Here is a 55,101-nt window from a genome sequence, read left to right as displayed (position 1 = left end):
CATGGTCCAGCGCGGCGGCTTCGGTTTCGACCTGCTGGGCGCCTTGCCTGGCCTGGTCGGGAAAGCCCATCAGCCACAGGGTGCGCGCCAGGGCCAGGCCGGTGCGGTTGCGATGGTCGAAACCGTAGTGAATGGTCAGACTGCGCTGCGACGGCACGCTGTTGCGCAGGGAGTGTTCCAACGCGTGGCGCGCCAACGCCTGGTCCCCCAGCAAGTGATAACAGATGCCCGCAAGGGAGGCGGCCACCGCGATGGCTTCCGGCTTGGCGATCACTGCGCTGATCTCCACGGCGCGTTCGGCCCAGGCCAGGGACGCCTTAAAGTCACCAATGCGTTCGTAGAAAATCTGTAAACGCCCCAGCAGGCGCAGTTGCGAGCGGTGCTCGCCAAGGCTCACGGCAATGTCCAGGGCGCGTAACAGGGCTTTTTCTGCGGCGGCGCTATTGCCCTTGGTGAACATCAGCACCAGGCCCAGGGCGGCTTGCAGTTCCATTTCGGTGGGCGTGCCGAAGTAGCCGAGTTCCAGCAACTCGGTGGCGCGGGTGCACCAGGTGCGGCATTCCACCAACAGGGAAAAATGCAGGAACAGTTGCGCACTCGCCGCCGCCAGCGGCAGTGCCAGGCCGGGGTCGCCCTGAGGGCCGAAGCTCCACTCCAGCGCGCTGCGGATATTGCCCAACTGGCAACCCAGCCGCGTGGCGCTGGCGAAGATCGCGTGAGGGGTGTCGCCCAGGTGCTTGAGCTGCTCCATATGGTACGCCGCATGCCTGAAGGCCAGGGCGTGCACCTCGGATGGGCCCCGCACTTGGAGTTTTTCCCGCGCATAGGCGCGGGTCATTTCCAGCAGGCGGTAAGAGGCCGTGGCGTTGCTGCGGTTCACGGTGACCAGGCCCTTGGCGGCCAGCTCATCCAGGTTCGCGGCCACGCTGACGGGGTCGATCCAGTCGTCGGCGGCAATGTGCGAGGCCGCCTCCAGGGCAAACGGTCCGACAAACGCCGCCAGCCGCTCGAACACCAGGCGTTCATTGGCCGAGAGCAGGTCGTAACTCCAGTCCAGCATTGCGCGCAGCGTCTGATGCCGTGGCAGCGCGGTCCGGCGACCGGCCCATCCCAGGGAAAAGCGCTCGCCGAGCAGGGCGTGAGTGGCGTGTACGCCATGCACCGCCACACGCACTGCCGCCAATTCGATGGGCAGCGCCATGCCTTCCAGGCGTTGGCACATGTCGGCAATCAGACGTGCATCGCCGGGTGCCAGGGCCAGTGCGGCATTGCTGGCGTACACGCGCTCGACAAACAGTTGCACGGCGGGAAATCCCAGCAGTTGTTCAACGCTCAAGTCCTGCAACTCGCTGGGAAAGGCCAGCGGGTCGAGCCGATACACGTGCTCGCCGCGCGCCCGCAGCGGTTCGCGACTGGTGGCGAGAAGGGCCACGCCCGGGGCCGCATCCTGGATCTGTTCAACGAGGGCGCAGACCGCATCGATCAGGTGTTCGCAATTGTCGATGATCAGCAGCAACCGTTGCGCACGCAGGTGGGCGAGCAACACCTGCATCGGTTCTTCGGCCTGCACCGCAATGCCCAGTGCGCTGGCGAGGGCGATGGGCACCAAGTCCGGATCCTCGACCTGGGCCAGGTCGACGAAGTGCACGGCGTCTTCCTCTGCGCGGCAGTGGCCGGTTTCCACGGCCAGGCTGGTCTTGCCCACGCCGCCTGGGCCGACGATGGTGAACAGCTTGGGTTGTCGCAGCCGCTCCATCACCAGCGCCACATCGGCGTGGCGCCCGATCAGGCTGGGGCGTGGCGGCAGGCGGCCGACGCCATTGGCCACTCGAGGGCGGCTGTACGGGGCAGGCAAGGGGCGCGCCGCGCGCTCCATCGGCGCGACGAACGCGTAGCCAACGCCGACTTGGGTGTTGATATAGCGTGCACCGTCTTCGCCATCGCCCAGAATTCGGCGCAGCCCGGTCATGTGAAAACGCAGGCTGCCTTCTTCGACGATGATGTCGGGCCACACCAGGCTGATCAGTTCACGTTTGGACACCACGCGTCCTGGGCGTTCGAGCAGGGCGATCAGCAGGTCGAGGGCACGACCGCCGATATCCAATGCCGCGCCATCTTTCGTGAGCAAGCGTTTGCCCGGAACCACGCGAAAAGGGCCGAAGGCAAAGTCCAGGCTCGCGGCCTCATGCAGGTCGTCAGGGGCGGACTCCACGGTTATCGCGCTCTCGAAAAGAGGAAGGTGTATTCAAGGGGGTTGGAACCCTGTTTCAGTCTGAGCATGATAGGAGATCCCAACGTTGGTTCAAGTCCGTACAACCTCGGCCGCGTGTGGCGCGAGGGCGTTGGTCTGGGCCGGTTTGAGCATCGGCGTCAGGCACAGCATGAAGACCAGCACGGCAAACAGCATGGCGTAGGCCAGGCTGTAGTTGCCGCTGTGGTCGCGCAATGCACCGAAACACAGCGGGCCCAAGGCGGCCACCAGATAGCCGATAAACAGCATGAATACCGTCCAGGCACCGGCTTGTGCAGGGCTGCTGGCATTGTCCAGTGGCAGCGTCATGCCCACGGTGAACGCCATGCCCAGGCCGATCGCCACCAGCAACACGTACAGGGTTGGCCACGCCGTCGGCGCAAACGCCATGCCTGCGGTGCCCAACAGCGCGATCAATGTGCAGACGGCCAGCAGGCCGCGACGGTCATGGGCCTTGCCGGGGATCAGGCCGGCGCCGACGCTGGCAACCGCGAATACAGCGGTGAACAGCCCCAGCAAGGTGCCGGCGGACAGGTGGGTGACGGCCGTTTCCGTGGAGGACGGTGCCAGCCAGGCGAACAGGGCATAGACCACAAACTGGCTGGCACCGAAGTACAGCGCCACCAGCCACGCCTGGGGATTGCGCCACGGCAGTCGGATCGACCTGGCCGGTGCTGGGGCCAGCCGAGGCGCACCGGCCGCGAAACGCCGGGCCATCCACACCCAGCTGATCACCGCCGTGACGCTCAACAGGCTCCATGCACCGGCGCCTACACGCCAGCTGTGGGCGAGTTCGGTGATGGGCGCGGTGAACAGCGCAGAAAGGGTGGCCCCGACACTCAAGCCTGCGGCATAAATACCCATGAAAAACGCCGGACGGTGGGCAAAGTGGGTTTTGATCCAGCCCCCCATCAACGCGCCGGCGATGGCGATGCCGACACTGATCACAAAGGTGTTCAGCAGCAGCAGCGCGGCATTCGGCGAGACCGCCCGCAGCAGACACGCGGCACCGATCAGCACCAGGGCCGCAATCATGCAGCGGTCCGACCCAAAGCGTCGGCTCAAGCCTGGCGCAAGCAGGGCGAGCGCACCCATGCACACGTCCGGGATCGACGTCAGCAGCGCCGCCTGGGTAAAGCTCAACCCATACTGGTCCTGGATCAACAGCAGGATCGGCCCGATGGACACGATGGCGGGGCGCAGGGCGATGGACAGCACCAACAGGCCGAGGACGGCTGCCAGGCTGTGCTTGTCAGTGGAGGTCATGTCGACGGGCTCTTCGGGTCGTGGAAGTCGAACCGATCGTAGCAATGTGCAAGAATCGACAAATGCCAGCTTATATCGACAAAGTGACAATGCGATGAGCCCACCATGAAGCAAGATGCCCGCGCCGTCGGTAAACCCGTCGAACTGAACGGACGCAGCGAGGACTACCTGGATTACCAGGACGTGCCCCGTGTGCTCATGGCCCTTGTGCGCAACCAGGCGGCCGGTGCCTATAACGCGCCGCACACCCATCGCCACGGCCAGTTGCTGTATGCGGTCAGTGGGGTGATGCGCGCCGTTGCCCAGGGCAGCCTGTGGTTCTTGCCACCCAAACGGGCACTGTGGATTCCCGCCGAAGAAGAACACGATCAACTGATGCTGACGCCGGTGCAGATGCGCTCGATCTATATCCAGGCCGACGCGGCCGCCGGTTTCGGTGACCGGTGCCGGATCGTCGATGTATCGCTGCTGTTGCGTGAGCTGATTCTGGTGCTGGCCAATGAGCCGATCGAGTACGAACTTGAAGGCCGCAACAGTCACGTGGTGGCGCTGATCCTCAGCGAGCTGGCCGCCGCGCGCACCTTGCCGTTGCAGATCCCGTGGCCGGTCGACCGCCGACTGCTGATGGTGTGCCGCGCGATACTTGAAACACCTGGGCAAACCCACACGGTGGCGTATTGGGCTGACCAGGTCGGCGCCAGTTCACGCACGCTGATCCGCTTGTTTCTCAAGGAAACCGGCCTGACCTACCGCCAGTGGGTGCAGCAGGTGCGCCTGGCCTGTGCCCTGGAACGGCTGGAGAATGGCGAGCCCATCGGCCGGATCGCCCAGGACCTGGGGTATGTGAGCGCCAGTGCCTTCAGTGCGATGTTTCGCCGCGCGATCGGCGTTTCACCGCGCGACTTTCTGGTCCGCGACTGACGGCATGGGTGACTGGCGGCGAGGCAGCAGCAACTGCGCGCACAACCCGCCGCCCTCGCGGTTGTACAGGGTCAGGCCGCCTTGCAGGGTGTGCGCCAGTTGCTGCGCAATGGCCAGGCCCAGCCCGGTGCCGCCGGTGGTGCGGTTGCGTGAGCTTTCGACGCGATAGAACGGCTTGACCACGTCGGGCAGTTGCGCCTCGGGAATGCCGGGGCCACGGTCAAGGATCTGGATCGACAGATGCGCGTCGGCGTGGTGCTCGACGTTGACCGTGACGTCGCTGCCGAACTTCAACGCGTTGTCCACCAGGTTCACCAGCACCCGGCGCAGTGCGTGGGGGCGGGTGTCGATCACGGTGCCGGTGGGCGCGGTGAGCACCACCTGTTTGCCGACGTCCTGATAGTCGAACACTAGGCTGTCGAGAAACGAATGCAGGTCGACCCGGCGACTGGCCTCGACGGTGCCGTCCATGCTGCGTGCATAGGCCAGGCCTTCCTGGACCAGGTGCTGCATTTCACTGAGGTCATTCCAGAGTTTTTCCCGCTCCACCGACTCCTCCATGAGCTCGGCACGCAGTTTCATACGCGTGATCGGGGTTTGCAGGTCGTGGGAAATAGCCGCGAGCAGTTGCATGCGTTCCTTGATGTGGGTGGCGATGCGTTCCTGCAGAGTATTGAAGGCCACGGCCGCGTAGGCCACCTCGGTGGGGCCGTTCTCATCCAGGCGCGCGCCGCCGCCGTTGGGGTCCAGGCGGTCGACCGCATTGGCCAGGCGTGTCAGCGGCTCAATCGCGGTGCGCACGGCCAGCAGGGTGCAGCCGAGCAGCAGCAACAGCTGCACCCCCAGTAACAGCGGCAGCCAGGGCGACAGCGGTGAGACTTGTGGGCGCACATCAATGGTCAGCGGCGTGCCATCGCGCAGGCGCAAGTGCGCCTGATAATGCGGGCGTTTGTCGGGGATGGTATTGAAGGTCAGGCTGTAGTCCTGGCCTAGGGTGGCCACCATCGAGTGCACCGAGGCGGGCGCGGTGGCCATGTCCATCGGCTGGCCAGGCTGGCCTTCATCCAGTTGGTAGCGATAGGTGGCATGTTCGAAGCGCGGCAGCCAGGCTTGACGCTCTTCTGCGGGCAGGCGCTCGAGCATGGCCACCGAGGTGCTGATGTCCTGTTCGAAATTGCCCAGCATCAGCGACATGGCGCTCTGGTAACGCTCATAAAACTGCAGCCCGAAGGAAAGCCCGTGGGCGATCACCAGGCTGGTCAGAAAGATCAGCGTCAGGCGCGAGGCCAGGGAGCGCGGCCAGCGCAGCCGTTTCACGAGGCTTCTCCCAGGATTTCCACCGGGTAGGTGAACACATAGCCTTCGCTGCGCACTGTCTTGACGTAGGCCGGGTCGCGCGCGTCATCCAGCAGGCGCTGGCGCAGGCGGCTGACCAGCAAGTCGATGGAGCGGTCGAACAGGTCGGCATCGCGGCCCTGGGTGAGATTGAGCAATTGATCGCGGCTCAGTACACGCTGGGGGTGGTCGACAAAGACCCGCAACAGGCGGTATTCGCCGCCGCTCAGGTTGACGATGGTGCCCTGGGCGTCCATCAGGTGGCGTGCGGTGGTGTCCAGCCGCCATTTGCCGAAGGCCACCAGGCGGCTGGCCTCGCTGACGATCAGGTTGGGCGGCAGTGAGCGAGTGCGGCGCAATATGGCGTTGATGCGCGCCAGCAGCTCGCGGGCGGCGAAGGGTTTGACCAGGTAATCATCGGCGCCCATTTCCAGGCCGATGATGCGATCGGTTTCGTCGTTGCGTGCGGTCAGCATCAGGATCGGCGTGGCTCTGTGTTTGCCCGCACGCAGCTCGCGGCACAGCACCAGCCCATCGTCGCCCGGCATCATGATGTCGAGCACGATCAGGTCCACCGCCGTGGCATCGAGCAAGGCGCGCATTTGCCGACCGTCCGAGGCCACCGTGGTGCGCAAGCCGTTTTTCTTCAGGTAATTGCCGACGAGTTCGCGGATCTCACGATCGTCGTCGACAATCATAATGTGATCGATATGGTCCATCTGGCTCACCCTAAGAGTTCGATGGCGCGGGCAACACCCGCGCCATAGGCAGGATCGGCTTGCGTGCAGTGCTGGATATGGCGCGCTTTGGCTTGGGGGCTGGCGCCCTGGATGGAACGCGCGGTGTTGTCGAACAAGGCCTGTTGCTGGGTGGCGCTCATCAAGCGGAACAGTGCGCCGGGTTGGGAAAAATAGTCCGTGTCTTCCCGGTGGTTCCAGTGCGCAGCGCTGCCTTCCAGGGCCAGCGGTGGTTCGCGAAAGTCGGGTTGCTCCACCCATTGCGCGTGGCTGTTGGGTTCGTAGCCGAGGGTGCTGCCGGCATTGCCGTCGGTGCGCATCTGCCCGTCGCGGTGGTAGCTGTTGACCGGGCAACGCGGGGCGTTCACCGGGATCTGATGGTGGTTCACCCCGACGCGGTAGCGCTGCGCGTCGCCATAGGCGAACAGGCGCGCCTGCAGCATCTTATCCGGCGAAAAGCTGATGCCCGGCACCACGTTGGCGGGGTTGAAAGCGGCTTGTTCGACGTCGGCGAAGTAGTTGTCGGGGTTGCGATTGAGCTCCAGGACACCCACTTCGATCAGCGGATAGTCCTGATGCGGCCAGACTTTGGTCAGGTCGAACGGGTTGATCGCATAAGTGCCGGCATCCGCCTCCGGCATGATTTGCACGTGGAGCGTCCATTGCGGGAAGCGGCCCTCTTCGATGCTGGTGTACAGGTCGCGCTGGGCGCTTTCACGGTCGTCGCCGACCACTTGGCTGGCCTGCTCGTCGGTGAGGTTGTGGATGCCTTGCGAGGTTTTCCAGGTGAATTTCACCCAGAAACGCTCGTTGGCCGGGCTGATAAAGCTGAAGGTGTGGCTGCCAAAACCATGCATGTGCCGATAGGACTGCGGCAACCCTCGGTCGCTCATCACAATCGTGACCTGGTGCAGGGCTTCGGGCAGCAGGGTCCAGAAATCCCAGTTGTTGCGCGCGCTGCGCATGTGGGTGCGAGGGTCACGTTTGACGGCGTGGTTGAGGTCGGGAAATTTCAACGGGTCGCGCAGGAAAAACACCGGGGTGTTGTTGCCCACCAGGTCCCAGTTGCCTTGCTCGGTGTAGAACTTGATGGCGAAACCACGGATGTCCCGCTCGGCATCGGCGGCGCCGCGCTCGCCGGCCACGGTGGAAAAACGCACGAAGATATCCGTGGTCTTGCCCACGTGGGAAAACAGGTCGGCCTTGGTGAACCGGGTGATGTCTTGGGTGACGGTAAACCGGCCGAACGCGCCGGAGCCCTTGGCGTGCATGCGGCGCTCGGGGATGACTTCACGGTCGAAGTGCGCCAGTTTTTCCAGCAGCCAGACGTCCTGCAACAACACGGGGCCGCGGGGGCCGGCGGTTTGCGAATGGTTGTTGTCGACCACGGGTGCGCCGGCGGCTGTCGTCAGTTTTTTCATGCTCAAGTCCCCTTGTTTCTGATTGTTGTGTCAGGGAGCATCAAACCAGACCCCTCAGGGCACCGCGATTGCACGTAGGTATCGAGTCACTGAACCTCAGTTCAGGGTGAAGCTGACGTCGATGTTGAGGCGTGTGGCTTTCGAGTAGGGGCAGTTCTGGTGGGCCGCTTCAATCAATTGCCTGGCTACCTCGGGTTCTATCTCGGGCAACGAAACGCTGAGGTGCGCCTGCAAGAAAAAACCCTGTGCGCCGTGCAGCAGGTCGACTTGGGCATCAATCGCCGCCGTGGCCGGAAACAGGATTTTCCGGGCATTGCAGGCATGGCGCAGCGCGGCCAGGAGCGATGCCGACCAGCACACCGCAAACAGTTGCTCGGGGTTGGTGCCGCTCCCCGGAGCACCGGGCGGGGAGAGCTTGATATCCAGCCGGCCATCCACGCTACGCCCTGCGCCCTCTCGACCGCCTGTGGTAGAGGTGTGGCCGGAATACAGAATTTTTTCGATGCTCAGCATGGGCATTTCCTGGGAAGAATCGACGGCAGTGGGAAAGTCAAATTGCCCACTGGATAGATGGCGAATTCAGCAGAGGGGTGACGCTGGTGGACGGCAGATATCCCAACAGCGTCGTACGGGCGATCTCCAGCAACCAGGCCCGGAACGGCGTGGCAGCGTCGTAGCCTGCGGCATTTTCCAGCACGGCCAGGAAGGCTTCACGTACCAGGTATTGGATGTTTTCATGGCGAATGCGCCCGGCCTGTGCCTGGCCCTCATAAAAAGCCACCAACAACGGTGTGACGTTGCCCGAGAATCGCCGCACGGCGCCTCGGTCACCGTTGAGCACATGCTCCATCAATGTGCACAGCCTTTCATTGCCGAGACGGCCCACCTTGCACAGGCAATTGCCGCGATACCCTTCGGTCATGGTTGCATCCCTCTTGAATGCTGACGGTGATGAGATTCAAGAGTGATGCCTGGCCGCGTTGGCCACCAGTTAGGCGGTGTTAGCAGTTGTTAGTCGAGGCGCTGACCGGGCCGAGCGGTGTTGATTCGTGGCTGAATGCCTCCAGCTCGCGTACCAGGCTTTCGGCCGCCAGCCTGACTAGCTCACCGCCTTTTTTCGGCGTCGCTTGGCCCGGGTCCGAGCCCATGCGGCCGTCCGGGAAGCGTGCGCGGAAGTCATGGGCCTCGCGAATCGGCCCGGAATTGGCGATTTGCGGCGAATAGGTCGCCGACTTGATCGCGTCCGGGTAGGCCCATTGAGTCACCGCAATCTCCGACGGCGTGGCGTGGATCCCGTGGCCGGTGGGGAACTGTCGGTTGGCCAGTGCGCCAACGCCTTCCAGGTCCCACCAGTTGCTCAGTTTCAAGGCGAACCCGGCGGATTGCCTGGCGAAACTGGCGCGGGCATACAGTTGCGAAAATGCCGCTTCGATCGAGGCAATGTTGCCGCCATGGCCATTGAGGAAGAGGATCTTCTCGAAGCCGTGGGCAACCAGGGAAAGCACCCAGTCCTCAATCGCCGCGATAAACGTCGACGGGCGTAACGTGATGGTGCCGGCAAAGCCCAGGTGATGCTGGGCCATGCCGATATTAAAGGTGGGGGCGATCAGGATATCCGCCGTTTCCTGTGCCTGCTGGGCAATGATCTGCGGACACATCCAGTCGGTGCCTAGCAGGCCAATGGGCCCGTGCTGCTCGTTGGAGCCGATGGGAATCACAATGGTGCGGCTGCGTTCAAGAAATTGCTCGATTTCAGCCCAGGTGGACATGTGTAAAAGCATGATGGCCTCTCTGTTCGACAGAGCCCCGGTGGGAGCGTGATGGAGTATTGCAAGTGCACGCCAATCTCATCACGGGGCAGGGGCAGCGGACATTGCACGATGGTGTCGATCCACGCGCTGTGGGCGGGTCTATGCTTGTTCAATAACCGAGGGCACTCCCAGGTTTCGTTGCGGACTAAGCAACAGGGCCTACATAGGGCCCGTTGCTTTTCTGACATGGACCGGACATGAATCAAACCAACCTGCAATTCAAGACCCTGCTGTTATTGCTCGGCCTGGTGACCATCGCGTTTATCTGGATACTGCTGCCGTTCTACGGCGCGGTGTTCTGGGCGGTGATCCTCGGCATCATCTTTGCCCCGATGCAGCGGCGCCTGCAACAGCGTTTTGGCTGGAACCGCAACCTCACTTCCCTGGCCACCTTGAGTGCTTGCCTGATCATCGCGATTCTGCCGGTGATCATTACCAGTGCCCTGTTGGTGCAGGAAGGCGCGACTCTGTACAAGAACATCGAAAGCGGCAAGCTGGACGTGGCGGGGTATATCGAGCAGTTCAAGAATGTGTTGCCGCCTTACTTCCAGCACCTGCTGGACCGTTTCGGCATGGGTAACCTGGAAGGCTTGCGCGAGAAGATCGTCAAGAGCGCGATGCAGGGCAGCCAGTTCTTTGCCACCCAGGCGTTCAGCTTCGGCCAGGGCACGTTTGATTTCCTGGTGAGCTTTTTCATCATGCTGTACCTGCTGTATTTCCTGCTGCGTGACGGCCCGGAACTGGTGCGCAAGGTGCGCACGGCGGTGCCGTTGGCCGAGCCGCAGAAACGCCGGTTGCAGCTCAAGTTCAATCGTGTGGTGCGGGCCACGGTCAAGGGCAATGTGCTGGTGGCCGTGACACAGGGTGCGCTCGGCGGGCTTATCTTCTGGTTCCTGGATATTCCCAGTGCATTGCTCTGGGCGGTACTGATGGCGTTTCTGTCGCTGTTGCCGGCGGTGGGCGCGGGGATTGTGTGGGGGCCGGTGGCTGCCTACTTCCTGTTGAGCGGCGCCATCTGGCAAGGCGTGGTGCTGGCGCTGTTTGGCGTATTCGTGATCGGCCTGGTAGACAACGTGCTGCGTCCGATCCTGGTGGGCAAAGATACCAAGATGCCGGATTACCTGATCCTGATCTCGACCCTGGGCGGTTTGTCGGTGTTTGGCTTGAACGGCTTTGTGATCGGGCCGCTGGTGGCGGCGTTGTTCATGTCCAGCTGGGCGTTGTTTGTGGAAAGCAAGCCGCGAGTCAAGCTGCCATTGCCCTAAAAAGCAGCTTCAAGCTTCAAGCTTCAAGCTTCAAGCTTGCAGCTGCTTCAAGGCTGCTTTTAAAAGGACCGCTGATGGCTTCGCCGTCGCGTACCAGGTACCAGCAGGCGAGCAAACCCAGCTTGCGAAGCGGGGCAGGGACGGCGCTGCCGATGACGGACATGATCTGAATAGTGGGCATAAGGACCTCCAATCGCTATGGGGGTCACTTTACGGGGCAGGCTGGCGTAGCAAAAATCACCCGTCTCGATAGTCGACATCGACGTGAGGCGTCAGTCCACCACTTGATCAAGCATGTTCACCACTTCCTGTTCGCTGAGCAAACCCTTGCGCACCAGGTTTTCTGCCAGCAGCGCGAGGAATTTGGCGCTGCGGTGGCCTTCCAGGTGCTTGAGTTCGGTGAGGGCGCTGTAGACCTTGCTGGACGTACACAGGCCAGCGGTGCGGTGCGGGTTTTGCGTGGGCATGGTCAGTCGTCCTTGTTGTTATTGGGTGGACAGGATCGATAGTGGAAGTAAGTTGTGACATAAACATGACAGTGCGAGGCCCGATTGGGCAAGTAGACATTGGCTTCGATGATGTGCGATTTCGCGCCGGGCATTGTCCTCAGAGCGACCTTGACGCCCTGAATCCGGACTTTTCAGACAAAAAAAAGGCCCCGCAATCCTGCGAGGCCTGTTTCAGACGATTCGGTTACCAGCCGCGGCCGTAGTAGCCGTGAGGAGGGCCGTAGTAGCCGCGCGGTGGACCGTAATAGCCACGCGGTGGGCCGTAGTAGACCGGTGCCGGGCGGTAATACACCTGTTGCTGCACATACACCGGTGGTGGCGGTGCGTAGTAGACCGGTGGCGGCGCGGCATATACCGGCTGCGGTTGCACATACACCGGCTGCTGCACGTAGACCTCACGCGGCTGGCTGGCAACCACGGAGCCCACGACGGCTGCACCGACTAAAGCACCCAATACGGCCGGGCCACCCCAACCACCACCGTGGGCGGAGGCTTGGCCTGCCATCGCGAGTGCGCCAACCAGCAAGGCGATCTTGGGGATTGTACGAATCATGGTCATTCCTCGGTTAGCCCCAGCGCTTGTGGTCTGCAATCAATAGACTCAAGTAATGTCGCGGGGATACTTTTAAGACAACGTATTTCTGAAAAACAGCACAGCCGCTAGGTAAAGGTTGTGTAAGGTCTGTACCCAATTGCTTACTCAAAGGAGTTACCCATGCAGATGCACCCCAACAAGGACACCCAACTGTGCATGTCTCTGTCGGCGCGCCCCGGGAATTTCGGCCTGCGGTTTCATAATCACCTGTACGAACAGCTGGGGCTGAACTTCTACTATAAAGCCTTCAGCAGCCAGGACTTGCCCGGTGCGATCGGTGGTATCCGCGCGCTGGGCGTGCGGGGTTGCGGGGTTTCCATGCCGTTCAAGGAAGCTGCCATTGCCTTAGTGGACGAACTCGACGATTCGGTTCAAGCCATCGACTCCCTCAACACCATCGTCAACACAGATGGGCACCTCAAGGCCTATAACACCGACTACATCGCCATCGAACAGTTGCTGAAAAAGCACGCGGTGCCCAAGGAGTCGACCTTCGCCCTGCGTGGCAGCGGCGGCATGGCCAAGGCGGTGGCCAGTGCCTTGCGTGACGGTGGTTACGCCAATGGCGTGATCGTCGCCCGCAATGAAGTAGCAGGCCGGGCGCTGGCGCAGAACCTGGGGTATGACTGGTTGGCCGAGTTGGGTGACCTGCGCCCGCAGATGCTGATCAACGTGACACCCATCGGCATGACCGGCGGGGCTGAGGCAGACGCGTTGGCGTTTGACGTCGAGGCGGTGGACGCCGCAGACACTGTGTTCGATGTGGTGGCGATCCCCGCCGAAACGCCGTTGATTGTGCGTGGAAGGGCTCAAGGCAAGCGAGTGATTACCGGACTGGAAGTGATCGCGATCCAGGCGTTGGAGCAGTTTGTGCTTTATACCGGGGTGCGACCGACGCACGAACAGTTTGAAAAAGCCGTGGCATTCGCCCGAACCTGACTCAAAAACGCCGCTCCTCCTGTAGGAGCTGGCTTGCCAGCGAAAAACGCCCAGACGCCGCATGCATCCACAATGCCCGCGTCATCGTTAACGACCATCGCCGGCAAGCCGGGCTCCTACAGGTTAGCCAGCCGTTCTTCCAGCGCCGCAATCCGCGCTTCCAACTCCTCGATGCGCTCGACCGATACGCCGCTGACAGCTCCGCGTTCTACCGGGTTTCCCCGCGCGGCCATAATCACTTCGATATCCGCCGGATCACCCAGTGCATGGGTATACCGGTCTTCGCGCTGCCCCGCCTGGCGCGGCACGAGCAACGCCAGACCTCGGGCAATCAGGCGTTCTAGCTGATGGACCACCTGCTCGGCATCTTCGAAATCATGCATACGCCCGCTGCGGGTCAGCAGCTCATTGACGGTCTGCGGCCCGCGCAAAAACAGCAGCCCGATCAGGATCACCTGGGCCGGCACCAACTCCAGCGCCTTGTCCACGCGGTGTTCCCAACGGTCGGCACGGCTGCCCATCACCAGGCGGGTGAAGCCCTGGCCTTCCAGCGTGCGCAGGCTCTGGCCGACCTGGCCCTGGCTGAGGTTCATGACCGGTTCGCGGCTGGTCTTCTGGTTACAGGCGAGTACCAGGGCATTGAGGGTCAGGGGATAGGTTTCCGGGTTGGTCGCCTGTTTTTCGATCAGGCAGCCCAGGAGCCGGATTTCCGTGCTGTTCAGGCGCGGCTCAGGGGTCTCGGTGTCGTGCTCGGCGGTCATCGCGCTTTCCCTATGCAGTGAAGGCCCTTAGCCTAATCCTGAAAAAATAAAAGACAAGCGATAGGCATGGCTATAATCGCCGCTGGTTCAAACCGTGACATTACTCAGAGACTGCCATGACTATTTCCCTGTACGCCGCTTCCATTCCTGTCTTCAAGCAAATGCTCACCGCCCTGAGCGGCGTGTTGACCAAGGCCGAAGCCCACGCCACCGCCAAGAACATCGAGCCGAACGCCTTGCTGCAAGCGCGTCTGTTCCCGGACATGTTCCAACTGGTGCGCCAGGTGCAGATCGCCGTCGACTTCGCCAAGGGCGTTTCCGCACGCCTGGCCGAGATCGAAGTGCCGAAATACGAAGATACCGAAGTCACCTTCGCCGACCTGCAAGCGCTGATCGCCAAGGTGTTGGCCTTTGTCGACACCATCAAGCCCGAGCAGGTCGACGGCAAGGAAGGCATCGAGATCGTCACTCGCCCAGGCACGCCGAAAGAGAAGCGCTTCAGCGGCCAATCCTACCTGCTGACCTACGGCCTGCCGCAGTTCTTCTTCCACGTCACTACCGCTTACGCTTTGCTGCGCCACAACGGCGTAGAAGTGGGCAAGCGTGATTACATGGGCGCTTTCTAAGCATCCAGTCACAAAAAAGCCCGGGGTCGTTCACTGAAGAACGACCCTGGGCTTTTTTGTGGCCGGCGGTCAAGCCGGCTGTTCTTCCTTGCCCAGGCAGGCGGCGGCGGTGAACAGTACGTCGGTGGACGAATTCAGCGCGGTTTCCGCCGAATCCTGCAGCACGCCGATGATGAACCCCACAGCAACGACTTGCATGGCAATCTCGCTGGGAATGCCAAACAGGCTGCACGCCAGCGGGATCAGCAGCAGCGAACCGCCCGCCACGCCGGAAGCACCGCAGGCGCAGACGGCCGCGACCACACTGAGCAGCACGGCGGTGGGCAGGTCGACGGCGATGCCCAGGGTGTGCACGGCGGCCAGGGTCAGCACGGTGATGGTGATCGCGGCGCCGGCCATGTTGATGGTGGCACCGAGCGGGATCGACACCGAGTACGTGTCTTCATGCAGGCCCAGGCGTTTGCTCAACGCCAGGTTGACCGGGATGTTCGCCGCCGAACTGCGGGTGAAGAACGCGGTGATCCCGCTTTCCCGCAGGCACATCAGCACCAACGGGTAAGGATTGCGACGCAGTTTCCAGAAGACGATGGCCGGGTTGACCACCAGCGCCACGAACAGCATGCAGCCGATCAGCACCACCAGCAGGTGGGCGTAGCCGAGCAGGGCGCCGAAGCCGGAAGTGGCCAGGGTCGAGGCCACCAGGCCGAAAATGCCCAGCGGCGCAAAGCGGATCACCACCCGCACGATCAGTGTGACGCCATTGGACAGGTCGTCGAGCACGGTGCGGGTGGTCTCGCCGGCATGGCGAATGGCTACGCCCATGCCGATAGCCCAGGCCAGGATGCCGATGAAGTTGGCATTCATCAGTGCGCTGACCGGGTTGTCCACCACGCTCAACAACAGGCTTTGCAGCACTTCACCGATGCCGCCGGGTGCGGTCACCGTTGCGTCGTGGGTTGCCAGCACCAGCGAGGAGGGGAACCACATGCTCGCAATCACCGCGACCACGGCGGCGGCAAAGGTGCCCAGCAGGTACAGGAACAGGATCGGTTTGATATGGGTTTCCTGGCCGTGCTTATGGTTGGCGATCGACGCCATCACCAGCACAAACACCAGGATCGGTGCCACGGCCTTGAGCGCCGCGACGAACACCTTGCCGATAAACCCGGTGGCCTTGGCCGCCTCGGGCAACAGTAAGGCCAGCAGGATGCCGGCGATCAGGCCGATGACGATTTGCGTGACCAGGCTGACGCGGGCCAGTCGTTGCAGGAGGGAAGGGGCAGCAGTCATAAACACTTGTCTCTAGTTTTTGGAGGCACGGCGGCACAGGCAGAAAGGGCTGTAGGACGCGGATCGCGAAGTCTAGCATGCTGTAGGAAATGTCCCCGTCGGTGCGGCATTGCGTCACCCGCCCGCCCCAGCCTTTGCAAAACCCTGTTAAGATTCCGTCCTCTCATCTTTCCTATCCTTCAGCGCGCCCTTCGGGCTGTCGCTGATGTCGTCGTTTCTGGAGTTTTCATGTTGTTTCCCATCCTGCTGCTGTCGGCCGCCGGCTTTACCGTGCTGACCACGGAATTCGTCATCGTCGGCCTGCTGCCCTCCATCGCCCGGGACCTGAATGTGAGTGTGTCCCAGGCCGGGCTGCTGGTGACCTTGTTTGCGTTTACCGTGGCGGCCTTTGGGCCGTTTCTGACGGCCTACTGCGCGCGTTTCCCACGCAAGCGGCTGTTTATCAGCATTCTGATCCTGTTCGGCGTGGCCAATACCGTGGCGGCGCTGGCACCGAATATCTGGGTGATGGCGGTGGCGCGGCTGATCCCGGCACTGGGTTTGCCGGTGTTCTGGGCGTTGGCCAGCGAAACGGCGGTGGACATCGTCGGCCCCGAATTCGCCGGGCGCGCTATTGAGAAGATCGGTTTCGGCATCGTCTGCGCCACGGTGTTCGGCATTCCGGTGGGCACGCTGATTTCCGATATGTTCGGTTGGCGCAGCGCGTTTGCCATCCTTGCGGTGGTGGCACTGGCCAAGGCCTTGTTGCTGTTTATCTACCTGCCGGTGACTCAGCCGAAGAACGATGAAGTGACGCTGCGCTCGCAGTTCAAGATCCTGCGTAACCCGCTGATGCAGGGCCATATCCTGCTGTCGATCCTGGTGTTCAGCGGCATGTTCACGGCGTACACCTATTTGGCGGATATTCTCGAGCGACTGGCCGGTTTCGACGGTACGTTGGTGGGCTGGTGCCTGATGGGCTTCGGTGCGGTTGGGCTGATTGGCAATTCGTTGGGCGGGCGTGCGGTGGATCGCCACCCGTTGATCGCGTCGATGGTGTTCTGCGGCTTCATGATTGCGGGCATGGTGGCGTTGGTACCGGCGATCCATTCCACCATTGGCCTGGCGGCGGCGATGGCCGTGTGGGGCGTGACCCAGGCGGCGATGTTTCTGGTCAGCCATGTGCGCTTGATGAAAGCCGCACCCCATGCGCCGGCATTTGCCGCGTCGCTGAACATCGCCGGGGCCAACCTGGGCATCGGCCTGGGCGCCCTGGTGGGTGGCCATGTGATCGACACCCTCGGCCTGGGCAGCCTGGGCTTTGCTGCGTCCGGGTTTATCCTGGTGTCGATCCTGCTGGCGTTGTGGTTGATGACTGCCAAGCAACCGGTCGCCTCCCAGGCTTGAACCGTCAGGGCAGGGTGGTAAACAACTCCCGTCGAGCGCCTTCGGTAATCGCCACGATGCCGGGGTGCTTGACCTTGCGTTCCACCGAGATCGCGTAGAACGACTCGGTCACCGCCACAGTCTGGCCAATCAGCGCCACGCCGTACTGGCGCACCACCTCATCGGCAATCACGCTGGGGGCGATAAAAATCCCGCTGCCGGATTGGCCGAAGGCCTGCATCAAGGCGCTGTCATCAAACTCACCGATGATCTTCGGCTGGATCTGCTGTTCGGCAAACCAGCGCTGCAAACGGCTGCGGACCACGGTTTCCGCCCCTGGGATCAGTAGCGGCGCGCCGTGCAGGCACTGCGGGAAATCCCCGCCGTATGCGTCGGCCAGCGCTTGGGTGGCGAAAAAGCTGATACCGCATTCTCCCAACTTCTGGCTGTAGCCCCTGATGTCCAGGTGCGTGGGCATGGGGCTGTCAGAAATCACCAGGTCCAGGCGCTGGATGGCCAGGTCGGCCAGCAGGCGTTCGAGCTTATCTTCGCGGCACGTGATGCGGATCGGCTCACTCAACTCCATGGTCGGTGCGATCAGTCGGTAAACGATGGATTTGGGCACCACATCCGCCACGCCGACACGGAACAGAATCTGCTGTTCATCGGGCTGCGCGCGCAGCATGGCCTCCAATTCATTGCCGGTCTGGAACATCTGCTCGGCGTAGGGCAGGGCCTGGCGCCCGGCTTCAGTCAACTCCAACTGACGGCCGACACGCTGAAACAGCGCGATACCAAAGGTTTGCTCCAACAGGCTGATCTGCCCGCTGATGGTCTGGGGCGTGAGATTAAGCTGCTCACACGCACGCACGATGCTGCCAGTCTTGGCCACCACCCAGAAGTAGTGCAGTTGTCGGTAATTGAGCATGACGACCATCACTTCGTAAAAGCCGAAGTATACTCGAGAAAAATACGAATTTTCCTGAACTGTTCACCTGCATAGAATGCCTCGCTATCGCGGGGCCACTATTTGGACCCAATGGTTCTAACGAGGAAGACATCATGAAACTCAATTCCCTGGGCGCGGCATCGTTGCTTGCGCTTACATTGGTAGTGATCAGCGGCTGCGATCAGGTCGAGAAAAGCGCGCAGCAGGTGCTGGGCAAGGCCACCGAATCGGCCAAGCAAGCCATCGATGACACCCACAAGGCGGCCGAGCAGGCATTGAGTGAAGCGACAAACGGCTTGATCAACCCGCAGAAGAAGGATGATCAGGAAGACAAAGAAAGCGAATCGAACAGCAAAGAAGCCTAATCTCCCGCACTTTATATCTACGAAGAATGTCAGGACTGACCTATGGATTACCTTTTACAACTGGCCGCCAGCCCCACCGCCTGGGTTGCCCTGGCGACCTTGATCGTCATGGAGATCGTGCTGGGCATCGATAACCTGATCTTCATTTCGATCCTCACCAATAAGCTGCCGGAGCAGCATCGGGCCAAGGCACGACGCATCGGTATCAGCATGGCGTTGGTGTTGCGTCTGGGCCTGCTGAGCACCATCGCGTTCATCGTGCAGTTGACCGCGCCGGTATTCGAAGTGTTTGGCCAGGCGTTTTCGTGGAAGGACATGATCCTGATCGCCGGTGGTCTGTTCCTGGTGTGGAAGGCAACCACCGAGATCCATCACAGCATGGACCCGGAGCCGGAAGAGAAGGAAACCAGCGCCGGCAACGTCGTGGCCATCGGTTTTGCCGCGGCCATCGGCCAGATCCTGTTGCTTGACCTGGTGTTCTCCATCGACAGCATCATCACCGCTGTGGGCATGACTGAGCACTTGCCGATCATGATCATTGCCGTAGTGACTTCGGTGATCGTGATGCTGGTGGCGGCCGAACCGCTGGCCAAGTTCATCAACGACAACCCGACCGTGGTGATGTTGGCCCTGGGCTTCCTGATCATGATCGGCATGACGTTGATCGCCGAAGGCTTCGGCGCCCATGTGCCTAAAGGCTACGTATATGCGGCCATGGCGTTCTCGGCGGCGATCGAATGTTTGAACATTGCCCGTCGTAACCGTCACAAGCGTTTGCTTGCTGCCCGGCAATAACGGCTGAAACCAAAAGGCCGGCTGTACTCACAAGAGTCCAGCCGGCCTTTTGCTGTCTGTTAGAATTCGCGCACTTGATAGCGTGAGGTCCTACATGAACGAGCCGATTCGTCTTACCCAGTACAGTCACGGCGCGGGGTGTGGCTGCAAGATATCGCCCCAGGTATTGGAGGTGATCCTTGCCGGTAGCGGCGCACAGCACCTCGACCCCAAGCTGTGGGTGGGCAATGCTTCACGCGATGATGCGGCGGTGTACGCCATTGACGATGAGCGCGGCGTGGTTTCCACCACCGACTTTTTCATGCCGATTGTCGATGACCCCTTCGATTTCGGCCGGATTGCCGCCACCAACGCCATCAGTGACATCTACGCCATGGGCGGCGATCCGTTGATGGCCATCGCCATTCTGGGTTGGCCGGTGAATGTGCTGGCGGCGGAGATTGCCCGCGAGGTGATCCGTGGCGGCCGTTCCGTGTGCGACGAAGCCGGTATTCCCCTGGCGGGCGGCCACTCGATCGATGCGCCGGAGCCCATCTTCGGGCTGGCAGTGACCGGCCTCGTGCAAAAGCGCCATATGAAGCGCAACGACACGGCGAGCGCCGGTTGCCGGCTGTACCTGACCAAACCTCTGGGCATCGGCATCCTCACCACCGCCGAGAAGAAGGGCAAATTGCGCGAAGCAGATATCGGCCTGGCCCGCGATTGGATGTGCACTCTGAACAAGCCCGGCAGTCGTTTCGGCAAGTTGGCGGGGGTGACGGCGATGACCGATGTCACCGGTTTCGGGCTGTTGGGCCACTTGGTGGAAATGGCCGATGGCAGCGGCCTGACGGCGCGCATCGAGTACAACAATGTCCCTCGCTTAGCCGGCATCGAAGATTATCTGGATCAGGGCTGCATGCCCGGCGGTACGTTGCGCAACTTCGACAGCTATTCAAGCAAACTCGGACGTCTTCAGGAGCTGCACAAGCGTGTGCTGTGCGACCCGCAGACCAGCGGCGGCCTGTTGATCGCCGTCACGCCCGAGGGCGACGCCGAATTCCACACTGTGGCGGCTGAACTGGGCCTGGTCCTGAAACCTATCGGCGAACTGGTCGAGCGACAGACCCACGCGGTTGAGGTGATTTGATGGCGACTGATATCACTGACTACCGCGACATCTTTCTCAACGACCGGCCGATGATGGATACCCGCGCGCCGGTCGAGTTCGTCAAAGGCGCCTTTCCAGGTGTAGTCAATCTACCGCTCATGACCGATGACGAGCGCCAGCGGGTCGGCACCTGCTACAAACAGCAAGGCCAGCAGGCGGCCATCGTGCTCGGACATGAACTGGTGTCCGGCGCAATCAAGGCCGAGCGCATCGAACACTGGGCGCGTTTCGCCCAGGCCAACCCCGATGGCTACCTCTACTGTTTCCGAGGAGGGCTGCGTTCGCAGATCGTGCAGCAGTGGCTGAAGACCGAGGCGGGTATCGAGTACCCGCGTGTGGGCGGCGGCTATAAGGCCATGCGCAGCTTTTTGCTGGAGACCGTTGAGCAGGCTGCGGTCCAGTGTGATTTTGTGTTGCTGGGCGGCATGACCGGCACCGGCAAGACCGAGGTGCTCGGTCAATTGCGCAATGCCCTGGACCTGGAAGGCCACGCCAACCATCGTGGTTCCAGCTTCGGCAAGCGCGCCACGGCGCAGCCGTCCAACATCGATTTCGAAAACCGCCTGGCGGTGGACCTGCTGAAGAAACGCGCCGCCGGTATCGAGCAGTTTGTGGTCGAGGATGAAAGCCGCATGATCGGCAGTTGCGCGTTGCCACTGCCGTTGCACAAGGGTATGCAGTCGTTCCCGATGGTGTGGTTGGAAGACAGCGTGGCAGGCCGGGTCGAGCGGATCCTGCAAGCTTACGTCGTGGACTTGTGTGCGGAGTTCGTCGAGATGTTTGGCGAGCGCGGCCAGGCGTTGTTCGCCGAGCGCCTGACCCAGAGCCTGGCCAATATCCACAAGCGCCTGGGCGGTGAGCGTTACCAGCGGTTGCAGGCGATCCTGCAGGACGCCCTGGTAGAACAGGCCCGCAGCGGTGCCGTAAACCTGCACCGGGCCTGGATCGAAGGCCTTTTGCGGGAATATTACGACCCGATGTACGCCTTCCAACGTGAAGGCAAAGGCGCACGTATCGAGTTTGCCGGCGAGCAGGGCGCCGTGGTGGCGTATCTGCGCGAGCGCGCCCAGGCTAAAGGATAGCGGCACCGATCAAGCCGCAGGCCACCCCCACCAGGATTGTCAGCCCGGCCACCGTCACCAGCACCCGCGTATCGAAATCCTTGCGCAGCATCAGCAGTGACGGCAGGCTCACGCTGGGTAAGGTCATCAGCAGCGCCACCGCTGGGCCAGTGCCCATGCCCAGGGCCATCATGGTTTGTACGATAGGGATCTCTGCGGCGGTGGGAATCACGAACAACGTGCCGACAATCGCCAGCGGCACCAGCCACACCAGGCTGTTGGTCATGGCGCCGTCCACATGGGGAAACAGCCAGACCCGCGCCGCACCCAGCATCAATACCGCCAGGATGTAGATCGGAATCGTGCTCCAGAACAGCTGCCATAAAGTGCGCAGCCAACGACTCAAGAACGGCTGCGACTTGCCAACGCTGGCTTCGGCCACCGCATCCAGCGCCGCTTCCGGTACCTGCTCCGGACCGGCAATACGCTGTGCCACCAGCGACACTCCGACGACAAGCACAATGCCCGCCACCAGCCTGAGTGCGGTGAAACCCCAGCCCAGCACAAAGCCCATGAACACCAGGGTCGCCGGATTCAGTACCGGGTTGGCGATCCAGAACGCCAACGCCGCGCCCACCGATACCCGCTGGCGGCGCATGCCCGCCGCGACCGGTGCCGCGCAGCAGCTGCACATCATGCCCGGCAACGCGAACAGCCCGCCGCGCAACGTCGAGGCAAGCCCGGCACGTCCAAACAGGCGCAGCAGCCAATCCCGCGGAATCAGCACTTGCAGGAGCGAGCCGAGGATCACCGCCAGCACGGCGGCTTTCCAGATCGCCAGGAAATACACCTGGGCGTAGGCCAGTGCCGCTGCCAAAGGCGCGCTTTGTTGATCGTTGAGGATAGAGGTGCCGATGCTGTGGTTGTCGGCGGCAACGAAAGCCTTGAGGTAGTAGGGCGACCACTTCACATAGTAAAGGCCGACGCAGGCAACCAGCAGGAACAACGCAGGTTTCCACCAGAAGGACCAGCCCCGATTGGGTTGGGAGGACGTGAGGTCAGGCATGGTGATGATCCGCAGGTGAGTCGATAGCGGTGCATCATACGCTGTCAGCTATCGGCACTCACCTGCGTCGGTTCGGGGCAGCTTTTGTCGCCGTCGTTCAAGCCTTGCTTGTAGTTGCGGCTCAGCAGCGAGGCCTTGCCGTTATGCCAGGTCAGGGTCAGCACGTAGAGCGTGTCGTAGTCGCTGCCGGACCAGTCATCGGTGATGGTGTGCTTTTCGCCCGACGCTTCGCTCGCCACCCTGTTGATCAGCTCCGGCAGATAGCCGTGGGACCAGGCGGTGTAGATGATGGAGTTGTGGTACTTGTCCTCCACCAACTCGTCAGCGAGGTCGTGGGTATCGTTCGCCGAAAACTTGATGTTCACCGGCAGGCCCAATTTGATGGCGCTGGGGGTGATGGTCATCAATGGGCGAATGTAGCTGTAGGAATTGTCCAGTTCGCCTTCCTCCACATTCCGTGTCGGGTTGGCGGCGAACACGAAGTTGGCCTTGCCGAATTTTTCCGGGAGCAGGGTGGCCAGGTTCATCGCTCGGTTGAGGCCCTGGCAGTTGAGCTGGCCCAAGCCGCCGGCGGGTTTTTCGCCATGGCGCAGGAACACCAGGGTTTGTACGCCGTCCACCGGCTCGGCGCTGCTGATGCGCGACTCCAGGGTCAGGCCGATAGCACCGCCTACGAGCAGCAGCGGCAACATGATGTATGAATATCGTTTCAGGCGTAGCGCAAGGCACAGAGGCTTGATGATCATTAGTGTCGAGTCTTCAGTGCATCGGATTAAGGCGGACAAGCCCGGCCCAGTGACGCATCCAGCGTCCTGCGGTGTTCCCTGTCAATAAAACGTGTTGCCTCCATTCACCGTTTGAGTGCACTTAAGAGTGCCCTCGGGCCTATTGGTTCGCCCATGCGGGATAATAGCCAGCGGTTGTTGCGTATTGATGACCCATGCAGGGCCCCGTAGTGATAGCTATGATGGGGACTTTCTGAACAGGGACTTACGATGAACCCACTCGCCGCTTTCCCGATCAACAGCAAATGGCCCGCGCAGCACCCCGAGCGCTTGCAGCTCTACTCGCTGCCGACGCCCAATGGGGTAAAAGTCTCGATCATGCTCGAAGAGCTGGGGCTGCCCTATGAAGCCCACAAAGTCAGCTTCGAGACCCAGGACCAGTTGTCGCCCGAGTTCCTGTCCCTGAATCCCAACAACAAGATCCCCGCGATCATCGACCCCAATGGCCCTGGCGGTTCGCCACTGGCGCTGTTCGAGTCCGGCGCGATCCTGATCTATCTGGCGGAGAAAACCAGCCAGTTGCTCTCCGAAGATCCGGCCACCCGCTATGAAACGATCCAATGGCTGATGTTCCAGATGGGCGGCATCGGGCCGATGTTTGGCCAGTTGGGGTTCTTCAATAAATTCGCCGGCAAGGCCTACGAAGACAAGCGTCCCCGCGACCGTTACGCCGCCGAATCCCGGCGCTTGCTCGACGTGCTGGAGAAACGCCTGCTGGGCCGTACGTGGATCATGGGCGACGAGTACAGCATCGCCGACATCGCGACCTTCCCGTGGATCCGCAACCTGATCGGCTTCTACGAGTCCGGTGACCTGGTGGGCATCGCCGACTTCCCTAATGTGCTGCGCGCGCTGGACGGTTTCGTCGCCCGGCCGGCAGTGATCCGTGGCCTTAATATTCCGAGTTGAAGCATGCCGACTTTTGATTTCAAGCAACTGGACGTCTTCAGCAGCGTGCCGCTTAAAGGCAACCCGCTGGCGGTGGTGTTCGGTGCTGACAGCCTGACGGACCAGCAGATGGCGGACTTCGCCAACTGGACCAACCTCAGCGAAACCACGTTTTTGCTGACGCCGCGTGATCCCAGGGCCGACTACCGGGTGCGAATCTTTACTACCTTGACGGAGCTGCCGTTCGCCGGGCACCCGACGCTGGGCAGTTGCCACGCGTGGCTGCAGGCCGGCGGGATTGCGCAAGGCGAGGAGATCATCCAGGAGTGCGAAATCGGCCTGGTGCGTATCCGTCGCCAGGGCGATGAGCTGGCATTTATCGCGCCGCCGTTATTGCGCTCCGGGCCGGTGGAGGCCTTGTTGATCGAGCGCGTGCGGCTGGCGCTGGGTTTGGCGCCTGAAGCCATTGTGCGCAGCCAATGGGTCGACAACGGCGCGGGCTGGCTGGCGGTGATGCTGTCGGATCGCAATCAAGTGCTGGCTCTACAACCCGACTATTCGCAACTGCTGGGTTTGGCGGTGGGCGTGATCGCCCCCTGCGATCCCACGCAGGACGATGTGGACGCACAGTTTGAAGTCCGCGCCTTCATCGCGGGCGACGGCGCCCAAGAAGACCCGGCCACCGGCAGCCTGAACGCTGGCGTCGCCCAATGGCTGCTGGCCGAAGGCCTGGCGCCTGAGTGCTATGTGGTTAGCCAGGGCACGGCCATCGGACGGGCAGGGCGGATTCGTGTTGAGCGTGAGGGCGATGAAATCTGGGTCGGTGGCGCTGTTGCGGTGTGTATCGAAGGGCGATTGCAGCTCTAGATCAATGCATTGTTACGGGCGGCGCAATACACTATTGGCCCCTCGGCGTTTGTGCTGGCGGGGCCAAGGGGCATAAGCTTTCGCCCCAAAGATTTCTGCCTTCTGCCCCAAGATTTCTGCCTTCTGATAGGAAAGCCATGACCAGCCAGTTCCCCCAAGCCCGCCCACGCCGCCTGCGCCGCTCCCCGGAGCTGCGTGGTTTGTTCCAGGAAAGCGAATTCACCCTGAACGATCTGGTGCTGCCGATCTTCGTCGAAGAAGAAATCGACGATTTCGTGCCCATCACCAGCATGCCCGGTGTGTTGCGTATCCCTGAGAAGAAACTGGCCGGCGAGATCGAGCGCTATGCCCGCGCCGGCATCAAGTCGGTGATGACTTTTGGCGTGTCCCACCACTTGGACGCCAGCGGCAGCGACACTTGGAAGGAACGTGGCCTGGTCTCGCGCATGTCCTCGATCATCAAGGACGCCGTGCCGGAAATGATCGTGATGTCCGACACCTGCTTCTGCGAATACACCGATCATGGCCACTGTGGCGTAATGCACGGTGCCCATGTCGACAACGACGCGACCCTGGTCAACCTCGGCAAGCAAGCCGTGGCCGCTGCCCGAGCGGGTGCCGATGTCATCGCACCCTCGGCGGCGATGGACGGCCAGGTTCAAGCGATTCGCCGCGCCCTGGATGATGCCGGCTTCACCCATATCCCGATCATGGCGTACTCGACCAAATTCGCCTCGGCCCTCTACGGCCCGTTCCGCGAAGCCGGCGGCAGCGCGCTCAAGGGCGACCGTAAAAGCTACCAGATGAACCCGATGAACCGCCGCGAAGCGGTGCGCGAATCGTTGCTGGACGAACAGGAAGGCGCGGATGCGCTGATGGTCAAGCCTGCCGGTGCCTACCTCGACATCATCCGCGACATCCGCGAAGCCTCGCGCCTGCCGGTGGCGGCGTACCAGGTCAGCGGCGAATACGCGATGATCAAATTTGGTGCCCAGGCGGGTGCGATTGATGAGGACCGTGTGGTGCGCGAGACATTGGGCTCGATCAAGCGCGCGGGGGCGGACTTGATCTTCACCTACTTTGCGATGGATTTGGCGTTGGCCGGGATCTAAACCTATCTCCACTGTAGGCGCTGGCAAGCCAGCTCCTACAGTGTTGTGTGGTGTCAGCGTTGCGCAAACGCCAGGTTCAACCCCAGGCCCGCAAAAGCTGTTGCAAAGCTGCGGCGCAGCCAGTTCTGTACCCGTGGTGATTCGATCACCGCGCGGCGAAATACATTGGCCAGCAGGCCATAGGCCACGAACACCGCAAACGTCATCGCCATGAATACAGCGCTCAGCACCAACATCTGCAGGGCGGGTGCCGTGCTGCCTGGTGAGACGAATTGGGGCAGGAAGGCCAGGAAGAAAATGGTCAGCTTCGGGTTGAGAATGTTCATCAACAAGCCGCGCAACATCAGGCTCCATGCGCTGGAGAGCGTCGGTGTTTCGCTGACCGCAAAGGCCGAACGATCGCGCCAGGTGGCATACGCTACGTACAGCAGGTAGGCGACGCCTGCGTACTTGAGCATGTCGAATGCCAATGCGCTGGTGTGAAGCAGGGCGGACAGGCCGAGAACAGACGCCAGCAAATGCGGGATGATCCCGGCGGTACATCCCAACGCTGCGAATACACTGGCGCGCTTGCCGGCGGTGAGGCCGGTGGACACCGTGAATATCACGCCGGTGCCGGGAATCAATACGACAATCAGGCAGGTAATCAGGAAGTTCAGGCTGAGCATGGCATTCAAACTCCGTGTACGAATGGTCGATGACCGATCCTGTCACATTTTGCGGGTCACTGGCGAGCACGCAAGGTGGGCGAACCCTGGTTAGACTTACCGGTCGATATCTGCAATGCCCCGGCCCGCCGCCACCCAAGGAAGCTCCATGTACCCAAGCCGCCTGATCCTATGCCTTACCACTCTACTGGTACTGGCCGGATGCTCCACCACACGCAACCCGCAACAGCCGGAGCGCAGCGAAGCCGAGGTGAAGGCGCAGATCGTGCGGTTGCTACCGGCCCAGGTGCCTGACCGCAAGGGGTGGGCCCAGGACATCTACACCGCCTTCGATACCCAGAAAATCTACCCCAGCACGGAAAACATCTGCGCGGTGCTGGCGGTGACCGAGCAGGAGTCCACTTACCAAGTGGACCCACCCGTGCCGAACATGGGCAAGATCGCCCAGGATGAAATCCTGCGGCGCGCCGGAAAAGTCCATGTGCCGGCGTTTGTGGTCCGCAGCGCACTGCAACTGCGTTCGCCCACCGGCAAGACTTACGCCGATCGCATGGGCGCTGCACGCACGGAGAAAGACCTGAGTGGCATCTTCGATGACTTCATCAGCATGGTGCCCCTGGGCAAGACCCTGTTTGGTGGCTTCAACCCGGTGCATACCGCAGGGCCGATGCAGGTGAGTATCGACTTTGCGCAGAAACAAGCGCGAGGTTATCCCTACACGGTGGACGGCAGCATTCGCCGCGAAGTGTTCACCCGGCGGGGCGGCATGTACTTCGGCATCGCGCATTTGCTCGGTTATCCGGTTAACTATGACCAGCCGTTGTACCGGTTTGCCGACTTCAATGCCGGCTGGTACGCCAGCCGCAATGCCGCGTTCCAGGCTGCCGTCAGCCGTGCCTCGGGCACCGACCTGGCCTTGGATGGAGATCTGATTCGCTACGGTTCACTGCTGCCGGGCACTACCGAGCTGGCGGTGCGGTCATTGGGCGCGAAGCTGGACATGCGCAACCCCAGCATCCGCAGCCAGTTGGAGCAAGGCGAGCAACTGGACTTTGAAGACACCACGCTCTACAAGCGCGTGTTTGCCCTGGCCGACAAGGCGGCGGGCAAGCCGATGCCGCGGGCGATCCTGCCGGGCATCGTGCTCAAGAGCCCCAAAATCACCCGCAATCTCACTACCGCCTGGTTCGCCAAGCGGGTGGATGAACGTTATCAGCGGTGCATGAAGCGCTGATCAGGTGCGGCGTTTGACGAAGCGGCGCCACAGCCATACCCACAACCACACCACCGGAAACGCCAGGATCACGAACGGCAGTATATAGGCCGACCGCTCCAGGGCGTCGGCAGTGCCGTCCACCAGGTTGTCGCCCAAGCTGCTGAACATGCGGCTGAACCTCGACTGCTGGTTTGCACCATCGGAGGAGCGGAAATTCAGGGTCACACGGTTGGTATCGAGGCGGCGTTGCTGGCCGGCGGCAACCTGTGCCAGTTCCTGCAGCTCGTTTTCAATGCCCGCCTGTTCCTTGCTTAAGGCAATCAGGTCACTGACGGTGATGTCCTTGCGTTTGGCCAGTTCGTCGAGGCGTTGCTGCTGGGCTTGCAGACGGTCTTGGCGACGGCGCACATCGGCAACGGCATCGGCCAGGTCTTCGGCGGTGGTGATGCGCTGGCCGAGTTTGCCACCTTCAGCGGCCATCGTGACCATCGGCTCCACGCCGGTCGGCGCGATGCGCAGGATGATCTGGCCGCCGCTGTCGTTTTCGGTGATGCCGAGGATATTGCAGGCGCCAAAACGCGCGGTTTCGCAGGCTTCGCGAGTGGCCTGCATGCGCGGTGAAAGCAAGGCGCCGGGCAGGGCCAGACTCAGTTCGTGTTCGTAGGCCAATTGCGCGCCGGCACGGCTTTGTTCGCCGTTGATCACCCGCGCGCGCGAGTGGTCACTGGGCGAGCAGCCAACCAGGGCCAAGCCGGCCAGCAGTGTCAAAAGAGGGGCGCGAAGTGCGAGGGATTTGCCGTCCGGATGGCGCATTGCAGTTCCTTGAGGGAGTTGATGCGGCGATTAAAGCGGGTCTGGTGGATTAACGCAAAGCATCGCGGGGGATTTGCGCGGTAGATGGTAATGGCCGCTGCTTGCGGCCAGGCGTACATCTCAACCTTCACTCCAGGGAAGAATCCGCCATGATCACTCACGCCGTACCTGAAGGTTTTGTTTCATTGCCCCGCAGCAGTCCATTGCTGGATCTGCTCGGTCCGGCCTATTGCCGAGGGGAGGGCCTGCAACTGGAGGTCGGCCTGCGTGCCGACAATCGCCACGCCAACGGACGCGGCACCGTGCATGGCGGGGTGCTAGCGACCCTTGCGGATATCGGCATGGGGTATGCCATGGCGTTTTCCAGCGAGCCGCCGCTGCCGTTGATTACTGCGAGCATGACCTTGGATTACCTGGGGGCGGTGCAGGTCGGGGAGTGGATTGTGGTGCGGTTGGAGCATCACAAGCGGGGGCGGCAGATGGCGTTTGCCACAGTGAGCTTGCAGGTGGGGGAGAAGGTGGTGGCGCGGGCGAATGCGGTGTTTGCGGTGCCCCAATCCGACAGGCAATAAAGATCAAATGTGGGAGCGGGCTTGCTCGCGAACGCAGTGTGTCAGTCACCAGATTCATGGTTGACTCACCGCTTTCGCGAGCAAGCCCGCTCCCACATTTGAACTGCGTTTTTCAGATAGAACGCATTAAGAAAAGGCCTGGTTTTCGTGGAACCAGGCCTTTTCCGTGTTGCTCTTTGAATCAGTTGCGTTCGAGCGCCAGCGCGACACCTTGGCCGCCACCGATGCACAGCGTTGCCAAACCTTTCTTGGCATCGCGTTTGATCATTTCATGCAGCAGCGTCACCAGCACGCGGCAGCCTGACGCGCCGATCGGGTGGCCAATGGCGATGGCGCCGCCGTTGACGTTGACCTTCTCTGCATCCCACTCCAGCTCTTTGCCCACCGCCAGGGATTGCGCGGCGAAGGCTTCGTTGGCTTCGATCAGGTCCAGGTCGCCCAGGCTCCAGCCGGCTTTGTCCAGGCAGCGGAGGGTGGCCGAGACCGGGCCGATGCCCATGATGGCTGGGTCGACGCCCGCGTTGGCGTAGCTGGCAATACGCGCCAGTACCGGCTGGCCGAGGGCCTTGGCCTTGTCGGCGCTCATCAGCAGCACGGCGGCGGCACCGTCGTTGAGGCTGGAGGCGTTGCCGGCGGTGACGCTGCCGTCTTTCTTGAACGCCGGTTTCAGTTTGGCCAGGGACTCGGCAGTGGTGCCGGCGCGAGGCTGTTCATCCACGGCGAAGGCCACAGGATCGCCTTTACGCTGGGGAATCAGGATCGGGGTGATCTCATCGACAAAGCGGCCTGCTTCAATAGCAGCAGCGGCTTTTTGCTGAGACGCCGCAGCGAACGCGTCCTGGGCTTCACGGCTGATGCCGTACTTGTCCACCAGGTTCTCGGCGGTGATGCCCATGTGGTAGTCGTTGAACGCATCCCACAAACCGTCGGTGATCATGCTGTCGACCATCTTGGCGTGGCCCATGCGCAAACCGGTGCGTGCGGCGGGCAGCACATACGGAGCCAGGCTCATGTTTTCCATGCCGCCGGCGATGATCACCTCGGCGTCACCGCAACGGATGGCCTGGGCGCCCAGGTGCAGAGCCTTGAGGCCGGAGCCGCAGACCTTGTTCAAGGTCAGGCTGGGCACCGCGTGGGGCAGGCCGGCGAGGATCGAGGCCTGGCGCGCCGGGTTCTGGCCGCTGCCTGCGGTGAGTACCTGGCCGAGGATCACTTCATCCACTTGGGCCGGGTCGAGGCCAGTCTGTTCCAACAGGCGACGGATTACGGCAGCGCCCAGTTCCGGTGCCGGAATGTTCGCCAGCGAACCCTGGAAGCTGCCCACGGCGGTGCGGGTGGCAGCAACAATCACGACGTCTTGCATGGAATCTGTCCTCACTGGAAGTGCATTTCTGGAACGTGGTCCGGGACGATCAGTTTACCGGCGGTCTTGCTCACAATCTCCTCAACGCTGACGCCAGGTGCGCGTTCCTTGAGGACAAAAGCGCCATTTTCGATTTCCAGGTAGGCCAGGTCGGTCAATACACGCTTGATGCAGTTGGCGCCGGTCAGCGGCAGGCTGCACTGGCTGAGCAACTTGGACTCACCATCCTTGGACGCGTGGGTCATGATCACGATGATGTTTTCCGCACCGGCCACCAGGTCCATGGCGCCGCCCATGCCTTTGACCAGCTTGCCGGGGATCATCCATGAGGCGATGTTGCCTTGTACGTCCACCTCAAACGCGCCAAGCACGGTGAGGTCGACGTGGCCGCCACGGATCATCGCGAAGGACTCTGCGGAGGAGAAGATCGACGCGCCGATGCGCGCGGTGACGGTCTGTTTGCCGGCGTTGATCATGTCGGCATCAATGGTTTCTTCGGTAGGAAAAGGACCCATGCCCAGCAGGCCGTTTTCCGATTGCAGCATCACTTCCATGCCTTCGGGGATGTAGTTGGCCACCAGGGTCGGAATGCCGATGCCGAGGTTGACGTAGAAGCCGTCCTGCATTTCGCGGGCGACGCGTTGAGCCATTTGTTCGCGGGTAAGAGCCATTTTTATGTGTCCTTATTGTTCGGGCTGGGGGCGGATTATTTGCGCACGGTGCGCTGTTCGATGCGCTTCTCGAACGTGCCGCAGATGATCCGGTCGACGTAGATGCCAGGGGTGTGGATCTGCGCCGGGTCCAGCTCGCCCGGTTCGACGATTTCTTCCACTTCGACCACGGTGATCTTGCCGGCGGTGGCGGCCAACGGGTTGAAGTTCTGGGCGGTGTGGCGATAGATGACGTTGCCGAAGTGGTCGGCTTTCCAGCCTTTGACGATGGCGAAGTCGCCGGTGATGGATTCTTCCATCAGGTACGGACGACCGTTGAATTCGCGGGTTTCCTTGCCTTCAGCCACCGGGGTGCCGACGCCGGTCGCGGTGAAGAACGCAGGGATGCCGGCGCCGCCAGCGCGCATTTTTTCGGCCAGGGTGCCTTGAGGGGTCAGCACCACTTCGATTTCGCCGCTAAGCAATTGCTTCTCGAACAGGGCGTTTTCACCGACGTAGGAAGCGATTACCTTGCTGATCTGTTTCTCTTCCAGCAACACGCCCAGGCCGAAACCGTCGACGCCACAGTTGTTGGAAACCACGGTCAGGTCGCGGGTGCCTTTGCGCTTGATCTCGGCGATGAGGTTTTCCGGAATGCCGCACAGGCCAAAACCGCCGGAGAGTACGGTCATGCCGTCTTCCAGGCCTGCCAGTGCTTCCTCGTAGGACGCCACGCGTTTATCGAAACCTGCCATATGCACCTCTTTTATTGTTTGTGGGCCAGCCAATGAGTTGAGTGTTGCTCCGGCTGATTGATTTGTTAAGTTGTTTTTTAAGGTTGATTGATTTAAAAAACAGCATAGTCGCCTGGCCGTTTGGAGTAGCGTCATGACAGTTAAACAAATGCGCGCGTTTCTCGCCGTGGCCCAGAGCCTGAGTTTTGCCGCCGCCTGCGAGCGCCTGCACCTTTCCCAATCGGCGCTGAGCCTGACCATCAAGGGGCTGGAAGAAGGCCTGGGTGGGCGCCTGTTCAGCCGCAATACACGCAACGTTGCCCTGACGCCTGAGGGCGAGTCCCTGCTGCCCCTGGCGCGCCGGCTGATTGCTGACTGGGACAACGCTGAAGACGAACTGCGCCAACGGTTCACTCTGCAACGCGGCCGAGTCACGGTCGCGGCGATGCCATCGTTTGCGGGCAATTTGCTGCCACCGATCCTGAAGATATTCCGCGCGCGTTACCCGCAGGTGAATGTGACCGTGCATGACTTGATCAATGAGCAAGTGCTGGAGATGGTGCGCGACCGGCAGGTGGAGCTGGGCGTGGCGTTTGAGCCTGCTGAAGGCTCATCACTGGCGTTTACGCCGTTGTACCTCGATCGCTTCATCGCCGTGGTGCCGGGTGATTCGCCCTTGGCTGCCTGCGCCGAAATCGATTGGATAACCTTGCTGGAGCAGCCGTTTATCACGTTGCAACGACCGTCGACAGTACGGGTGATGCTGGAAGAACACTTGGGCGCTTTACAGATGAAGTTGCCGGTCGCCCTGGAAAGCCATCAACTGGCCACAGTGGGCAAGATGGTCGCGAGTGGTTTGGGCGTCAGCGCGGTGCCGGCGTTGTGCGCACGGCAAATGGAGGAGGCGGGCGCCCATTGCATTACCTTGAGCGATCCGGTGATCGAACGGCCCATTGGTGTGCTGACCAAGCCAGGGCATGAACTCTCGGCAGCGGCGCAAGTATTGTTTGATATTTTCCGGGATGAAGCGGCAAAAGGGCGGTTTCCGGCATTGTTATAACTCAGGCATTAAAAAGCCCGCTTGAATGAACAAGCGGGCTTAAATATTTAATGCTGTGTTATCAGCAGTATTTATCAATCACTTTAACGTGCGATTGGCCTTTGAGGTTCTGCCATTCGGTATTAAGTGTTTGGAAGACCTGCTCGATAAAGTTGCGATCGGCCGCCGCTTTCTTGCCGACATAACCCTGGCCGCGACGGTACATCTTCAGGCGCGCCGCCAATTCACGGTTATTGCGGTCGAACTCGGCTTCTTCGGTGTGGGGCGCCAGGCAGTCGATTTGGACTTCGCCCGATTTGCCAATCCACAGGATATGGTCGTCGAGTGTGTCTTTCTGCGCTGCGAACATCTCAGCCAATTCATCGATAGTTGGTTGGTTGTTCAGATTCATGTGTAAGCCCCTTGACCAGTTGGCGATCTATCAGTTGGTTCGTTAAAACATCTTTAGTTGTCTCCGGTTGCGAAAACCGGGCGTCAGCGACTGTCTGCCGAATACGGGCAGGGTCTTGAACCTGATGCATGTAGTCTTGCTGATGAACTGCTACGCAATGCTTTCATAACGAAGACAAGCCGCATTTGAGCGCCTTGTACCGAGCCCCATGGGCCGGTCAGCTTCATCAATCCGCCTTGTGGGCAGTGCACATCCGGAAAAAACAGCTCGGCGGTCAGACGAGCTTGTTCAAAACGCTTGTTGCCAACGCTCCCGATCCGGGAGACGTCTCGATAATGCAAGGACAAAAAGGTTACGTCAACGGTTATGTAGTGATTATTTTTGATCACTACATAAATCGCCGTGGTGACGGGAGAATGCGGGAAAACGTGACTTGGGCGTCATTTTATGGAGGGGTGAGTCGTAGAACCGAGGGGGTGAATTCAACACAAAACACTGTAGGAGCCGGTTTGCCGGCGATAACGGTTTTAATCCGTGGTGAATGGGTTATTGCAAACGATCGGTCAACAGCGGCAACAGTCGCTCGCACGACGCCTCGATCTTCACTTGCAAAAGCTCATCCCCGCGGGTCTTGCCCAGGTTAATGGCAATCACGGGCTTGCCCTGTTCGACCATGGCTTTGCACAGACGAAACGCCGAATAAGCCATCAGCGATGAGCCCACCACCAGCAACCCCTCGGCATGCTCTACCGCATTCATTGCCCTGGCGGCTGTCGCCGGCGCTACGTTCTCGCCAAAAAACACTACGTCGGGCTTCAAGCGCTCGCCATTGCAATGGGGGCAGCGGGGAACCTGAAAATGTTCTTCAAACGCAGGATCGAGCAAGGTATCGCCATCCGGTGCCTGCACCGCATGCACCTGCGCCAGGTAGGGGTTGTCGATCTCCATCTGCCGCTGGATCGCACCGCGCTCGCTGCGCAGCTGGCAGTCCAGGCACAGCACCCTGTGCAGGCTGCCGTGCAGTTCGATCACATCATGGCTGCCGGCCTGGTCATGCAGGGTGTCGACGTTTTGCGTGATCAGCCCGCTGATACGGCCACGTTGCTGCAACGTCGCCAGCGCCAGGTGCGCCTTGTTCGGTTGTGCAATGCGGACCCTTGGCCACCCCAGCATCGCCCGCGCCCAATAACGGCGCCGCGCTTGCGGGGTGGCGAGGAACTCCTGGTACATCATTGGCGCCTTGCCCCGACGCACGCCTTCGCTGTCGCGGTAATCGGGAATGCCCGACGACGTGCTGATCCCGGCACCGGTCAACACCAGAAAACGCCGGTCTGCCATGGCCCGGTACAGGGTGTCGAGGTGGTCCTCTTGATGTTCCAGCGTGTCGAGCATGGGTTCCCCTATTCGCCGCGGATGTACTGCTCCAGCTGTTTGATCAGGTCAGCCTGGTCGGCAATGGCTTCTTTTACCAAGTCACCGATGGAGAGCAGGCCCAACAGTTTGCCGTCTTCGACCACCGGCAGGTGGCGCAGGTGACTGTCGGTCATGATGTTCATGCACTCATCGACCTTTTTATGGGTGTCGACGGTGATCACCGGCGAGCTCATCACCTCATGCACCTTTGTGGTGACCGACGACAGCCCCTTGAGCATGATTTTGCGGGCGTAATCACGTTCGCTGATGATGCCTACCACCACGTCATCCTGGACGACCGGCAAGGCCCCGACGTTTTTCTCGGACATCCTGACCAGTGCTTCAAACACGGTGTGGTCGTGTTTGATGACATGGACTTCCTGGTTTTTCTTGTCCTTGGCTTTGAGCACTTCTGCAACGGTTTTCATGGCGGCCACTCCGGTTTTTGTTAATTAGTCAGGCTCCCCTTACAGAATCCTAGACGGCCCGCGCGGCGGCAAGGTCCAAAGCGGCGTTAAACCCGTCGAAAAACGTCATTCGCCGGTTTTTTTCGCGATTTACCCCGCAGTAGTCGGCTTTTTCGTCCGTTTAGGGCTGGCTGCAGTCTTGCGTGGCGCGCTCTTGCGTTTCTTTTTCCACGGCGCGGCGCCTCGGCCCGCCGGGCTGGCGGGGCCGGTGATGGTCATGCGCATGCCATTGCAACGTGCCACTTGCTTGCTCATCCAGGCCGCCTGTTTGGCCACGAATTCCTCCAGGCTCATTTCACCGCTTTGCACCATATCCAGCGCCTGCTCCCAGATCGCCGTGGTGCCGGGGTCTGCGATAGCGCGGGGCACGGCGTCGATCAGGCTGAACGCTGCCGGGGTGGCCGACAGCGCCTTACCGTTCTTCACCAGGTAGCCACGGTCCAACAGGCCCTGGATGATGCCGGCGCGGGTGGCTTCGGTGCCGATGCCGGTGGTGTCCTTGAGCTTTTGCTTGAGCAGCGGGTCTTCCACCAGCTTGGCGACGTTTTTCATCGCCTTGATCAGGTCGCCTTCGGTAAAGGGCTTGGGTGGTTGGGTCCACAGGTCCTTGAGGTTGACCTTGGCCACGGCATAGTCCTGGCCCTGTACCAATGCCGGCAACGCTTGTGGGGCTGGCGCTTCACGCCCTTTGGCTGGCGCCAAGGCTTCGGGCAGGGCGCGTTTCCAGCCCGGGTCGATCACCACTTTGCCCACCGCGCGCAACGCTTGCCCCGCGCAGTCGAAATCCGCCTGGGTGCGGTCGTATTCATGGTTGGGCAGGAACTGCGCCAGGTAGCGTGCACGAATCAAGGTGTAGACCGCACGGTGCTTGCCGGTGAGTTGCCCCACATCCTTGCCGGCGCCGGTCGGGATGATGCCGTGGTGGGCACTGACCTTGGCGTCATTCCACGCCCGCGAGCGACGCTGCGGGTCGATATGCGGCATCAATTCGTTCACCGCACTATCGGCGCGGGCGATGGCAGCAAGAATCTTCGGCGCGTCGCTGTGCTGGCTCAGAGGCAGGTAGCCGCAATCACTGCGAGGGTAGGTGATGACTTTATGGGTTTCATACAGCGACTGGGCGATATCCAGGGTTTCTTGGGCACCAAGGCCGAGCTTCTTGGAGCAGATTTCTTGCAGGGTGCCGAGATCGAATGGCAGGGGCGCGACTTCACGCATGCGTTCGGTACGCAGTTTTACCAGCCTTGCGGTGGCGGCGTTGCCCATGGCGTCGGCAGCGTCTCGTGCCAGTTGCGGGTTGAGGCACCGGCCCTGGTCATCACAGGTATCTTCGGCCGCACGCCACTGGGCGGTGAACGTCATGCGTTCGTGGCGCAGGTCGACATCGATGGCCCAGTACGCCACCGGCACAAAATCGGCAATGCTGCGGTCGCGGTCCACCACCAGGCGCAAGGTCGGCGTTTGCACCCGTCCCACGGGCAACACGCCTTGGTAACCGGATTGGCGTCCCAACAAGGTAAACAGGCGACTCATGTTCATGCCGATAAGCCAGTCGGCGCGGGAACGGCCCAGGGCCGAGTGGTACAGGCTGAAGGTCTCGGCGCCGGGCTTGAGGGTTGCCAGGGCCTTTCGGATGGAGGCGTCGTCCAGCGCCGACAGCCACAGTCGCTTGATCTGCCCGCGATAGCGGCAATGTTCCACCAGCTCGCGGGCGATCATCTCGCCTTCGCGATCGGCGTCGGTGGCGATCACCAGTTCTTGAGCCTCTCCCAGCAAACGCTTGACCGCCTTGAACTGGCTGGCGGTCTTGGGCTTGACGCGCATCTTCCATTTTTCCGGGACGATGGGCAGGTCGGCCAGCACCCAGCGTTTGTACTTTTCGTCGTAAGCGTCGGGCGGCGCGGTTTCCAGCAGGTGGCCGATGCACCAGGTAACCGTGACGCCATTGCCCAGCCAGCAGCCATCGCCTCTGCGACTGGCGCCGAGTACGGCCGCAATATCCTTGGCCTGGGAAGGTTTTTCACAGAGGTACAGCCGCATGCTCAGCCCGTTCGTTACGCCATTGAATGAAGAGCAGAATGGGCAAAAGAAGGGATTTGATCAACTATTATCTGTATGGATGTACAGCAATTTGTGTGCGCCCCCGTCCGGCAAGGGAAAGGGGCGCCTTCAGTCAGTTGTTATCAATATCCACATGCCGCGTTTCTTTGAGGCAGAACAGCCCCACGATCAGGCTCACACCGGTCACCACCACCGGATACCACAGGCCGTAGAAGATATCGCCGGTGTACACCACCAGCGCGAACGACACGGTCGGCAGGAACCCGCCAAACCATCCGTTACCGATGTGGTAGGGCAGGGACATCGAGGTGTAGCGGATGCGGGTCGGAAACAACTCCACCATCAACGCAGCCAGAGGGCCGTAGCACATGGCGGCAATCAGGATCAGCGCCACGATCAGCACCACCACCATGGTCTTGTTGACCTGGGCCACATCTGCCGATGACGGATAACCGGCCAGGGTCACGGCGCCGCGCAGGGCTTTTTCGTCAAACCCGTCGATGCGTACGTCACCTACGCTCACCTGCACCGGGCTGCCGGCCGGTGCAGCGGCGCTGCTGTAGGGCAGGCCCTGCTTGACCAGGAAGGTCTTGACCTTGTCGCACGGGCTGTCGAATTTGGCCTTGCCCACCGGATCGAACTGGAAGGTGCAGGTCGCCGGGTCGGCCAACACGGTGATCGGGGCCTGGTGACTGGCCTGGTCCATCGCCGGGTTGGTGTAGTGCGCCAGGCTCTTGAAGATCGGGAAGTACAGCGCGGTCGCCAGCAGCAGGCCGAGCATCAGCACCGGCTTGCGGCCCACCTTGTCTGACAGCCAGCCGAAGAAGATAAAGAACGGCGCGCCGATCACCACGCTGATGATCAGCAGCATGTTGGCCAGGGCCGGGTCCATTTTCAGGAACTGGGTGAGGAAGAACAGCACATAGAACTGCGCCGCGTAGAAGGTCACCGCCTGGCCGCCGTTGATGCTGAACAGGGCGATCAGCACGATCTTGAGGTTTTCCCATTTACCAAACGAATCGCGGATCGGCGACTTGCTGGACTTGCCTTCCTCTTTCATTTTCAGGAACGCCGGCGACTCATGCAGGCTCATGCGAATCCAGGTGGAAATACCCAGCAGCACGATGGAGAACAGGAACGGAATGCGCCAGCCCCAGACTTCGAACTGGTCACCGGTGAAGTAACGGCAGGCCAGCACCACCAGCAGTGACAGCAGCAGGCCGAGGGTCGCGGTGGATTGAATCCAGCTGGTGTGGAAGCCGCGTTTGCCGGCTGGCGCATGTTCCGCCACGTAGGTCGCTGCGCCGCCGTATTCACCGCCCAGCGCCAGGCCTTGCAGCATGCGCAGCACGATCAGGATGATCGGTGCCGCTATGCCGATGCTGGCGTAGGTCGGCAATAGCCCGACACAGAAAGTCGCCACGCCCATCAAGATGATAGTGACGAGGAAGGTGTATTTGCGCCCGATCATGTCGCCCAAGCGGCCAAACACCAGCGCGCCGAACGGTCGCACCACAAAGCCGGCCGCAAAGGCCATCAAGGCAAAGATGAACGCCGTGGTGTCGTTGACCCCAGCAAAGAACTGCTTGCTGATCACCGCCGCGAGGGCGCCGTAGAGGAAGAAGTCATACCATTCGAACACCGTCCCCAGGGACGAGGCGAAGATGACCTTCTTTGAGTCGTTGCGGGTGATGACGGTGTTGACCGCCGAACCCAGGGGTTGAGCATGTTCTGACATCGGGTAGCCCTCACAGTGATTATTTATTGTTGTTCCACTGTCGGCGCCAAGTCTGGCGCCGCTATTCAGATTGCATGAACCAGTTCTTTCTCCGGGGCGAGACTCCTTGTATTCGGCGAAAGGATCAGCTGCGCGGCCTTCTCCGCGATCATCAGCGTAGGTGAACAGGTGTTGCCGGACGTGATGCGCGGCATGACAGAGGCATCGGCGATGCGCAAACCAGGCACGCCATGCACCCGCAGTTGCGCATCCACCACCGCGTCTTTATCGCTGCCCATGCGGCATGTGCCAACCGGATGAAAGATAGTAGTACCGATACGCGCGGCGGCTTCATGCAATTCGTCTTCGGTTTGCAGCGAATCGCCTGGCAGGTATTCCACCGGCTTGAACTGGCTCAGCGCCGGGGCGGCGACGATACGACGTGTCAGGCGGATCGCATCAGCGGCCACCCGCAAATCTTCCGGATGGCTGAGGTAATTGGGGCGGATCAGCGGTGCATCCGCTGGGTTGGCCGAGCGAATGTCGATGCGTCCGCGACTTTGCGGGCGCAAGTCGCAGACCGATGCGGTAAACGCCGGGAATGCGTGCAGCGGTTCGCCAAAACGCTCAAGTGACAGCGGCTGCACGTGGTATTCGAGGTTGGCCGAGGTCTGTTCCGGACCCGAGCGGGCGAATGCGCCGAGCTGGCTGGGCGCCATCGACAATGGGCCGCTGCGGTCATACAGGTAGCGCAGGCCCATGCCCATCTTGCCCCATAGCGTGCCGGCGATCTGGTTGAGGGTGCGGGCGTTTTCCAGTTTGTAGATCAGCCGCAGTTGCAGGTGGTCCTGCAAGTTGCCACCAACGCCCGGCAGTTCGTGCAGTACGTCGATGCCCAAGGGTTTGAGCACACTGGACGGACCGATTCCCGAACGCTGCAAGATGCCTGGCGACCCCACGGAGCCGGCGCACAGGACGATCTCCTTGCGTGCCTTCCAGCTCATCTGCTGGCCCTGCTGGCGTCCGATTACCTGGGAGGCGCGGCCGTTTTCCAGCAGTACGCGGTCGACCTCCACTTCGGTCAATACTGTCAGGTTGGGGCGTTGACGGACCGGCTTGAGGAACGCCTTGGCCGCATTCCAGCGCACGCCAGCCTTCTGGTTGACCTGGAAGTAGCCGCAGCCTTCATTGTCGCCCTGGTTGAAGTCATTGATGTTGGCAATACCACTTTGCGCTGCCGCATCACGGAAAGCATCGAGGATCGGCCAGTGCAGGCGCTGCTGTTCGACGCGCCATTCACCGCCATCGCTGTGGAATTCCGAGCCGCCGGCAAAATGGTTTTCGCTCTGCTTGAACAGCGGCAGCACGTCTTTCCAGGCCCAACCCGCATTGCCTTCTGCGGCCCAGCCGTCGTAATCCTGGGCCTGGCCGCGCATGTAGATCATGCCGTTGATGGAGGAGCAGCCGCCAAGCACCTTGCCCCGTGGGTAACTCAGCGCACGGCCTTGCAAGCCTTCCTGGGCTTCGGTCTTGAAACACCAGTCGGTGCGTGGGTTGCCGATGCAGAACAGGTAGCCGACGGGAATGTGGATCCAGGGGTAGTTGTCACGGCCGCCGGCTTCAAGCAGCAGCACGCGGTGGGCAGGGTTGGCGGACAGTCGATTGGCCAGCAGGCAGCCCGCGGGGCCGGCGCCTACGACGATGTAATCGTATTCAGCAGTTGCAATGGGCATCTGAGGCCTCGCTTGTTTTTCTTATTGGCTCCATCCTAGTTGTTAGTTTTCGTCTTAAAAATGTTAGTTTTTACCCAGCTGCTGTGCGTTTTTAAACAGCGTGGTCGAGTTTCATGCAATGGAGGCGTCATGTTCGACTGGAACGACCTGCGGTATTTTCTGGAGCTGCAGCGCAGCGGCCGCTTGCTCACCGCCGCGCAACGTCTGAAAACCACGCATGCCACCGTGGCCCGGCATATCGAGGCGATCGAGAAAAGCCTCGGCACCGCGCTGTTCGTGCAGCATGCCCAGGGCTACGAACTGACGCCGGCCGGCGAAGCGCTGCTCAAGCACGCCGAAGCCATGGAAAACGTCGCGCTGTTGGCCGAAGACGAACTGACCCACTCCGCCGCGCCCTTGGGCAAGATCCGCCTCGGCGTGGCCGAAGGCTTGGGCGTGATGTTCCTGGCCAGTCGCATGGGTGGGCTATTTGATCGCTACCCCGGACTGGAAGTGGAATTGGTGGCGGTGCCACGCTTTGTCAGCATTCTCAACCGCGAAGCGGAGATCAGCATCCACCTCGAACGCCCCAGCGTCGATCAACTGGTCACCCGCAAACTCACCGACTACCGCCTGGCCCTCTACGCCAGCCGTGCCTATCTGGACCGCAACCCACCGATCGAAAAGCGCGAAGACCTCGCCGCGCACGCGTGGATCGATTACGTGGACGACTTGCTGTTCAGCCAGGAACTCAAATTCCTCAGCAGCTTCTGCCGCAACCCCAAGGTGGTGTTCCACAGCACTAGCGTGATTGCCCAGCACCAAGCCGCGCGCTCCGGGTTGGGGATTGCGGTGCTGCCGTGCTTCATGGCGTCGGGCGATCCGGACTTGGTGCCATTGCTGCCGGGTGAGGGAATCCAGCGCAGCTACTGGATCAGTTCGCGCCGGGAGTTGCACAAATCGGTGCGACTGCGGGTGTTGTGGGATTACGTGGTGGAGTTGTGCGCGCGGGAGCAGGGGTTGTTGTTGGGCGAGGCCTGATGCCAGGCCTGCCCAACAGAGGGGTTAGAGTTTCACCACCTGATGCACCTGCTCCGCGCAAGCCCGTGCATCCTCAATCATTTTCCCGAACGCCTTGCTGACAATCTCATCACGGCTCAACCAACGCACCTTCTGGCTCAGGCGATAGTGATAACGCAGCCCGCCATTCTCCTGCGAACCCTGCAGGTCCAAGTCATACCACGGCGAACGCACCTGGCAACCCGGGATGGTTTTTTCCATCCGCCCGCCGCTCAGGGTGATGCTGTAGTCATGGGTTTGCGGGTTGCCCAGATCAAGCTCGGCCTGCTGCCCTTGGCGGCGGTAGTTGATAAAACCATCCCAACGACTCTTGAGCGATTCATCGCTATATACGTAGTCATTCGCCAGCTTTTCCAGCGCACGCTGATCATTCATTTTGGCCGTGACGGTATAGCCGTCATGCACCACAAAGCCGGTGGCCGGGCGAGTGATCTGGCAGTCGCTGATCTCGTTGCCGAAGTTGGCGCAGATGTCCTGGTCGGTGGCGGTGCTGCCTTGCTGGCGGTCGGCGACGCTCAGTTGCATCAGCGGCAGGCGACTGAAGGTGATCGTGGCCTGGGTCGCGCCGTTGCCTTGTTTGTCGTAGTGCACCTGTTTGTCCAGGCGCAGGGTGGTTTCGGGGCGTTCCAGCGGGATATGTTCCTCGCGCACCTGACCCTGGGCGTCGTTGACCAGCACCCAGCGGTCCTGGATATCGGGCATGACCTGGCCGGGGGCGAACACCGGGTTGGTCGGGTCGAGCCACCACACCTGGCCGTCCACTTCGGCGCGCACGATGGCGTGGTTCGGCGCCTGGGTGCCGGGGATCAGTAGCGACTCGACCACATCGCCCCGGCTGACCCAGGCGGTCTCGGCCTTGATGCCACTGGCCTTGAGCAAGGCGGTCAGCAGGATTGCCAGGTCCTTGCAGTCGCCATAACCGTGTTGTTCGATTTCAGCGAGGTTGAAGGGCACGTAGCCGCGCTCTGTCGCCCGCCAATCACCCAGGTAGCGATAGTGATCGTTGATGTGCTGCATCAATGCCGCGACCTGTTCGGCCGGCGCCAAACCGCGCACGGCAACCACGGCGGCAGCAGCTTGTGGCGGCAGGTTGGCACCGAGGATCTGGTTGTAGCGCTGCGCGAACGCCCCGAAGTACGCCTGGCGCTCCAGGGCGCTGCCCATCTCGATCCGTGGGATGCGCAGCAACGCGGCGTTGGAGGCTTCGTTGATGTAGTTGAGGTAGGTCGGAGCCTTTTGCACCACGTCCAGGGTCTTGCCATTCTGCGACGGCGTTACGCTGAAACCCTCGAACAGTTCGCTGCGCCACTGGATGGGGCGCTCGGCAGTAAAACGCGCCTTGAACCGGTCGCGCCGCGCCGGGCTGGCGCCGAATTTGAGTACGTAGTGAAACTGGGTCATCAAGGGTTTGGCGGCGTGGTGCTCGCGTACGGCGTAGCGAATCTGCGTGCCGACGCGCAGGTTGGGGAAGGCCAGCGAGGTCTGTTTGTTGCGGCTGAAGCCCTGGTCCGGATTGGGCGCGGTGCGGGTGTCGATCTGCGTCGCATCCAGCGCCACTGGCTTGGCGCCTGGCTGGGTGGACTGCGCGCTGATCACTTCAAAGGTGTCGCCTTCGGAATAATCAAAGTCGATGCGCGAGAGCATTTCGCGGCCGCTCGGCTTGAGGATCGTATAGCGGTAGGTGGTGGTGCAGTCGGTACTGGCGTCGCGGTTGAAGTGGCAGTGCAGCTCGGTGTCGCTGGCCAGTGGTGCTTCGGCCAGGGGTTGCAGCGCGGCAAACACGCCAGGAGCAACAAGCCCCAGGCTGATGGCAATCAGGGGGCGGTGAAACGAAAAACGGTACATGGGCGCCTCGGGTGACACATTGAAACAGCTACCCGGTGGGTAGCGAGAAGGCGCTGGATGATAATGGATCGCAACTGAGAAAGCCAGGATTGTTCGACGATTTATGTGGCTGAAAGGCCCGTTCTAGAGCCTTTTCTTTGATTTGTGTCAGTCGTTTCGCAGTTCGAAGTCGGCGCTGGCAAGCTTCTCGCCGTTGATCAGCACATGGACGACATGCTTGCCGGGGTAATGCTTACGCGTGGTCAACTCGCGGATATGTTGCTCACGTCGGATGCTGTGAAGTTCGCCAGCGCCGAGGGTAAACGCCTTGAGCTTGAACACCTTTGCGGCACTGTGGCCGGCGCTTTTCACGTAGTCGATGGCGTAGTCCACCACTAGTTTCTGTGGGGTAGTGGCGGTGGACTCCAGGCTGAACGACAGGTTGATGCGGTCGCCCAGCTTGATCACCGCCGGCGTGACCTGTAGGCGGTGGATCTTCACCTCGGCCTTGGCACCCGCACCCATAATCGTCAGGGCGCGGGTGTTGCCTTGCTTGATCAGGCTGCGCAGGGCGTGGCGGGCGATCCACGCGGTGTGCGGGTTATCCAGGTTCCAGCCTTCGATCAGACTGAGCACCCAGTCCGGGTGGTCCTTGGTGATGTCGTTGAGGTGGTTGGCCACGGACTTGCGTACGTAGAGGCTGTTATCGGCCTTGAGGTTGTCGAGGATCGATGCGCACAGCTCGGGGTTGGCCTGCACTTCGGCCAGCCGGAATGACCAAGGCAGGCGTGGACGTGAACCTTCGCTGGCCAGGCGGCGCACGTGTTCGTTGTCATCCAGCGACCAGGCTTGCATCACCGCCAGCGTGCGCGGGAAGTCGTGCAGCAGAAAGTGGCGTATGGCGAATTCGGCGGAACCAAAGGTGGTGAAGTATTTAAGAGCAGCCATGGAGCGCTTGAAGTCGTGCAACCCGTAACTTGCCACGAAATGCGGCAGGAACAGGCTGACAAACGCGCTGTTCAGGCGCGGTGCCAGGGCCTGCAGCAGCTTGAGGGTCTGCGGATAATCCAGCGGGATCACCGCGTGCAGGCTTTCGCTGACCCGCGCCATGCGCTGCATCACCGACAACTCGGCCAACCCGGCCTTGGCGTGCTTGAGGAAGCCCTTGGCGTCGAACGCCGGGTACACCGCTGTCATTTCATCGGCGATGTGTTGCAGGCGTTCGACGTTGAAGATTTCCTTGAGGGCCGGGGCGCTTTGGTCGGTCATCGGTGATTCCGGTGGCGGTTAGAGAAAGTGGCGGTTAGAGAAACCAGCGGTATTCCCGCGCGTGGATCTCTTGTTGGAAGGCCAAGTGATCCTGGCGTTTGTTTTCGCAGTACACGTCGACAAATTCGGCGCCCAGCTTATCGCGCAATACCGGTTGGTGCTGCATGGCACGTACCGCGTCGAGCATTTCCAGTGGGAAGTCGGTGCCACTGCTGCGATCTTCGTTCAGCGGGGCGATAGGTTCGCGCTTGGCTTCCAGGCCGTGCTCCAGGCCGACGAGGATCGCCGCCAGCACCAGGTACGGGTTGGCATCGGCACTGGCCAGCCGGTGCTCGATGCGCAGGTTGCGTGGGTCGGACTCGGGAATGCGAACGCACGCGTCACGGTCTTCAAAGCCCCAGCTGGCACGGGTGGCGGCGTTGACCGTACCGCCCAGGCGGCGAAAGGCGTTGTGGTTGGGCGAGAAGATCGGCATGCAATGGGGCAACAATTCCAGGCAGCCGGCCACAGCGTGCCGCAGCGGTTGCTGCTGGTGCGCCGCCAGCAGGTTATTGCCAGCGCCGTCATACAGGCTGACATGCACATGCATGCCGCTGCCGGGGTATTGCAGGTACGGCTTGGCCATGAAGCTGGCGCGGTAACCGTGCTTGAGCGCCACGCCACGGGTGCTGCGGCAGAACAGGGCGGCCCAGTCGGCGGCGCGCATGCCATCGTCGAGGTGGCCGAAGTTGATCTCGAACTGGCCGGGGCCGATCTCGGCAGTGATCACCGTGATGTCGATGCCCTGGTCCTTGGCAGTTTGCGCCATGTCGTCTAGCACATCGCCGAAGCGCGACAGCCGTTCGATATGCAAGTTGGGCTGGTCGTCGGGGTCATCGCTCAGTGGGTCACGGGCGAATTGCGGCAGGCCGTTGTCGAGCTTTTTGTCGAACAGGTAGAACTCCAGTTCAAACGCCACCACCGGGTGGATGCCCTTGTGCTGGAGGCGCTCGAGCACCTTGGCCAGCACTTCTCGGGGTTCGAATTCGATGGGCGCTTCGGTGCCGTCCGAGGTGATCAGCATCTGGCCGAGGGGCTGCGACTCCCAGCTCACTGGCTTGAGCGTGCCTGGCACCAGGCGGCGGTTGGCATCCGGGTCGCCGTCGTTGAAGCAGTAATCACCAATCTTGAACAGACCGCCCTGAACCCCCAGCAGCACGGCGTTCTGCGGTAGCTTCAGCGGGCTGCCGGCGGCGACTTTTTCCAGCATCTCGATGGGGTAGCGCTTGCCGTAGAAGTGCCCGGGAATGTCCAGGGCGATCAGGTCGACGTAGCGCACATCGGGATGGTTCTGGCGAAAGGTCCGTACTTCGGCCAGTAACGTGGAGGCATGGCTTTTCACGGGTGCAACTCCTAGTTGTAAACCCACAACACGCGGGCGGGCAGGTCGGTCAGGTTGGCGTAGCGGCAATGGGCGAAGCTGGCCAGGTGAAAGCTGTCGCCTGGGCCGAGGGTGACCGAGTCGGCCTCACCCTCGACCCACAGGGTCAACTCGCCCTCCAGCACAAAGCCGGCCTGCTCGGCGCGATCACTCATGGTTTGTTCGCCACTGTTGGCACCGGGAGCCAACAGGCTGTCGAGCATCGAGAACGCGCCGTTCATGCTCGGTGAAACGAGGATGTCGGTGATGCCATTGGCGTAATACACCGTGCGCCGCTCGTTGGGGCGGGTGATCCAGTCCACGGCCTTGGGTTTGGGCTGGCTGTAGAAATAGGTGGTGGGTACGTCGAGGGCGTGGCTGATGGCGGTCAAATCCGCCACGGTTGGGCGTGACAAACCGCGCTCGACCTGGGACAGGAAACCCACCGAACGCTCGATTTTTTGAGCCAACTGCGCGAGGGTGAGCTTCTTGTGCTTGCGCAGGTCGTGGATGAGTGCGGCGAGGGTGGCGAGTTCTTCTTGTGGGGTCATGAAATTTATTTCGATAAATTTCATGAAAAATTACAGGATTTATTTCATGGAGGCAATGAGCATGGATTTACACGCGCACTTGTTCGGGCTGGAACAGGCACTACAGCAAAGCGCGACCCGTTCGGATACAAGGCAGTTGGCACGATTGCTGGCCGATGATTTTGTTGAGTTCGGCGCCAGCGGCCATGTGTGGGGCAGCAAGGCCGAGGTGATCGACGGGCTGCAGGATGAGGTGTTTTCTGCGCGCAGCATGACCGAGTTCGTGGTGAAAATGCTGAGCGAGCACGTGGCGTTGGTCACCTATCGCTGTCACCGGAGCGGAGTCGGGACCTCGTTGCGCAGCTCGGTATGGCGGGCAGAAGAAGGGCAGTGGCAGATGGTGTTCCATCAAGGCACACCCTTGGCAGTTGATTAGCCATTGCTGTGGCGAGGGGGCTTGTTACCGCTGGGCCATGAAGCGGCCCCAACCCATTGGGGCAGTGAGAGGCCCGATGGAATGATCACGCATCGCAGCGGTCCGAACCTGGGTACGCATCATTCATTGAAGGAGCACCCATGAAAGCCAAATCCCTGATTGCCAGCCTGCTGGTCGCCACAAGCTTGTCCACCGCCAGCTTTATCGTGCAGGCCGGTGACACCCCCCAGGAAACCGTGCAACCTTCGAGCATCAACACCCGCGACCTGAAAGAGGGTGATCGTGCGCCGGACATGCTGATGCGCAAGGAATCGGCCGTCAGCGACTGGAAAAAGCGCGGCCTCAAGCAGCCTGAGGAAGACAGCCAATGGACGCGGGTAGGCGATAAATTCGTGCTGCTCAAGACCACCAACGGCACCATTCTCGAGATCACCCCCGTCAAGAAATGACCGTGTCTGTAGTGCCTGCCCTGGGTTAAGGTAACCGGCCATAGACGCCGCGTTACCTTCGACGATCGAGAGCAGGATGCTTGCCACAATAAGAAACTACCCCCGCACCGTAAACCTGCTGCTCTCGGCCACGCTCATGCTGACGCTGGCCAAGGCCATCACCTTTCCCTACCTGGTGATTTACCTTACCCACCGCTTTGCCCTCGACATCACCCAGGTTGGCCTGGTCATCGGCAGCTCGCTGATCGTCGGCTCATTGCTCAGCGTGTATGGCGGTTTCCTTGTCGACCGCATCAACAGCTACCGGCTGTTACTGGGGCTGAGTGCGCTGTTTGTACTGGGTTTTATCGGCACGGTGCTGGTGCAGCATTTCTGGGTGTTCTATGCCTGCCTGATCCTGATCAACCTCGCGTACGCGGTGATCGATATCGCCGTCAAAGCCGGCTTTGCCAGCCTGTTGCCCGAAGAGGCGCGCAGCGAAGTGTTTTCCATCAAGTACACCCTGACCAATGTCGGTTATGCCGTGGGGCCTTTTTTCGGGGCGATGATTGCCAAGTTGGATATCAGCTTGCCGTTCATCCTCTCGGCGCTGTTAGGGGTGGTTTTTTTCCTGCTGTATTGGCGCTGGGGCGACCGTACCCTGACCACCGTGGATGCCACGCAAAAGCCGGTGCCGTTCCTCGCCGTCGGCCGGGTGCTCTTACGGGATCACCGTTTGGTCTGCTTCACCCTCGGCGGCGTGCTCAGTGCGGTGGTCTTCGGCCAGTTCACCGCGTGGCTGTCGCAATACCTGGTGACCACCACCACGGCCGAATACACCTACACCGTGGTCAGCGCCGTGCTGAGCACCAACGCGGTGCTGGTGATTGCCCTGCAGTACGTGATCGGGCGGCGTATTTCGCACCGCTACCTGGGCCAATGGCTGATCGCGGGGCTGGGCATGTTTCTGCTGGGAGTCGTCGGGTTCGCGCTGTCCACCAGCGTGTTGTGGTGGGTGCTGGCGATGGCGGTGTTCACGGTGGGGGAGATCATCGTGTTTCCGGCCGAGTACATGTTTATCGACCGCATCGCCCCGGACCACCTGCGCGGCATGTACTACGGGGCGCAGAACCTGTCCAACCTGGGTGCCGCGTTGGGGCCGGTGTTGTGTGGGCTGGTACTGGCCAGCCTGCCGGCCTACTACATGTTCTACATGCTGGGGGCGTTCATCGTCGCAGGCGGGATATTTTATTTCATTGGTGCGTCGTTGAAGGCAAGTCATCCAGCGTGAGCTTGCCCATGGTGTTGCTCTGCAGTTCGTAGCGCAATTCTTCCACCATCTTTTCGACTTCTTGCGGGGTCTGCAGTCGATTCGTGCTGATCCCGGTCACCACCAGGTCCACACGGCCGGTCTCGGCGTCGTAGACCTTGAGGGTCAGGGACGCGTCCCGGCACAGGGTGAATTCACACGTCAGCGGCGACAGGCCTTCTTCGATGCAATTTCGCAGTTGAGAGAGGGTAAACATGCGGGTTCCTTCAGGCATAAGTTCGATGCTTGAAGGTTATGGCGTGCTGCCCGCTGCAATAAGGCGAATTCGCACTAAGTGCACTAGTGCATTTGTACTTTCACGGCCTATTCTTGAGGCGCAACTCACCGGCAAACAGCCCGCGTTCACGGGCCCAGACGATCGCCGCACTGCGGCTGTGCACTCCCAGTTTCGAGTACACCGTGGCCACATGGTTACGCACCGTGTTGGGCGCCAGTTTCAAGCGCGAAGCGATCTCCTTGTCAGCCAGGCCTTCGCAGATCAGCCCCAGCACATCGCGCTCTCGGGCGGTGAGGTCGGTGAAGGCGATATTGGGTTGGCTGGGGCTGTTGACGCTCTTGGCGTTGGCCAGTTTTTCGATGAGGGTCTGGCTGAACCAGGAGGCGTCCTGCATCACTTCTTCGATGGCCGCCACCAGTTCCAGCTCCGAGCGTTTGCGTTCGGTGATGTTCATCATCACCAGCAGATAGCAGGGCACGTCCTGGATGATCACCGTGTCGGCGGAGACCACGCAGTCGATCACCTCGTTGCCTTTCTTGCGCACCTTGAGGTCCTGGCCGTCGAGGTTGCCGGCTTTTTCCAGGTTGGCGAACAACTGCGCGGCCGCCTGCGGGCTGTCGATAAAGTCGATGTCTTCGATGGATTTGCCGATCAGTTCCTCGCTGATATAGCCGGTGATGCTCATGAAGGCTTCGTTGATGTCCACCACCTGGCGGTTGGCGGCGCTGCACACCAGGGTCGGCACCGGCGTCAGGCGGAACGATTTGGCGAAGCGCTCCTCACTCTGGCGCAGGGCGATTTCTGCCTTGCGCCGGGGCTCCAGGTCCATGAACGAAAACAGCATGCAGTCCTCTTCGTTCATGTCCAAAGGTTGGCCGGCAACGATCACCAGTTTGCTACCGCCCTCAGGCAGGCGCAGCTCGGCCTGCATCTGCGGGATGGTCGCGCCTTCGCCCAGGCGCTGGATGGCCAGGTCCTTGCGCTCGGCCTGTTCCAGCACGTCCAGCTCATAGACGGATTTACCGATGACCTGGTCGCGGTTGTAGCCGGTCATCTCCAGAAAGCCCTGGTTCACCTTGATGTAACGCAAGTCACTCAGGCGACAGATCACCGCCGGCGCCGGGTTGGCGTTGAAGGTTTTTTCGAAGCGCTGTTCGGCGCTGGCCCATTCGGTGGCGTCGCTGAGGATCAGCACCAGCAATTCCGGCTCACCGTGGGAGTCACTGATCACCAGGCTGCGCAGGCGATGGACCCAGGTTCTGTCGGTGTCGTCGGTGGGGGAAACTTCCACCACCACGTCACTGAACTCTTCGCCAGCGGCGACGCGGGCGAGGGGGTAGTTCTCCAACAGCACCGGGTGGTTGTTGCGATAGCGCAGGGCAAATCGTTCGGCGTAGGCCTGGGTATTGGCACCCAGTGCAGCGACGTCATCGATGCCGTGCATGTTCAGCGCAGCTTCGTTGGCCCAGAGGATGGTTTGGTCGACTTCCGCGAGGATGATGCCGTCGGATACCCCGGAGACAATCTGCTGCAGTTGGCGGCGGTTGGTTTCTTTGGCGAGGACATCCTGGGTCATGGTTTCTCCGGGTTTTAGACGCGTGGAATTACGACACCGGGGCTTCAGGATAGTGCAGACCAATTGCCTGGTGTGGGGTGCAAATGCACTATTCAGTCCGGTGCATTTGCGCGGGGACGAGCGGTACTTGGCTCGCCAGACTGAGGCGGTCAATAACGCAAAAAGGATCAATCATGACCCCTGTCTATGAAACCAACCGTTCGCCGTTTCGCGTGTCCTGGAGTGCGGTACTGGCCGGGAGTGCAGTTGCCCTGGTGAGTTACCTGGTGCTGAGTGTGTTGGGCACCGCCATCGGCGCCAGCGCCGTCGACCCCATGCAAGCCGGCAACCCCTTGAGTGGGTTCGGCACGGGCGCCGGGATCTGGCTGTTTGTCTCGACCCTGGTCGCTGTTGGTCTCGGCGCCTTTGTGGCCGGCCGCACGGCCCCTGATCGCGGCGGCCTGCACGGCGTGCTGACCTGGACCCTCACCACGCTGCTCACCACCTGGCTGCTGGCAGGCTTGGCCGCCAGTGTCGTCGGCACCGCCGGCAATGTGGTAGGTAAAGGCCTGTCGGCTGCCGGCAGCGGCATTGCTGCGGTAGCACCGGGCATTGGCGACAGCGTCAAGCAGCAGTTGAACGAGCAGGGCATCCAACTGGACTGGAACAGCCTGCAAGGCGAGCTGGACACCTTGCTCAAGCAAAGTGGCAAGCCTGAACTGGACCCGGCCAACGTCGAACAGAAAACCGACCAGGCCGCTGCCGATGGCAAGCAGTCGGCGACCGCCGCAGCCAGCAACCCTGCCCAGGCTGGCGATGCGTTGAAGCAATGGTTCGAACGCGTCAAGGCTTCCGGTGAGCCCGCGCTGAATGCAGCGGATAAAGACGCATTGGTCAATATCGTTGCGGCCCGCACCGGCAAGAGCAAGGAAGAAGCTACCCAGATCGTCGACAACTACGCCCAGGCCTATCAGCAGGCCATGCAAAAGGTTGATGAACTGAAGCAACAGGCCGAGCAGAAAGCCCGTGAAGCCGGCGAAGTCGCGGCCAAACAGCTCTCCCGTGCGGCCTGGAGCACCTTGGCCATGCTGTTGTTGGGCGCGGCCTTGAGCTTCCTGGTAGGGCGGATGGCCCTGACCACGCGCCGAGTGCCGTTGGCTTAACAATGCTTGCAGCAGGGACGCTGCTTTTCACTGGCACCAAACATGCTAGTGTCGGCATTCCAATACCCACCGGCAGTGCCTGGCGATGCGTGATATCTACAGCGTCTTCAATTCCAATGGCGCCTATGAAACCGGGGCCCATGCCCATGACGAGTTCATGCTCATGGTGCCCGAGCACGGCTTGCTGCGCTTCAAGGACGAAGACAGCGGGCGCAGCACCTCGGTGATCGACCGCCAATTCGTGCTGGTACCGCCGCAATGCAGCCATTCGTCCTCATCACTCACGGCCAGCCAGGGGCACTTGGCGTTCTACGTCGACCCTGACTACATGCGCTACGCCCTGCGTGACCTGTCCGGTGACGCCAATCGCCTGCTGCGCGTGCCCACCCTGGGCATCTGGCAAACCTCCGCGCCGCTGCACCATTTGCTGCTGGCGAAAAAAGCCTTCAGCCAACCCGACCCCTACGTAGATCGCCACCGCCAACTGGCCCAGGCCGATCACCTGTTGTTGCTCGAATGCCTGGCGATCTCCCTTAGCCAGCCGAGCTTGCAACGCTCTTCCACCGAGCGCCATGGCGCCATGTTGGTGCGCGATGTGAAAGCCTACGTGGAAGGCAATCTCGAGCATGCGCCAGGGCTGGATGACATTGCGGCGGTGTTCCATCTGTCCCGCCGACACCTGACCCGCCTGTTTGCGCAGCACACCGGTGAGACGGTGTTGGCCTATGTGCAACGGCTGCGCCTGGAACGGGCGCAAACCCTGCTGCGGCATACACGCCTGTCGGTGCTGGAGATCGCCAACAACGTCGGCTACGAATCGCCATCGCACCTGGCCCATGTGTTCCGCCGGGTGTTGGGCATCTCCCCGGATGAATGGCGCCGTAGCTGACACCAGCACAAACCACAATGCGAAGCGAGCCGTTCTTGATCGTGATCATGATTTTGATCTGGCTTTTGATCTGGCTTTTGATCTTAGGCGCCCCGTCAAACACGCTGGCCGGAATTCGACAGGGATTTGGGGGGTAAACCGGCAGGGATGCCGGTTTAGCCGCCCCGTGCCATGGATGGCGCGTGGCGGCGGCCCCCCAAATCACTGTCGGATTCCGGGCACACCGAGCCTAGGCGAGGTGCCGAGTGTTGGGGCAAGAGCGTTTTGCTTACTTTTGACTGGGCCGGCATTCCGGCTGTTCAAAAGTGAGCCGCCGTAAGGGCGGAACCCATGGCAGCCGTTACCTAAATAACGGATATGTACCCGGTCAGATCCAACATCCAGGTCGGCTGTCAGGCCGCCATCGCTGGCAAGCCAGCTCCTACAGTTAGATTGCGGTGTGAAAGTTAGATTGTGGTCGTCTGCCAGGCCGCCTTCGCAGGCAAGCCAGCTCCCACATTCGAGTCGGTTCCTCCAGGCGCAACCCCAATCACCGATGTCCCGATCCCGCGCATGATCCGGCCCGATCCCGTGCGCCACAAATCTATCATCCGTTCATCCTCTGCTCACCAACAACAGACAAGTCCGGCGTACCGGACGAGGAGGGGCGGTGAGCGCAAAACCCTTTATCCGTTTTTCAGGCGTGCAAAAAAGCTTCAAAGTCGAGGGCCGCCAGTTGGTGGCCGTGCGCAATGTGTCGCTGGAGGTCCAGCGTGGCGAAATCATCACCCTGGTCGGCCCCTCGGGCTGCGGCAAGTCCACCTTGCTCAACATGACCGCCGGGCTGTTCGGCCCCACGGTCGGCGAAGTGCACTACGACGGCGTTGAAGTCAAAGGCGTGAACACCCGGGTCGGCTACATGACCCAGGCCGATCACCTGCTGCCCTGGCGCACCGTGGCTGGCAATATCGCCGTGCCGTTGCAGATTCGTCGCGTGCCCAAGGCCGAGATCGAAGCACGGGTCGAGGAGCTGATGGCGCTGGTGGGCCTCACCGGTTTCGGCGAAAGTTACCCCAACCAGCTTTCCGGCGGCATGCGCAAACGCGCGGCCATGGCGCGCTTGATGGCCAGCGACCCGGAAACCCTGCTGATGGACGAGCCCTTCGGCGCCCTCGATGCGCAAATGCGCCTGACACTGCAGACCGAACTGCTGCGCCTGTGCCGCAAGCTCAACAAAACCGTGCTGTTCGTCACCCATGATGTCGACGAAGCCATTGCGCTCGCCGACCGCTGCGTGGTGTTCGCCGGTCGCCCAGGCACCATCGACCATGTGCTCGACATTTCCCTGAGCGGGGAACGCAACCTGGTGCAACTGCGCTCCGACGCACGCTACGTGGAACTCTGCGCCGAACTCTGGAAACGCTTGGCGCCCGACGTCGCCGGCGCGGCCGATCCCGCTTCATTGGCTCACTCGCTGGAGGTCGTATGATCCAGGTCTATCGCTTGCTGTTCCTGGTGTTCCTGATGCTGTTGTGGGAAGGCGTGTCGCGCTGGTTTGGCGTGGAGTTCTTCATCAGCCGCCCTTCGGCCGTGGCCCAGAGCCTGTGGAAAATCCTGCTCAATGGCGTGTTTTTCTACCATGCCGGCATCACTACCCTGGAGGCGGTGCTGGGCTTTTTCTTCGGCTCCCTCGCGGGCTTGATTGCAGGCCTTGTACTGGGTCGCGCCACGTTGCTGGCCGACATCCTCGATCCGTTTTTGACCGCGTTCTACAGCCTGCCGAAAGTGGCGCTGGCGCCGCTGTTCATCCTCTGGTTCGGTATCGGCTTGCCGATGAAAGTCATCCTCACCGCCGCGGTGGTGTTCTTCCTGGTGTTCCTCAACACCTACAGCGGCGTGCGCAACGTGTCCCGCGAGCAACTGACCATCCTGCGCTTGATGGGCGCCAAGGAGCGTGACCTGTTGACCATGGTGGTGATCCCCTCGGCCTTCACCTGGGTGTTCACCGGCCTGCGGTTGTCGGTGCCTTATGCGC

Annotated in this window: 56 protein-coding genes (2 of these 56 running past the window's edge); 23 read left to right on the top strand and 33 right to left on the bottom strand. The window is 61.3% G+C overall.

The window, feature by feature from the left end:
* A protein-coding gene (locus EJ576_RS23570; RefSeq protein WP_126571259.1) for a winged helix-turn-helix domain-containing protein crosses the window boundary here: on the bottom strand, positions 1-2,212 show its 5' portion. 659 nt of this gene lie to the left of the window's left edge; 2,212 of the gene's 2,871 nt are visible here — the first part of the coding sequence; its start codon is at positions 2,210-2,212; the stop codon falls past the left edge of the window.
* Between the two features lie 90 nt (positions 2,213-2,302).
* Positions 2,303-3,517 carry a CynX/NimT family MFS transporter gene (locus EJ576_RS23565; protein ID WP_126571258.1) on the bottom strand — a complete coding sequence of 405 codons (1,215 nt, stop codon included), beginning with the start codon at positions 3,515-3,517 and terminating at the stop codon, positions 2,303-2,305.
* 105 nt (positions 3,518-3,622) lie between these two features.
* On the opposite strand from EJ576_RS23565, the gene EJ576_RS23560 reads away from it, so the two are divergent.
* Positions 3,623-4,438, top strand: a complete 816-nt coding sequence (locus EJ576_RS23560) for a helix-turn-helix transcriptional regulator (protein WP_122724213.1) — start codon at positions 3,623-3,625, stop codon at positions 4,436-4,438.
* Here EJ576_RS23560 and EJ576_RS23555 read toward each other — a convergent pair.
* From EJ576_RS23555 to EJ576_RS23530, 6 genes are all read right to left on the bottom strand, one after another.
* On the bottom strand, positions 4,409-5,755 hold the full coding sequence (locus EJ576_RS23555; RefSeq protein WP_126571257.1) for a HAMP domain-containing sensor histidine kinase: 1,347 nt from the start codon (positions 5,753-5,755) through the stop codon (positions 4,409-4,411). The genes EJ576_RS23560 and EJ576_RS23555 overlap by 30 nt on opposite strands.
* Positions 5,752-6,492: a response regulator gene (locus EJ576_RS23550; RefSeq protein ID WP_126571256.1), complete on the bottom strand. Its 741-nt coding sequence runs from the start codon at positions 6,490-6,492 to the stop codon at positions 5,752-5,754. The genes EJ576_RS23555 and EJ576_RS23550 overlap by 4 nt, the downstream gene beginning before the upstream one ends.
* A gap of 5 nt (positions 6,493-6,497) precedes the next feature.
* Positions 6,498-7,931: a catalase gene (locus EJ576_RS23545; RefSeq protein WP_126571255.1), complete on the bottom strand. Its 1,434-nt coding sequence runs from the start codon at positions 7,929-7,931 to the stop codon at positions 6,498-6,500.
* 96 nt (positions 7,932-8,027) lie between these two features.
* The gene (locus tag EJ576_RS23540; RefSeq protein ID WP_126571254.1) at positions 8,028-8,444 is read right to left on the bottom strand and encodes an Ohr family peroxiredoxin; all 417 of its coding nucleotides are present in this window, start codon (positions 8,442-8,444) and stop codon (positions 8,028-8,030) included.
* 37 nt (positions 8,445-8,481) lie between these two features.
* Complete coding sequence (locus EJ576_RS23535; protein WP_126571253.1) at positions 8,482-8,853, bottom strand: RNA polymerase subunit sigma-24; 372 nt, start codon at positions 8,851-8,853, stop codon at positions 8,482-8,484.
* A 79-nt stretch (positions 8,854-8,932) separates the two neighbouring features.
* Positions 8,933-9,712, bottom strand: a complete 780-nt coding sequence (locus tag EJ576_RS23530) for a creatininase family protein (protein ID WP_123474229.1) — start codon at positions 9,710-9,712, stop codon at positions 8,933-8,935.
* A gap of 227 nt (positions 9,713-9,939) precedes the next feature.
* Between EJ576_RS23530 and EJ576_RS23525 the strand changes: the two genes are divergently transcribed.
* Positions 9,940-11,007, top strand: coding sequence for an AI-2E family transporter (locus EJ576_RS23525; protein WP_010211353.1), 1,068 nt, complete (start codon positions 9,940-9,942; stop codon positions 11,005-11,007).
* A 16-nt stretch (positions 11,008-11,023) separates the two neighbouring features.
* On the opposite strand, the gene EJ576_RS29835 is transcribed toward EJ576_RS23525, so the two are convergent.
* From EJ576_RS29835 to EJ576_RS23515, 3 genes are all read right to left on the bottom strand, one after another.
* A complete protein-coding gene (locus EJ576_RS29835; RefSeq protein ID WP_178083565.1) occupies positions 11,024-11,188 on the bottom strand; it encodes a hypothetical protein in 165 nt (54 codons plus the stop codon).
* Between the two features lie 91 nt (positions 11,189-11,279).
* Positions 11,280-11,474, bottom strand: coding sequence for a hypothetical protein (locus tag EJ576_RS23520; protein WP_010211349.1), 195 nt, complete (start codon positions 11,472-11,474; stop codon positions 11,280-11,282).
* Between the two features lie 226 nt (positions 11,475-11,700).
* Positions 11,701-12,075: a hypothetical protein gene (locus EJ576_RS23515; protein ID WP_016980060.1), complete on the bottom strand. Its 375-nt coding sequence runs from the start codon at positions 12,073-12,075 to the stop codon at positions 11,701-11,703.
* A 156-nt stretch (positions 12,076-12,231) separates the two neighbouring features.
* On the opposite strand from EJ576_RS23515, the gene EJ576_RS23510 reads away from it, so the two are divergent.
* Positions 12,232-13,050, top strand: a complete 819-nt coding sequence (locus EJ576_RS23510; RefSeq protein ID WP_122724225.1) for a shikimate 5-dehydrogenase — start codon at positions 12,232-12,234, stop codon at positions 13,048-13,050.
* A 116-nt stretch (positions 13,051-13,166) separates the two neighbouring features.
* Here the strand turns inward: EJ576_RS23510 and EJ576_RS23505 are convergent, their stop codons facing one another.
* Positions 13,167-13,811 (bottom strand): YceH family protein, encoded by a 645-nt coding sequence (locus tag EJ576_RS23505; RefSeq protein WP_122724228.1) that lies wholly within the window; start codon positions 13,809-13,811, stop codon positions 13,167-13,169.
* Positions 13,812-13,927: 116 nt separating this feature from the next.
* Here EJ576_RS23505 and EJ576_RS23500 point away from each other — a divergent pair, with 116 nt between their 5' ends.
* The gene (locus tag EJ576_RS23500; protein WP_122724231.1) at positions 13,928-14,437 is read left to right on the top strand and encodes a DUF1993 family protein; all 510 of its coding nucleotides are present in this window, start codon (positions 13,928-13,930) and stop codon (positions 14,435-14,437) included.
* Positions 14,438-14,506: 69 nt separating this feature from the next.
* On the opposite strand, the gene sstT is transcribed toward EJ576_RS23500, so the two are convergent.
* Complete coding sequence (gene sstT, locus EJ576_RS23495; RefSeq protein ID WP_033902034.1) at positions 14,507-15,727, bottom strand: serine/threonine transporter SstT; 1,221 nt, start codon at positions 15,725-15,727, stop codon at positions 14,507-14,509.
* 228 nt (positions 15,728-15,955) lie between these two features.
* Between sstT and EJ576_RS23490 the strand changes: the two genes are divergently transcribed.
* Positions 15,956-17,113, top strand: coding sequence for an MFS transporter (locus EJ576_RS23490; protein ID WP_122724233.1), 1,158 nt, complete (start codon positions 15,956-15,958; stop codon positions 17,111-17,113).
* Between the two features lie 4 nt (positions 17,114-17,117).
* Here the strand turns inward: EJ576_RS23490 and nhaR are convergent, their stop codons facing one another.
* On the bottom strand, positions 17,118-18,020 hold the full coding sequence (nhaR, locus tag EJ576_RS23485) for a transcriptional activator NhaR (protein ID WP_028619586.1): 903 nt from the start codon (positions 18,018-18,020) through the stop codon (positions 17,118-17,120).
* 134 nt (positions 18,021-18,154) lie between these two features.
* Here nhaR and EJ576_RS23480 point away from each other — a divergent pair, with 134 nt between their 5' ends.
* The 4 genes from EJ576_RS23480 to mnmH all read left to right on the top strand — a co-directional run bounded on the left by EJ576_RS23480 (position 18,155) and on the right by mnmH (position 21,433).
* Positions 18,155-18,406, top strand: a complete 252-nt coding sequence (locus tag EJ576_RS23480; protein ID WP_123474227.1) for a hypothetical protein — start codon at positions 18,155-18,157, stop codon at positions 18,404-18,406.
* Positions 18,407-18,448: 42 nt separating this feature from the next.
* Positions 18,449-19,201, top strand: a complete 753-nt coding sequence (locus EJ576_RS23475; protein WP_010211333.1) for a TerC family protein — start codon at positions 18,449-18,451, stop codon at positions 19,199-19,201.
* 94 nt (positions 19,202-19,295) lie between these two features.
* Positions 19,296-20,330 (top strand): selenide, water dikinase SelD, encoded by a 1,035-nt coding sequence (selD, locus tag EJ576_RS23470; RefSeq protein WP_126571252.1) that lies wholly within the window; start codon positions 19,296-19,298, stop codon positions 20,328-20,330.
* Positions 20,330-21,433 carry a tRNA 2-selenouridine(34) synthase MnmH gene (gene mnmH, locus EJ576_RS23465; protein WP_123474226.1) on the top strand — a complete coding sequence of 368 codons (1,104 nt, stop codon included), beginning with the start codon at positions 20,330-20,332 and terminating at the stop codon, positions 21,431-21,433. The genes selD and mnmH overlap by 1 nt, the downstream gene beginning before the upstream one ends.
* Here mnmH and EJ576_RS23460 read toward each other — a convergent pair.
* Complete coding sequence (locus tag EJ576_RS23460; RefSeq protein ID WP_126571251.1) at positions 21,423-22,478, bottom strand: permease; 1,056 nt, start codon at positions 22,476-22,478, stop codon at positions 21,423-21,425. The two genes, mnmH and EJ576_RS23460, sit on opposite strands and share 11 nt — an antisense overlap.
* A 44-nt stretch (positions 22,479-22,522) precedes the next feature.
* Positions 22,523-23,224 (bottom strand): histidine phosphatase family protein, encoded by a 702-nt coding sequence (locus tag EJ576_RS23455; protein ID WP_122724247.1) that lies wholly within the window; start codon positions 23,222-23,224, stop codon positions 22,523-22,525.
* Between the two features lie 249 nt (positions 23,225-23,473).
* Between EJ576_RS23455 and EJ576_RS23450 the strand changes: the two genes are divergently transcribed.
* The 3 genes from EJ576_RS23450 to hemB all read left to right on the top strand — a co-directional run bounded on the left by EJ576_RS23450 (position 23,474) and on the right by hemB (position 26,130).
* Positions 23,474-24,172, top strand: a complete 699-nt coding sequence (locus EJ576_RS23450; RefSeq protein ID WP_028619592.1) for a glutathione S-transferase N-terminal domain-containing protein — start codon at positions 23,474-23,476, stop codon at positions 24,170-24,172.
* Between the two features lie 3 nt (positions 24,173-24,175).
* Positions 24,176-25,018, top strand: coding sequence for a PhzF family phenazine biosynthesis protein (locus EJ576_RS23445; RefSeq protein ID WP_123474224.1), 843 nt, complete (start codon positions 24,176-24,178; stop codon positions 25,016-25,018).
* 137 nt (positions 25,019-25,155) lie between these two features.
* Positions 25,156-26,130, top strand: coding sequence for a porphobilinogen synthase (gene hemB, locus EJ576_RS23440; protein ID WP_016977356.1), 975 nt, complete (start codon positions 25,156-25,158; stop codon positions 26,128-26,130).
* Between the two features lie 53 nt (positions 26,131-26,183).
* Here hemB and EJ576_RS23435 read toward each other — a convergent pair whose 3' ends face one another.
* Complete coding sequence (locus EJ576_RS23435; RefSeq protein WP_126571250.1) at positions 26,184-26,798, bottom strand: LysE family translocator; 615 nt, start codon at positions 26,796-26,798, stop codon at positions 26,184-26,186.
* A gap of 148 nt (positions 26,799-26,946) precedes the next feature.
* Between EJ576_RS23435 and EJ576_RS23430 the strand changes: the two genes are divergently transcribed.
* Positions 26,947-28,032: a DUF1615 domain-containing protein gene (locus tag EJ576_RS23430; protein WP_126571249.1), complete on the top strand. Its 1,086-nt coding sequence runs from the start codon at positions 26,947-26,949 to the stop codon at positions 28,030-28,032.
* On the opposite strand, the gene EJ576_RS23425 is transcribed toward EJ576_RS23430, so the two are convergent.
* Positions 28,033-28,827, bottom strand: coding sequence for a DUF4349 domain-containing protein (locus EJ576_RS23425; RefSeq protein ID WP_126571248.1), 795 nt, complete (start codon positions 28,825-28,827; stop codon positions 28,033-28,035).
* 149 nt (positions 28,828-28,976) lie between these two features.
* Here EJ576_RS23425 and EJ576_RS23420 point away from each other — a divergent pair, with 149 nt between their 5' ends.
* Positions 28,977-29,399: a PaaI family thioesterase gene (locus EJ576_RS23420; RefSeq protein WP_126571247.1), complete on the top strand. Its 423-nt coding sequence runs from the start codon at positions 28,977-28,979 to the stop codon at positions 29,397-29,399.
* A gap of 181 nt (positions 29,400-29,580) precedes the next feature.
* Here the strand turns inward: EJ576_RS23420 and EJ576_RS23415 are convergent, their stop codons facing one another.
* Genes EJ576_RS23415 through EJ576_RS23405 form a run of 3 tightly spaced genes read right to left on the bottom strand, consistent with a single transcriptional unit; the run spans position 29,581 to position 32,167 of the window.
* Positions 29,581-30,762 (bottom strand): acetyl-CoA C-acetyltransferase, encoded by a 1,182-nt coding sequence (locus tag EJ576_RS23415; protein ID WP_126571246.1) that lies wholly within the window; start codon positions 30,760-30,762, stop codon positions 29,581-29,583.
* Between the two features lie 11 nt (positions 30,763-30,773).
* Positions 30,774-31,433: a CoA transferase subunit B gene (locus EJ576_RS23410; RefSeq protein WP_003211625.1), complete on the bottom strand. Its 660-nt coding sequence runs from the start codon at positions 31,431-31,433 to the stop codon at positions 30,774-30,776.
* A gap of 35 nt (positions 31,434-31,468) precedes the next feature.
* Positions 31,469-32,167, bottom strand: coding sequence for a CoA transferase subunit A (locus tag EJ576_RS23405; protein ID WP_010211319.1), 699 nt, complete (start codon positions 32,165-32,167; stop codon positions 31,469-31,471).
* Positions 32,168-32,300: 133 nt separating this feature from the next.
* Between EJ576_RS23405 and EJ576_RS23400 the strand changes: the two genes are divergently transcribed.
* Positions 32,301-33,206 carry a LysR family transcriptional regulator gene (locus EJ576_RS23400; RefSeq protein WP_078047820.1) on the top strand — a complete coding sequence of 302 codons (906 nt, stop codon included), beginning with the start codon at positions 32,301-32,303 and terminating at the stop codon, positions 33,204-33,206.
* Positions 33,207-33,267: 61 nt separating this feature from the next.
* Here the strand turns inward: EJ576_RS23400 and EJ576_RS23395 are convergent, their stop codons facing one another.
* The 6 genes from EJ576_RS23395 to EJ576_RS23370 all read right to left on the bottom strand — a co-directional run bounded on the left by EJ576_RS23395 (position 33,268) and on the right by EJ576_RS23370 (position 40,988).
* Positions 33,268-33,597: a hypothetical protein gene (locus tag EJ576_RS23395; protein ID WP_123474219.1), complete on the bottom strand. Its 330-nt coding sequence runs from the start codon at positions 33,595-33,597 to the stop codon at positions 33,268-33,270.
* A 546-nt stretch (positions 33,598-34,143) separates the two neighbouring features.
* Positions 34,144-34,989 (bottom strand): NAD-dependent protein deacetylase, encoded by an 846-nt coding sequence (locus EJ576_RS23390; protein WP_126571245.1) that lies wholly within the window; start codon positions 34,987-34,989, stop codon positions 34,144-34,146.
* Between the two features lie 8 nt (positions 34,990-34,997).
* Positions 34,998-35,438 (bottom strand): CBS domain-containing protein, encoded by a 441-nt coding sequence (locus EJ576_RS23385; protein ID WP_028619602.1) that lies wholly within the window; start codon positions 35,436-35,438, stop codon positions 34,998-35,000.
* A 129-nt stretch (positions 35,439-35,567) separates the two neighbouring features.
* Positions 35,568-37,517: a DNA topoisomerase III gene (locus tag EJ576_RS23380; RefSeq protein WP_126571244.1), complete on the bottom strand. Its 1,950-nt coding sequence runs from the start codon at positions 37,515-37,517 to the stop codon at positions 35,568-35,570.
* Positions 37,518-37,650: 133 nt separating this feature from the next.
* Complete coding sequence (locus EJ576_RS23375; protein WP_028619603.1) at positions 37,651-39,276, bottom strand: MFS transporter; 1,626 nt, start codon at positions 39,274-39,276, stop codon at positions 37,651-37,653.
* 65 nt (positions 39,277-39,341) lie between these two features.
* On the bottom strand, positions 39,342-40,988 hold the full coding sequence (locus EJ576_RS23370; RefSeq protein ID WP_123474217.1) for a GMC family oxidoreductase: 1,647 nt from the start codon (positions 40,986-40,988) through the stop codon (positions 39,342-39,344).
* Between the two features lie 129 nt (positions 40,989-41,117).
* Here EJ576_RS23370 and EJ576_RS23365 point away from each other — a divergent pair, with 129 nt between their 5' ends.
* Positions 41,118-42,008, top strand: a complete 891-nt coding sequence (locus EJ576_RS23365) for a LysR family transcriptional regulator (RefSeq protein ID WP_123474216.1) — start codon at positions 41,118-41,120, stop codon at positions 42,006-42,008.
* A gap of 24 nt (positions 42,009-42,032) precedes the next feature.
* Here EJ576_RS23365 and EJ576_RS23360 read toward each other — a convergent pair whose 3' ends face one another.
* The 4 genes from EJ576_RS23360 to EJ576_RS23345 form a co-directional block, all read right to left on the bottom strand.
* On the bottom strand, positions 42,033-43,892 hold the full coding sequence (locus EJ576_RS23360; protein WP_126571243.1) for a DUF3857 domain-containing transglutaminase family protein: 1,860 nt from the start codon (positions 43,890-43,892) through the stop codon (positions 42,033-42,035).
* A 147-nt stretch (positions 43,893-44,039) separates the two neighbouring features.
* The gene (locus EJ576_RS23355) at positions 44,040-45,140 is read right to left on the bottom strand and encodes a DNA alkylation repair protein (protein ID WP_126571242.1); all 1,101 of its coding nucleotides are present in this window, start codon (positions 45,138-45,140) and stop codon (positions 44,040-44,042) included.
* A 34-nt stretch (positions 45,141-45,174) separates the two neighbouring features.
* Positions 45,175-46,521, bottom strand: coding sequence for a glutamine synthetase family protein (locus tag EJ576_RS23350; protein WP_126571241.1), 1,347 nt, complete (start codon positions 46,519-46,521; stop codon positions 45,175-45,177).
* Between the two features lie 11 nt (positions 46,522-46,532).
* Complete coding sequence (locus tag EJ576_RS23345) at positions 46,533-47,090, bottom strand: helix-turn-helix domain-containing protein (protein WP_010211306.1); 558 nt, start codon at positions 47,088-47,090, stop codon at positions 46,533-46,535.
* Here EJ576_RS23345 and EJ576_RS23340 point away from each other — a divergent pair.
* The 3 genes from EJ576_RS23340 to EJ576_RS23330 all read left to right on the top strand — a co-directional run bounded on the left by EJ576_RS23340 (position 47,089) and on the right by EJ576_RS23330 (position 49,224).
* A complete protein-coding gene (locus tag EJ576_RS23340) occupies positions 47,089-47,505 on the top strand; it encodes a DUF4440 domain-containing protein (protein ID WP_252993916.1) in 417 nt (138 codons plus the stop codon). The genes EJ576_RS23345 and EJ576_RS23340 overlap by 2 nt on opposite strands.
* A 140-nt stretch (positions 47,506-47,645) precedes the next feature.
* Positions 47,646-47,954: an RcnB family protein gene (locus EJ576_RS23335; protein WP_126571240.1), complete on the top strand. Its 309-nt coding sequence runs from the start codon at positions 47,646-47,648 to the stop codon at positions 47,952-47,954.
* A 76-nt stretch (positions 47,955-48,030) separates the two neighbouring features.
* Positions 48,031-49,224: an MFS transporter gene (locus EJ576_RS23330; RefSeq protein ID WP_126571239.1), complete on the top strand. Its 1,194-nt coding sequence runs from the start codon at positions 48,031-48,033 to the stop codon at positions 49,222-49,224.
* Here the strand turns inward: EJ576_RS23330 and EJ576_RS23325 are convergent.
* Both EJ576_RS23325 and EJ576_RS23320 read right to left on the bottom strand, forming a co-directional pair.
* A complete protein-coding gene (locus EJ576_RS23325) occupies positions 49,187-49,459 on the bottom strand; it encodes a DUF1652 domain-containing protein (RefSeq protein WP_028619612.1) in 273 nt (90 codons plus the stop codon). The two genes, EJ576_RS23330 and EJ576_RS23325, sit on opposite strands and share 38 nt — an antisense overlap.
* A gap of 100 nt (positions 49,460-49,559) precedes the next feature.
* Positions 49,560-51,056: a PAS domain S-box protein gene (locus tag EJ576_RS23320; protein WP_123474212.1), complete on the bottom strand. Its 1,497-nt coding sequence runs from the start codon at positions 51,054-51,056 to the stop codon at positions 49,560-49,562.
* 173 nt (positions 51,057-51,229) lie between these two features.
* Between EJ576_RS23320 and EJ576_RS23315 the strand changes: the two genes are divergently transcribed.
* The 4 genes from EJ576_RS23315 to EJ576_RS23300 all read left to right on the top strand — a co-directional run.
* Entirely contained in the window at positions 51,230-52,198 is a 969-nt protein-coding gene (locus EJ576_RS23315) for a hypothetical protein (RefSeq protein ID WP_126571238.1), read from the top strand.
* Positions 52,199-52,283: 85 nt separating this feature from the next.
* Entirely contained in the window at positions 52,284-53,087 is an 804-nt protein-coding gene (locus EJ576_RS23310; RefSeq protein WP_122724295.1) for an AraC family transcriptional regulator, read from the top strand.
* Between the two features lie 649 nt (positions 53,088-53,736).
* Positions 53,737-54,555: an ABC transporter ATP-binding protein gene (locus EJ576_RS23305; protein WP_126571237.1), complete on the top strand. Its 819-nt coding sequence runs from the start codon at positions 53,737-53,739 to the stop codon at positions 54,553-54,555.
* Positions 54,552-55,101, top strand: the 5' portion of a protein-coding gene (locus tag EJ576_RS23300; RefSeq protein ID WP_126571236.1) for an ABC transporter permease. 215 nt of this gene lie beyond the right edge of the window; only the first 550 of its 765 coding nucleotides appear in the window; its start codon is at positions 54,552-54,554; the stop codon falls past the right edge of the window. The genes EJ576_RS23305 and EJ576_RS23300 overlap by 4 nt, the downstream gene beginning before the upstream one ends.

The organism is Pseudomonas sp. C 49-2 (genome assembly GCF_003970195.1).
GTDB classification, from domain to species: Bacteria; Pseudomonadota; Gammaproteobacteria; order Pseudomonadales; family Pseudomonadaceae; genus Aquipseudomonas; species Aquipseudomonas canadensis.
Note: the sequence above shows the minus strand (reverse complement) of the source record. Positions and strands in the feature narration are given on the sequence as shown.

Excerpts from the sequence above, each read along its gene's own strand:
- EJ576_RS23565 (WP_126571258.1), bottom strand. The coding sequence starts at position 3,517 with ATGACCTCCACTGACAAGCACAGCCTGGCAGCCGTCCTCGGCCTGTTG.
- EJ576_RS23560 (WP_122724213.1), top strand. The coding sequence starts at position 3,623 with ATGAAGCAAGATGCCCGCGCCGTCGGTAAACCCGTCGAACTGAACGGA.
- EJ576_RS23550 (WP_126571256.1), bottom strand. The coding sequence starts at position 6,492 with ATGGACCATATCGATCACATTATGATTGTCGACGACGATCGTGAGATC.
- EJ576_RS23545 (WP_126571255.1), bottom strand. The coding sequence starts at position 7,931 with ATGAAAAAACTGACGACAGCCGCCGGCGCACCCGTGGTCGACAACAAC.
- EJ576_RS23540 (WP_126571254.1), bottom strand. The coding sequence starts at position 8,444 with ATGCTGAGCATCGAAAAAATTCTGTATTCCGGCCACACCTCTACCACA.
- EJ576_RS23535 (WP_126571253.1), bottom strand. The coding sequence starts at position 8,853 with ATGACCGAAGGGTATCGCGGCAATTGCCTGTGCAAGGTGGGCCGTCTC.
- EJ576_RS23530 (WP_123474229.1), bottom strand. The coding sequence starts at position 9,712 with ATGCTTTTACACATGTCCACCTGGGCTGAAATCGAGCAATTTCTTGAA.
- EJ576_RS23525 (WP_010211353.1), top strand. The coding sequence starts at position 9,940 with ATGAATCAAACCAACCTGCAATTCAAGACCCTGCTGTTATTGCTCGGC.
- EJ576_RS29835 (WP_178083565.1), bottom strand. The coding sequence starts at position 11,188 with ATGCCCACTATTCAGATCATGTCCGTCATCGGCAGCGCCGTCCCTGCC.
- EJ576_RS23520 (WP_010211349.1), bottom strand. The coding sequence starts at position 11,474 with ATGCCCACGCAAAACCCGCACCGCACCGCTGGCCTGTGTACGTCCAGC.
- EJ576_RS23515 (WP_016980060.1), bottom strand. The coding sequence starts at position 12,075 with ATGACCATGATTCGTACAATCCCCAAGATCGCCTTGCTGGTTGGCGCA.
- EJ576_RS23510 (WP_122724225.1), top strand. The coding sequence starts at position 12,232 with ATGCAGATGCACCCCAACAAGGACACCCAACTGTGCATGTCTCTGTCG.
- EJ576_RS23505 (WP_122724228.1), bottom strand. The coding sequence starts at position 13,811 with ATGACCGCCGAGCACGACACCGAGACCCCTGAGCCGCGCCTGAACAGC.
- EJ576_RS23500 (WP_122724231.1), top strand. The coding sequence starts at position 13,928 with ATGACTATTTCCCTGTACGCCGCTTCCATTCCTGTCTTCAAGCAAATG.
- sstT (WP_033902034.1), bottom strand. The coding sequence starts at position 15,727 with ATGACTGCTGCCCCTTCCCTCCTGCAACGACTGGCCCGCGTCAGCCTG.
- EJ576_RS23490 (WP_122724233.1), top strand. The coding sequence starts at position 15,956 with ATGTTGTTTCCCATCCTGCTGCTGTCGGCCGCCGGCTTTACCGTGCTG.
- nhaR (WP_028619586.1), bottom strand. The coding sequence starts at position 18,020 with ATGCTCAATTACCGACAACTGCACTACTTCTGGGTGGTGGCCAAGACT.
- EJ576_RS23480 (WP_123474227.1), top strand. The coding sequence starts at position 18,155 with ATGAAACTCAATTCCCTGGGCGCGGCATCGTTGCTTGCGCTTACATTG.
- EJ576_RS23475 (WP_010211333.1), top strand. The coding sequence starts at position 18,449 with ATGGATTACCTTTTACAACTGGCCGCCAGCCCCACCGCCTGGGTTGCC.
- selD (WP_126571252.1), top strand. The coding sequence starts at position 19,296 with ATGAACGAGCCGATTCGTCTTACCCAGTACAGTCACGGCGCGGGGTGT.
- mnmH (WP_123474226.1), top strand. The coding sequence starts at position 20,330 with ATGGCGACTGATATCACTGACTACCGCGACATCTTTCTCAACGACCGG.
- EJ576_RS23460 (WP_126571251.1), bottom strand. The coding sequence starts at position 22,478 with ATGCCTGACCTCACGTCCTCCCAACCCAATCGGGGCTGGTCCTTCTGG.
- EJ576_RS23455 (WP_122724247.1), bottom strand. The coding sequence starts at position 23,224 with ATGATCATCAAGCCTCTGTGCCTTGCGCTACGCCTGAAACGATATTCA.
- EJ576_RS23450 (WP_028619592.1), top strand. The coding sequence starts at position 23,474 with ATGAACCCACTCGCCGCTTTCCCGATCAACAGCAAATGGCCCGCGCAG.
- EJ576_RS23445 (WP_123474224.1), top strand. The coding sequence starts at position 24,176 with ATGCCGACTTTTGATTTCAAGCAACTGGACGTCTTCAGCAGCGTGCCG.
- hemB (WP_016977356.1), top strand. The coding sequence starts at position 25,156 with ATGACCAGCCAGTTCCCCCAAGCCCGCCCACGCCGCCTGCGCCGCTCC.
- EJ576_RS23435 (WP_126571250.1), bottom strand. The coding sequence starts at position 26,798 with ATGCTCAGCCTGAACTTCCTGATTACCTGCCTGATTGTCGTATTGATT.
- EJ576_RS23430 (WP_126571249.1), top strand. The coding sequence starts at position 26,947 with ATGTACCCAAGCCGCCTGATCCTATGCCTTACCACTCTACTGGTACTG.
- EJ576_RS23425 (WP_126571248.1), bottom strand. The coding sequence starts at position 28,827 with ATGCGCCATCCGGACGGCAAATCCCTCGCACTTCGCGCCCCTCTTTTG.
- EJ576_RS23420 (WP_126571247.1), top strand. The coding sequence starts at position 28,977 with ATGATCACTCACGCCGTACCTGAAGGTTTTGTTTCATTGCCCCGCAGC.
- EJ576_RS23415 (WP_126571246.1), bottom strand. The coding sequence starts at position 30,762 with ATGCAAGACGTCGTGATTGTTGCTGCCACCCGCACCGCCGTGGGCAGC.
- EJ576_RS23410 (WP_003211625.1), bottom strand. The coding sequence starts at position 31,433 with ATGGCTCTTACCCGCGAACAAATGGCTCAACGCGTCGCCCGCGAAATG.
- EJ576_RS23405 (WP_010211319.1), bottom strand. The coding sequence starts at position 32,167 with ATGGCAGGTTTCGATAAACGCGTGGCGTCCTACGAGGAAGCACTGGCA.
- EJ576_RS23400 (WP_078047820.1), top strand. The coding sequence starts at position 32,301 with ATGACAGTTAAACAAATGCGCGCGTTTCTCGCCGTGGCCCAGAGCCTG.
- EJ576_RS23395 (WP_123474219.1), bottom strand. The coding sequence starts at position 33,597 with ATGAATCTGAACAACCAACCAACTATCGATGAATTGGCTGAGATGTTC.
- EJ576_RS23390 (WP_126571245.1), bottom strand. The coding sequence starts at position 34,989 with ATGCTCGACACGCTGGAACATCAAGAGGACCACCTCGACACCCTGTAC.
- EJ576_RS23385 (WP_028619602.1), bottom strand. The coding sequence starts at position 35,438 with ATGAAAACCGTTGCAGAAGTGCTCAAAGCCAAGGACAAGAAAAACCAG.
- EJ576_RS23380 (WP_126571244.1), bottom strand. The coding sequence starts at position 37,517 with ATGCGGCTGTACCTCTGTGAAAAACCTTCCCAGGCCAAGGATATTGCG.
- EJ576_RS23375 (WP_028619603.1), bottom strand. The coding sequence starts at position 39,276 with ATGTCAGAACATGCTCAACCCCTGGGTTCGGCGGTCAACACCGTCATC.
- EJ576_RS23370 (WP_123474217.1), bottom strand. The coding sequence starts at position 40,988 with ATGCCCATTGCAACTGCTGAATACGATTACATCGTCGTAGGCGCCGGC.
- EJ576_RS23365 (WP_123474216.1), top strand. The coding sequence starts at position 41,118 with ATGTTCGACTGGAACGACCTGCGGTATTTTCTGGAGCTGCAGCGCAGC.
- EJ576_RS23360 (WP_126571243.1), bottom strand. The coding sequence starts at position 43,892 with ATGTACCGTTTTTCGTTTCACCGCCCCCTGATTGCCATCAGCCTGGGG.
- EJ576_RS23355 (WP_126571242.1), bottom strand. The coding sequence starts at position 45,140 with ATGACCGACCAAAGCGCCCCGGCCCTCAAGGAAATCTTCAACGTCGAA.
- EJ576_RS23340 (WP_252993916.1), top strand. The coding sequence starts at position 47,089 with ATGAAATTTATTTCGATAAATTTCATGAAAAATTACAGGATTTATTTC.
- EJ576_RS23345 (WP_010211306.1), bottom strand. The coding sequence starts at position 47,090 with ATGACCCCACAAGAAGAACTCGCCACCCTCGCCGCACTCATCCACGAC.
- EJ576_RS23335 (WP_126571240.1), top strand. The coding sequence starts at position 47,646 with ATGAAAGCCAAATCCCTGATTGCCAGCCTGCTGGTCGCCACAAGCTTG.
- EJ576_RS23330 (WP_126571239.1), top strand. The coding sequence starts at position 48,031 with ATGCTTGCCACAATAAGAAACTACCCCCGCACCGTAAACCTGCTGCTC.
- EJ576_RS23325 (WP_028619612.1), bottom strand. The coding sequence starts at position 49,459 with ATGTTTACCCTCTCTCAACTGCGAAATTGCATCGAAGAAGGCCTGTCG.
- EJ576_RS23320 (WP_123474212.1), bottom strand. The coding sequence starts at position 51,056 with ATGACCCAGGATGTCCTCGCCAAAGAAACCAACCGCCGCCAACTGCAG.
- EJ576_RS23315 (WP_126571238.1), top strand. The coding sequence starts at position 51,230 with ATGACCCCTGTCTATGAAACCAACCGTTCGCCGTTTCGCGTGTCCTGG.
- EJ576_RS23310 (WP_122724295.1), top strand. The coding sequence starts at position 52,284 with ATGCGTGATATCTACAGCGTCTTCAATTCCAATGGCGCCTATGAAACC.